The sequence below is a fragment of the Streptomyces tibetensis genome, from assembly GCF_007655005.1.
Taxonomy (GTDB): Bacteria; Actinomycetota; Actinomycetes; order Streptomycetales; family Streptomycetaceae; genus Streptomyces; species Streptomyces tibetensis.
The window spans coordinates 1-55,838 of sequence record NZ_SZVW01000002.1; the positions used below are offsets into that span (position 1 = coordinate 1).

52 protein-coding genes and 5 pseudogenes (1 of these 57 running past the window's edge) are annotated in these 55,838 nt (G+C 72.2%); 21 read left to right on the forward strand and 36 right to left on the reverse strand.

What is annotated here, in order from left to right; genetic code table 11:
• A partial coding sequence (locus tag FDO69_RS02435; RefSeq protein WP_276616027.1) for a DNA-directed RNA polymerase subunit alpha C-terminal domain-containing protein occupies positions 1-337 on the forward strand: 337 nt, incomplete at its 5' end.
• A gap of 208 nt (positions 338-545) precedes the next feature.
• Positions 546-1,397, forward strand: coding sequence for a YihY/virulence factor BrkB family protein (locus FDO69_RS02440; RefSeq protein ID WP_104777933.1), 852 nt, complete (start codon positions 546-548; stop codon positions 1,395-1,397).
• Between the two features lie 125 nt (positions 1,398-1,522).
• On the opposite strand, the pseudogene FDO69_RS43220 reads toward FDO69_RS02440, so the two are convergent.
• Positions 1,523-1,699 (reverse strand): annotated as a pseudogene (locus FDO69_RS43220) (CBS domain-containing protein); the annotation flags it as partial.
• Between the two features lie 218 nt (positions 1,700-1,917).
• Between FDO69_RS43220 and FDO69_RS41050 the strand changes: the two are divergent.
• Both FDO69_RS41050 and FDO69_RS02455 read left to right on the forward strand, forming a co-directional pair.
• A complete protein-coding gene (locus FDO69_RS41050; RefSeq protein ID WP_159030582.1) occupies positions 1,918-2,067 on the forward strand; it encodes a hypothetical protein in 150 nt (49 codons plus the stop codon).
• 216 nt (positions 2,068-2,283) lie between these two features.
• Positions 2,284-3,082 (forward strand): annotated as a pseudogene (locus FDO69_RS02455) (transketolase-like TK C-terminal-containing protein); the annotation flags it as partial.
• 165 nt (positions 3,083-3,247) lie between these two features.
• Here FDO69_RS02455 and FDO69_RS02460 read toward each other — a convergent pair.
• From FDO69_RS02460 to FDO69_RS02510, 10 genes and pseudogenes are all read right to left on the reverse strand, one after another.
• The gene (locus FDO69_RS02460; RefSeq protein ID WP_104778463.1) at positions 3,248-4,090 is read right to left on the reverse strand and encodes an RNA polymerase sigma factor SigF; all 843 of its coding nucleotides are present in this window, start codon (positions 4,088-4,090) and stop codon (positions 3,248-3,250) included.
• A 445-nt stretch (positions 4,091-4,535) separates the two neighbouring features.
• Entirely contained in the window at positions 4,536-5,507 is a 972-nt protein-coding gene (locus tag FDO69_RS02465) for a sensor histidine kinase (protein WP_104777935.1), read from the reverse strand.
• Positions 5,504-6,397 carry an MEDS domain-containing protein gene (locus tag FDO69_RS02470; protein ID WP_159030583.1) on the reverse strand — a complete coding sequence of 298 codons (894 nt, stop codon included), beginning with the start codon at positions 6,395-6,397 and terminating at the stop codon, positions 5,504-5,506. The genes FDO69_RS02465 and FDO69_RS02470 overlap by 4 nt, the downstream gene beginning before the upstream one ends.
• A gap of 474 nt (positions 6,398-6,871) precedes the next feature.
• On the reverse strand, positions 6,872-7,366 hold the full coding sequence (locus tag FDO69_RS02475) for an ATP-binding protein (RefSeq protein ID WP_104777937.1): 495 nt from the start codon (positions 7,364-7,366) through the stop codon (positions 6,872-6,874).
• 114 nt (positions 7,367-7,480) lie between these two features.
• Positions 7,481-7,819: pseudogene (locus FDO69_RS02480) on the reverse strand (STAS domain-containing protein).
• Positions 7,807-8,001, reverse strand: a pseudogene (locus FDO69_RS02485) (histidine kinase); the annotation flags it as partial. The pseudogenes FDO69_RS02485 and FDO69_RS02480, both read right to left, overlap by 13 nt.
• Before the next feature lie 727 nt (positions 8,002-8,728).
• Positions 8,729-9,097 carry an STAS domain-containing protein gene (locus FDO69_RS02495; RefSeq protein ID WP_104777938.1) on the reverse strand — a complete coding sequence of 123 codons (369 nt, stop codon included), beginning with the start codon at positions 9,095-9,097 and terminating at the stop codon, positions 8,729-8,731.
• Entirely contained in the window at positions 9,094-10,518 is a 1,425-nt protein-coding gene (locus tag FDO69_RS02500; RefSeq protein ID WP_234387846.1) for a PP2C family protein-serine/threonine phosphatase, read from the reverse strand. Before FDO69_RS02500 ends, FDO69_RS02495 begins: the two co-directional genes overlap by 4 nt.
• 678 nt (positions 10,519-11,196) lie before the next feature.
• Positions 11,197-11,899 (reverse strand): annotated as a pseudogene (locus FDO69_RS42970) (transposase); the annotation flags it as partial.
• A gap of 240 nt (positions 11,900-12,139) precedes the next feature.
• Complete coding sequence (locus FDO69_RS02510; protein WP_010059700.1) at positions 12,140-12,295, reverse strand: hypothetical protein; 156 nt, start codon at positions 12,293-12,295, stop codon at positions 12,140-12,142.
• Positions 12,296-12,578: 283 nt separating this feature from the next.
• On the opposite strand from FDO69_RS02510, the gene FDO69_RS02515 reads away from it, so the two are divergent.
• The 3 genes from FDO69_RS02515 (at position 12,579) to FDO69_RS02525 (ending at position 14,778) form a co-directional block, all read left to right on the forward strand.
• On the forward strand, positions 12,579-13,076 hold the full coding sequence (locus FDO69_RS02515) for a winged helix-turn-helix transcriptional regulator (protein ID WP_104777939.1): 498 nt from the start codon (positions 12,579-12,581) through the stop codon (positions 13,074-13,076).
• Between the two features lie 116 nt (positions 13,077-13,192).
• Positions 13,193-13,717 carry an SRPBCC family protein gene (locus FDO69_RS02520; protein WP_104777940.1) on the forward strand — a complete coding sequence of 175 codons (525 nt, stop codon included), beginning with the start codon at positions 13,193-13,195 and terminating at the stop codon, positions 13,715-13,717.
• Entirely contained in the window at positions 13,717-14,778 is a 1,062-nt protein-coding gene (locus FDO69_RS02525) for an LLM class flavin-dependent oxidoreductase (RefSeq protein ID WP_104777941.1), read from the forward strand. The genes FDO69_RS02520 and FDO69_RS02525 overlap by 1 nt, the downstream gene beginning before the upstream one ends.
• Before the next feature lie 261 nt (positions 14,779-15,039).
• Here FDO69_RS02525 and FDO69_RS02530 read toward each other — a convergent pair whose 3' ends face one another.
• The gene (locus FDO69_RS02530; RefSeq protein ID WP_167526511.1) at positions 15,040-15,528 is read right to left on the reverse strand and encodes a GNAT family N-acetyltransferase; all 489 of its coding nucleotides are present in this window, start codon (positions 15,526-15,528) and stop codon (positions 15,040-15,042) included.
• A 504-nt stretch (positions 15,529-16,032) separates the two neighbouring features.
• Here FDO69_RS02530 and FDO69_RS02535 point away from each other — a divergent pair.
• Genes FDO69_RS02535 through FDO69_RS41555 form a run of 6 tightly spaced genes read left to right on the forward strand, consistent with a single transcriptional unit; the run spans position 16,033 to position 20,392 of the window.
• Positions 16,033-16,770 (forward strand): AfsR/SARP family transcriptional regulator, encoded by a 738-nt coding sequence (locus tag FDO69_RS02535; RefSeq protein ID WP_138430032.1) that lies wholly within the window; start codon positions 16,033-16,035, stop codon positions 16,768-16,770.
• Between the two features lie 5 nt (positions 16,771-16,775).
• Positions 16,776-17,339, forward strand: a complete 564-nt coding sequence (locus tag FDO69_RS02540; RefSeq protein ID WP_104777944.1) for a MauE/DoxX family redox-associated membrane protein — start codon at positions 16,776-16,778, stop codon at positions 17,337-17,339.
• An 8-nt stretch (positions 17,340-17,347) separates the two neighbouring features.
• A complete protein-coding gene (locus FDO69_RS02545; RefSeq protein WP_104777945.1) occupies positions 17,348-17,899 on the forward strand; it encodes a thioredoxin domain-containing protein in 552 nt (183 codons plus the stop codon).
• On the forward strand, positions 17,896-18,987 hold the full coding sequence (locus FDO69_RS41545; RefSeq protein ID WP_199838274.1) for an ABC transporter ATP-binding protein: 1,092 nt from the start codon (positions 17,896-17,898) through the stop codon (positions 18,985-18,987). Before FDO69_RS02545 ends, FDO69_RS41545 begins: the two co-directional genes overlap by 4 nt.
• Positions 18,984-19,787, forward strand: a complete 804-nt coding sequence (locus FDO69_RS41550; protein WP_199838275.1) for an ABC transporter ATP-binding protein — start codon at positions 18,984-18,986, stop codon at positions 19,785-19,787. Before FDO69_RS41545 ends, FDO69_RS41550 begins: the two co-directional genes overlap by 4 nt.
• Complete coding sequence (locus FDO69_RS41555) at positions 19,784-20,392, forward strand: S26 family signal peptidase (RefSeq protein ID WP_107502202.1); 609 nt, start codon at positions 19,784-19,786, stop codon at positions 20,390-20,392. Before FDO69_RS41550 ends, FDO69_RS41555 begins: the two co-directional genes overlap by 4 nt.
• On the opposite strand, the gene FDO69_RS02560 is transcribed toward FDO69_RS41555, so the two are convergent.
• The 8 genes from FDO69_RS02560 to FDO69_RS02595 form a co-directional block, all read right to left on the reverse strand.
• Positions 20,386-20,583, reverse strand: a complete 198-nt coding sequence (locus FDO69_RS02560; RefSeq protein WP_138430034.1) for a hypothetical protein — start codon at positions 20,581-20,583, stop codon at positions 20,386-20,388. The genes FDO69_RS41555 and FDO69_RS02560 overlap by 7 nt on opposite strands.
• Before the next feature lie 143 nt (positions 20,584-20,726).
• Positions 20,727-21,419 (reverse strand): ABC transporter ATP-binding protein, encoded by a 693-nt coding sequence (locus FDO69_RS02565; protein ID WP_104777947.1) that lies wholly within the window; start codon positions 21,417-21,419, stop codon positions 20,727-20,729.
• 42 nt (positions 21,420-21,461) lie between these two features.
• Entirely contained in the window at positions 21,462-24,323 is a 2,862-nt protein-coding gene (locus FDO69_RS02570; RefSeq protein ID WP_104777948.1) for an ABC transporter permease, read from the reverse strand.
• Between the two features lie 105 nt (positions 24,324-24,428).
• Positions 24,429-26,183, reverse strand: coding sequence for an SWIM zinc finger family protein (locus tag FDO69_RS02575; protein WP_420878488.1), 1,755 nt, complete (start codon positions 26,181-26,183; stop codon positions 24,429-24,431).
• Positions 26,184-26,889: 706 nt separating this feature from the next.
• Positions 26,890-29,760, reverse strand: coding sequence for a DEAD/DEAH box helicase (locus tag FDO69_RS02580; RefSeq protein ID WP_104777950.1), 2,871 nt, complete (start codon positions 29,758-29,760; stop codon positions 26,890-26,892).
• 278 nt (positions 29,761-30,038) lie between these two features.
• A complete protein-coding gene (locus tag FDO69_RS02585; RefSeq protein ID WP_104777951.1) occupies positions 30,039-30,620 on the reverse strand; it encodes a sugar kinase in 582 nt (193 codons plus the stop codon).
• A complete protein-coding gene (locus FDO69_RS02590; protein ID WP_104777952.1) occupies positions 30,617-31,765 on the reverse strand; it encodes an ROK family glucokinase in 1,149 nt (382 codons plus the stop codon). The genes FDO69_RS02585 and FDO69_RS02590 overlap by 4 nt, the downstream gene beginning before the upstream one ends.
• Before the next feature lie 130 nt (positions 31,766-31,895).
• Positions 31,896-32,633: a GntR family transcriptional regulator gene (locus FDO69_RS02595; RefSeq protein WP_170320839.1), complete on the reverse strand. Its 738-nt coding sequence runs from the start codon at positions 32,631-32,633 to the stop codon at positions 31,896-31,898.
• Between the two features lie 128 nt (positions 32,634-32,761).
• On the opposite strand from FDO69_RS02595, the gene FDO69_RS02600 reads away from it, so the two are divergent.
• A complete protein-coding gene (locus FDO69_RS02600) occupies positions 32,762-33,781 on the forward strand; it encodes a Gfo/Idh/MocA family protein (protein WP_104778465.1) in 1,020 nt (339 codons plus the stop codon).
• A gap of 28 nt (positions 33,782-33,809) precedes the next feature.
• On the opposite strand, the gene FDO69_RS02605 is transcribed toward FDO69_RS02600, so the two are convergent.
• Together FDO69_RS02605 and FDO69_RS02610 are read right to left on the reverse strand one after the other, a co-directional pair.
• Positions 33,810-34,487, reverse strand: coding sequence for a response regulator transcription factor (locus tag FDO69_RS02605; RefSeq protein ID WP_104777954.1), 678 nt, complete (start codon positions 34,485-34,487; stop codon positions 33,810-33,812).
• Between the two features lie 106 nt (positions 34,488-34,593).
• Positions 34,594-35,868, reverse strand: coding sequence for a sensor histidine kinase (locus FDO69_RS02610; RefSeq protein WP_420878479.1), 1,275 nt, complete (start codon positions 35,866-35,868; stop codon positions 34,594-34,596).
• Between the two features lie 178 nt (positions 35,869-36,046).
• On the opposite strand from FDO69_RS02610, the gene FDO69_RS02615 reads away from it, so the two are divergent.
• Positions 36,047-36,247 carry a hypothetical protein gene (locus FDO69_RS02615; RefSeq protein WP_104777956.1) on the forward strand — a complete coding sequence of 67 codons (201 nt, stop codon included), beginning with the start codon at positions 36,047-36,049 and terminating at the stop codon, positions 36,245-36,247.
• A gap of 39 nt (positions 36,248-36,286) precedes the next feature.
• On the opposite strand, the gene FDO69_RS02620 is transcribed toward FDO69_RS02615, so the two are convergent.
• Complete coding sequence (locus tag FDO69_RS02620) at positions 36,287-36,682, reverse strand: guanyl-specific ribonuclease (protein ID WP_104777957.1); 396 nt, start codon at positions 36,680-36,682, stop codon at positions 36,287-36,289.
• A gap of 255 nt (positions 36,683-36,937) precedes the next feature.
• Positions 36,938-37,759, reverse strand: coding sequence for an AIM24 family protein (locus FDO69_RS02625; RefSeq protein ID WP_104777958.1), 822 nt, complete (start codon positions 37,757-37,759; stop codon positions 36,938-36,940).
• Between the two features lie 190 nt (positions 37,760-37,949).
• Between FDO69_RS02625 and FDO69_RS02630 the strand changes: the two genes are divergently transcribed.
• Entirely contained in the window at positions 37,950-38,693 is a 744-nt protein-coding gene (locus FDO69_RS02630) for an SDR family oxidoreductase (protein ID WP_104777959.1), read from the forward strand.
• A gap of 58 nt (positions 38,694-38,751) precedes the next feature.
• Here the strand turns inward: FDO69_RS02630 and alc are convergent, their stop codons facing one another.
• Both alc and allB read right to left on the reverse strand, forming a co-directional pair.
• The gene (gene alc / locus FDO69_RS02635; protein WP_104777960.1) at positions 38,752-39,867 is read right to left on the reverse strand and encodes an allantoicase; all 1,116 of its coding nucleotides are present in this window, start codon (positions 39,865-39,867) and stop codon (positions 38,752-38,754) included.
• A gap of 37 nt (positions 39,868-39,904) precedes the next feature.
• Positions 39,905-41,245, reverse strand: a complete 1,341-nt coding sequence (gene allB, locus FDO69_RS02640; protein ID WP_104777961.1) for an allantoinase AllB — start codon at positions 41,243-41,245, stop codon at positions 39,905-39,907.
• Positions 41,246-41,482: 237 nt separating this feature from the next.
• Here allB and FDO69_RS02645 point away from each other — a divergent pair, with 237 nt between their 5' ends.
• On the forward strand, positions 41,483-42,280 hold the full coding sequence (locus FDO69_RS02645; protein ID WP_104777962.1) for an IclR family transcriptional regulator: 798 nt from the start codon (positions 41,483-41,485) through the stop codon (positions 42,278-42,280).
• A 117-nt stretch (positions 42,281-42,397) separates the two neighbouring features.
• Here the strand turns inward: FDO69_RS02645 and FDO69_RS02650 are convergent, their stop codons facing one another.
• Positions 42,398-42,727, reverse strand: coding sequence for a DUF5955 family protein (locus FDO69_RS02650; protein WP_104777963.1), 330 nt, complete (start codon positions 42,725-42,727; stop codon positions 42,398-42,400).
• 243 nt (positions 42,728-42,970) lie between these two features.
• Here FDO69_RS02650 and FDO69_RS02655 point away from each other — a divergent pair, with 243 nt between their 5' ends.
• The gene (locus tag FDO69_RS02655; protein WP_104777964.1) at positions 42,971-43,585 is read left to right on the forward strand and encodes a nucleotidyltransferase family protein; all 615 of its coding nucleotides are present in this window, start codon (positions 42,971-42,973) and stop codon (positions 43,583-43,585) included.
• Between the two features lie 208 nt (positions 43,586-43,793).
• Positions 43,794-45,419 carry a malate synthase A gene (gene aceB, locus FDO69_RS02660; protein WP_104777965.1) on the forward strand — a complete coding sequence of 542 codons (1,626 nt, stop codon included), beginning with the start codon at positions 43,794-43,796 and terminating at the stop codon, positions 45,417-45,419.
• Between the two features lie 7 nt (positions 45,420-45,426).
• On the opposite strand, the gene FDO69_RS02665 is transcribed toward aceB, so the two are convergent.
• The 3 genes from FDO69_RS02665 to FDO69_RS02675 all read right to left on the reverse strand — a co-directional run bounded on the left by FDO69_RS02665 (position 45,427) and on the right by FDO69_RS02675 (position 48,666).
• Positions 45,427-45,747 carry an Rdx family protein gene (locus FDO69_RS02665; protein WP_104777966.1) on the reverse strand — a complete coding sequence of 107 codons (321 nt, stop codon included), beginning with the start codon at positions 45,745-45,747 and terminating at the stop codon, positions 45,427-45,429.
• Positions 45,744-46,658 (reverse strand): HipA family kinase, encoded by a 915-nt coding sequence (locus FDO69_RS02670; RefSeq protein WP_104777967.1) that lies wholly within the window; start codon positions 46,656-46,658, stop codon positions 45,744-45,746. The genes FDO69_RS02665 and FDO69_RS02670 overlap by 4 nt, the downstream gene beginning before the upstream one ends.
• Positions 46,659-47,406: 748 nt before the next feature.
• On the reverse strand, positions 47,407-48,666 hold the full coding sequence (locus FDO69_RS02675) for a cytochrome P450 (protein ID WP_170320827.1): 1,260 nt from the start codon (positions 48,664-48,666) through the stop codon (positions 47,407-47,409).
• A gap of 342 nt (positions 48,667-49,008) precedes the next feature.
• Between FDO69_RS02675 and FDO69_RS02680 the strand changes: the two genes are divergently transcribed.
• The gene (locus tag FDO69_RS02680; RefSeq protein WP_104777968.1) at positions 49,009-49,986 is read left to right on the forward strand and encodes a Rieske (2Fe-2S) protein; all 978 of its coding nucleotides are present in this window, start codon (positions 49,009-49,011) and stop codon (positions 49,984-49,986) included.
• Positions 49,964-50,512 carry a DUF1360 domain-containing protein gene (locus FDO69_RS02685; protein ID WP_104777969.1) on the forward strand — a complete coding sequence of 183 codons (549 nt, stop codon included), beginning with the start codon at positions 49,964-49,966 and terminating at the stop codon, positions 50,510-50,512. The genes FDO69_RS02680 and FDO69_RS02685 overlap by 23 nt, the downstream gene beginning before the upstream one ends.
• A 44-nt stretch (positions 50,513-50,556) precedes the next feature.
• Here the strand turns inward: FDO69_RS02685 and FDO69_RS02690 are convergent, their stop codons facing one another.
• The 6 genes in view from FDO69_RS02690 to FDO69_RS02715 are tightly spaced (at most 39 nt apart) and all read right to left on the reverse strand, a layout consistent with a single transcriptional unit that may run on beyond the window.
• Positions 50,557-50,943, reverse strand: coding sequence for a nuclear transport factor 2 family protein (locus FDO69_RS02690; RefSeq protein WP_104777970.1), 387 nt, complete (start codon positions 50,941-50,943; stop codon positions 50,557-50,559).
• Positions 50,940-51,818, reverse strand: coding sequence for an alpha/beta hydrolase (locus FDO69_RS02695; protein WP_104777971.1), 879 nt, complete (start codon positions 51,816-51,818; stop codon positions 50,940-50,942). Before FDO69_RS02695 ends, FDO69_RS02690 begins: the two co-directional genes overlap by 4 nt.
• Positions 51,815-53,026 carry a beta-ketoacyl-[acyl-carrier-protein] synthase family protein gene (locus FDO69_RS02700; RefSeq protein WP_104777972.1) on the reverse strand — a complete coding sequence of 404 codons (1,212 nt, stop codon included), beginning with the start codon at positions 53,024-53,026 and terminating at the stop codon, positions 51,815-51,817. Before FDO69_RS02700 ends, FDO69_RS02695 begins: the two co-directional genes overlap by 4 nt.
• A complete protein-coding gene (locus tag FDO69_RS02705) occupies positions 53,023-54,084 on the reverse strand; it encodes a ketoacyl-ACP synthase III family protein (RefSeq protein WP_104777973.1) in 1,062 nt (353 codons plus the stop codon). Before FDO69_RS02705 ends, FDO69_RS02700 begins: the two co-directional genes overlap by 4 nt.
• 39 nt (positions 54,085-54,123) lie before the next feature.
• On the reverse strand, positions 54,124-54,555 hold the full coding sequence (locus FDO69_RS02710; RefSeq protein WP_104777974.1) for a hypothetical protein: 432 nt from the start codon (positions 54,553-54,555) through the stop codon (positions 54,124-54,126).
• Positions 54,556-54,567: 12 nt separating this feature from the next.
• Positions 54,568-55,838, reverse strand: partial view of an MFS transporter gene (locus FDO69_RS02715; protein WP_104777975.1) — the 3' portion only. 160 nt of this gene lie beyond the right edge of the window; the window shows 1,271 of its 1,431 coding nt (coding positions 161-1,431); its start codon lies off the right edge, out of view; it ends in the stop codon at positions 54,568-54,570.

Here is a 55,838-nt window from a genome sequence, read left to right on the forward strand (position 1 = left end):
CGACGCCGAGGGCATCGACATGGGCCCGTCCCCCACGGACGCCGCCCTGGCCGCCGACCTCGCCCTGCCGATCGAGGAGCTCGAGCTCACCGTCCGGTCGTACAACTGCCTCAAGCGTGAAGGCGTCCACTCCGTCGGCGAGCTCCTCGCGCGCTCCGAGGCCGACCTCATGGACATCCGCAACTTCGGTGCGAAGTCCATCGACGAGGTCAAGGCGAAGCTGGCCGGCCTGGGCCTGGGCCTCAAGGACAGCCCACCCGGATTCAACCCGACCGCCGCCGCACTCGGTGCGGACGACGACTCGGACGGGGGGTTCGTGGAGACCGAACAATACTGAACGCTGCGCCGCGCCGGTCATGGAGACACCTCGCGCACAGGGACAGGAGAATCTCCACGCTCTGTTCACCGCGCGGTGCCAAGGGACCGTGGCCCCGTGACCGTCCCGCCTTCCCAAGCACGTCGGGTAACCCGGTACGCGTGCCGGGTCCTGCCGCCCCCCAGTGCTGGATGGTGGCCCCAGGACGAAGAGTGAGAGCATCCGCGTCATGGACGATGCAGACGGTCACACGGCTCGGTGGTGGGTGGCGTTGCGCCGGACGCCGGTGGCCGTCTGGAACGACGACGTCACGGACTGGGCCGCTGCGCTGACCTACTATGCGGTTCTCGCCCTGTTCCCGTTGCTGTTGGTGATCCTCTCGATCCTGGGTCTGACCATGCCCACGGCCAAGCCGGAGGTCATCGACCGCATGACGCAGGCGGCCCCCGCCGAGTCCCGCGCTCTGCTGCGCAGCACCCTGCGGCAGATGGTCGCCCAGCCGACGGCGGCATGGACGCTGATCTTCGTCGGAGGGGCGGGGGCCCTGTGGTCGGGATGCAGCTATCTGAGCGTCTTCCGCCGGGCGTTGTACTCCATGCATCGGATCAGCGCGGACCGGCCGGTCTGGCGTACCGCTCCGCGCATCATCGTCACAGCACTCGTCCTGAGCTCCCTGCTTCTGACGTCGACCCTGGCGTTGTTGCTCACCGGCGGCCTGGCCCGGCGTCTGGGTCAGGCTCTGAGTCTGGGTACCGGGCCCCAGGCCACCTGGGACACGCTGCGGTGGCCGGTCGTGGCCGCCGTGGCCGTCGCCTTGGTGCTCGTCCTGTTCCGGTCAGGACCGGCGTCCTCCCGCCCTGTCCGGAGGATGGTGCCCGGCGGCACACTGGCGGTGGCGCTCCTGCTGACCGTCTCACTCGGATTCGCCGTCTACACCTCCCTGGTCAGCACCTATGACCGTCTGTACGGTTCACTGGCAGGCGTCGTGGTGTTCCTGGTCTGGCTGTGGCTCTCCAATCTGTCCCTCCTGATCGGCGCTCAGTTCAACGCGGAGCTGACGAAGCTTGCGCACGGGGAATGAGCCGGTCTTCTCGGACCTGCGGCTGACCGCCCGTACCCTTGGGGCCGGTTCGCCGCGGCCGCGTGGGCATTGGCGGCCTCTGGCCTCGCGCGGCGCGCCGTCGCTGGGCCGGACAGGGCACCGCAGGAGAGGGCAAGGATGCCCAGGGCGCTGCCCTGCTCGTCGACCACCGGCAGGACACCGAGCCGACGGGTGCGCATCGCGTGGTCGGCTTCGGCCATCGTGGTCACGGGTGAGGTGAACGAGCCGTGGTCGCCGAGGATGTCACGCAGGCGAACACGGTCCGTGTAGTCGGAGCTGTCGGACGCCGGGCACCGATTCGCATTGACCGGTGTCCAACCGGAAGTCAGACGCATCCTCGAACTCACCCGCCTCACGTCCGTCCTCTCTCTGCACGAGACGGTCAAGGACGTGCTCTCCGAAGACTGCCCCCTCACCCGGCGGCCGGTGACCCACCGAAGAAGAACAGAAAAGGACGGCCCGGACGGCCGTGACCAGGAGCCGGAGGCCGCTCCGCGGCATGCGTTCTGTTCGTCCTCCTGCCCATGGGTACTCGGAGCGGGCCCGCCGATCTTCCGGCAATGCCCAGTGGAGGCACTTCGGCATCCGCGAGCACGCGATGGGCGCCATCCTCAACGGCATCGCACCGCAGAGCCTGACCCGCCGCTAGGTCGTTTCGGCAAAGTCCCGCCTGCCCCGCGACGCCCGGCACGCTCCCCCAAGCCCTCGGTGTCGCTCGAGCAGGGGGTACCCCCACTCGCCGCACCGGACGAAGCCCCGAGTACGTCCAGTACAAGGGACTCCGCCCGGCACGCCGAGAGCACGCACCAGACGCCGCGGTGCCCGCCCTCCGGGCGAACGACGGGACTTTGCGGTACGACCTAGCGGCACCTTCCTGACGTTCTCCGACTACATGCGCCCCGCCCTACGCCTGGCTGCGCTGATGAAGCTGCCCGTCACCCACGTCCGGACCCACGACTCCATCGGACTGGGCGAGGACGGCCCCACCCACCAGCCCGTGGAACACCTGGCGGCCCTGCGCGCCATCCCCAGTCTGGATGTGGTGCGCCCCGCCGACGCGAACGAGACGAGACCGCAGCCTGCTGGCGCACCGTCCTGGAACACAGGGACCGGCCCGCCGGCCTGATCCTGACCCGGCAGAACCTGCCCGTCCTGGACCGCGACAGTGGAGCGTACGCCCCCGCGCGAGGCGCGGCGCGAGGCGCATACGTCCTGTCCGACACGGCGGACGGCGCCGCGCCGGACGTCATCCTGATCGAGACAGGTTCCGAGGTCCAGATCGCCCTGGACGCCCGCGAACTGCTGGCGGCCGACGGTCTCGGGGTGCCGGTGCTGTCGATGCCGTGCCGCGAGCGGTTCGCCCGCCCAGTCCCCCGCCTACCAGGACGAGGTGTTGCCGCCGTCCGTGCGCGCGCGGCAGCGTCGAGGCCGCGGTCGGACAGGGGTGGCGCCAGGTGGTCGGCGACGCCGGACGGATCGTGAGCCTGGAGCACTACGGAGCCTCCGCCTACTACCAGCGCCCGTACGCCGAGTTCGGCATCACCCCGCAGGCCGTCGCCGAAGCCGCCCACGACAGCGTGCGCGACACCCGCCAGGCACCACGACCCGGCGGCCACCAGCGCACCTCCGCCCCCACCGACGGCGGCACCGGCGACCACCCCTGACGCACCCGCCCCACGACGGAGATCTCGGCCGGTTCGGTGGGGCACGCCCGCTCCGTCCCACCGGCGGCTCCGACAAAGGGGGGCCTGCCCGGCGTGATGCCGGGCAGGCCCCCCTTTCGGCGGTTCAACACCTTTCTAACACTCCGTCTGCCGGGCCGACGGTCGTCAGGAGGTGCTGAGCATGCCTTCGCGCAGACGGGCCAGGAGACGGGAGATCAGCCGGGAGACGTGCATCTGGGAGACGCCGAGACGTTCGCCGATCTCGGCCTGGGTGAGTTCCTCGACGAACCGCCAGTGAATGATCTTGCGGTCGCGTTCGTCGAGTTCGGCGATCATCGGGGCCAGGGCGTGGAAGTCCTCGATCAGGCCGAGGGCCGCGTCCTCATTGCCGATGAAGTCCGCGAGCGCCGCCTCGCCGTCCTCGCTGCCACTGATCGCCGCGTCCAGAGAAGCCGACTTGTAGCCGTTGGAGGCCAGCCGGGCCTCGACGACCTCGTCCTCCGGAAGGCTCATCAGCTCGGAAAGCTCTTTGGTCGTCGGTGTCCGTCCCAGCCGGCTGCGCAGCTCCTCGTTGGCACGGGCGAGCTGGACGCGGGCCTCCTGGAGCCGGCGCGGAACGTGCACAGCCCAGGAGGTGTCGCGGAAGAACCGCTTCATCTCACCCACGACGTACGGGATCGCGAAAGAGGTGAACTCGACCTCGCGGGACAACTCGAACCGGTCGATGGCTTTGATCAGGCCGATCATGCCGACCTGGACGATGTCCTCCATCTCCTCCGGCCCCCGGCTGCGGAACCGGCCGGCCGCGTAACGGACCAAGGACATGTTCATCTCGATCAGCGTGTTGCGCGCGTACTGGTACTCGGGCGTGCCCTCCTCCAGCACCGCCAGCTGGTCGAAGAACAGCCTCGACAACTCCCGCGCGTCCTTCGGAGCCACCTTGGAAGGGTCCGCGATCTCCGGCACGTCCGTCGCCCGGTCCCCAGACCGCGCGATCGTCGTCGGCATCATGCGCCCCTCCCAGTCGATGTGCACTCGTCTGCCCGACTCCTCGGTCGGCCTGCACGCGTCTACCCCGGCATCCGTTCGGCATTCCCGAATTGTTCAGCTTCCACTCGACACACCCCCGGCGCGCCCCCCAAGGCCTGCCCTGCGGCTCCTATGGATTCTGACGGCGTGCCGTCCAAGAACGACGGCGGTGTCCACGGTGACTCTCACCCGGCCCGCCCGGATGCGGCTCATGGAGTCCGGCCGGCTCGACGCGCCTGCAACTTCTCCGCCCGTACGAACTCAACAGCTGGGCCTGACCAGAAAGTGACGCACGAACGACAGGACGGAGCAGTCAGTAAAGGTCGGACCCGGACCAGCGGCGAGCCCGCACGACCAGCGACTTCATGGGCCGCCGGCGGTCTTGTGCCACAGCGACCGCCGCCCGGCAGGCCGACCTGCTCTGTTACAGGGTGAGATGCAGGCGGACGGTGGTGCCGGTTCGCTGGGCTTGGACTTCCATCAGGTCGCACAGCTGGCGTACGGCCCACAGGCCGTGGCCACGCAGTTGTGCGGGGCTGGGCGGCAGGTAGCCGAGGTACCAGCCGGCGGTGGTGCGGCCGCTGTCAGTGACATCGCAGACGATCCGGCGTCCGTCGCGCCAGAGCGTGACCTGTCCGGTGCCGCCGCCGTGCTGGACGGCGTTGGTGGCAACCTCGTTGACGGCGAAGGTGAGACGGTCCGCATCGGTCGCCGACATTCCCAGTGAGACGGCCTTCGCCGCCACGAACGTGCGTACCGCGGTCAGATCGGCGCCGAAACGCATGACGGACTCCCTTCCGTCCTGGGGAGGTCGCGCCAGCTCCCGGTGCCAGACGCCGTCGCGAGCGGGGGCGGCGTAGTGGACGCTGCTCTCAGCGGTGGGACCGGTCACCAGCTGCGGGTGGGTACGGCGGGCGTCGGCGACGACGGGGGGAGGCAGGACGCGGGCGTCGTAGGGACACACGATCCAGGCCGGGCAGTCGGCGAAGGCCATATTGATGACCGACTCGTACCGGGTCCATTCGGTGGTTTCCAGCGCGTCGCGTCCGTGCCAGACGGGCTCGCCGATGACTCGGACCTGCCGGTGGCGACCCGTATCACCGGTGCGTTGGTCGACGTAACGGTGGTAAGCGGCCAGCGTGCGCCCCGGAGCGTCGTACCACTTCTCGGCGGCGATGAACTCCACCTCCCCGGAGGCGTCGCCCAGCTGCTGGCGCAGCAGGTCGATGTTGGCGGGGGTTGTGACGGCCAGGACCGCGTCGTCACGGGCGAGTCCGTCCAGACAGAACGGCACGGTCGCGGCCAGGAACTGCTCGTCGGTGTCGTAGATCAGGCCCTGATGGATCAGTCCCGCAGCGTCGGACCCGGGACGGGAGAGCGTGGTGCCGCTGGTCATGCCATCACCTCCGGCGCGGTGACTACCAGCGCGGGATGCTGATCGAAGCCCACGACGCTGATCACTTTGCAGAGCATCGGCGTCAGATTCATCACGCGCAGCCGCCGGCCCTCTCCCAGCCTCTCGGCCGCATGGACCAGGACGCGCAGGCCGGCCAGATCGATGAAATCCAGGGCGCTCATGTCCACCCGCACGTCCCCTGGCCATTGCCGCGTCTGCTCCAAGGCCGCGGCGAGATGGCTGGTGGCCTGGTAATCCACCGTGCCCGTCACCTGCAGCACCCGCTCGCCTTCGCGGAAGGCCGGAGCGATACACAGCACGCTGGAGCTGTACCAGGGGTCCAGCTCCACCGCCGCGGGGTGACATTGCTCGAACATCCGCAGCTGCTCCGGGTTGAACTGGCGGGCGTCGTACTGGCAGATCGCCGATGCCGGCCTTCCCGCGAACACCGAGTGGACCTTGGTCTCGTACTCTTCCAGCCGCCCGAGGCCAGGAGCATCCCGCAGGGCCCAGCTCATCTCCCCGCTGACCCGCAAGCCCGCATACCCGGCCGCGAGACTGTCCCGGGCCTCCTCCTGCAACGAGGCGACCATCGCGTCGGGGTCGAAGACGCCCGACGCCAGATAGCTTTCCTCGGCGGTGGCCACCCGCAGCTGCCCGCTGGCCGCCGCCGCATCCGGATCCACGCCGCCCGACCTCAGCCAGCTCAGCACGGCCGCCGGGGCATGCCGGTCGACGAAGTACAGCACCCGCTCCCCCCGCGCCAAGCCGTCCGCAAGGTAAGCGGAGACCATCCGACGCTGCTCGGCATCATCCGCGAAGGCAAAGCAAAGATGATCGCCCGGTCCCACCTCAACGACCTTGCGCGCCCTGCTGTCGTGAGCGGTCACCACTGCTTCCGCTACCTCCTTCCCACCGCGCGCCCCCGGCTCGCCGGTGAGACCCCCAACCAGGGCCATGGAGCCATCGGAACCGGATTCACCCTACCCGCCGGCATGCCGGTCTCCCAGAGACATGAAAGCCGACCGGGGACCTCACGAGGCAACCGTCGCGGTTCGGTGCTGGTCGTCGCCGCCTGCGGGCCTGGCTCGAGAACGAGTAGCCGCAAGGCTCCACGAGCTGACTGTCTATGCACAAGCTGGCGGGCGCAGCGCCAGCATGGCGACGTCGTCGCATGGCCCTCCTCTGGCGGATACGGACCTACCCGAAAGGTACCCTGCTGGCTTCGTTCCCTTCAGCGTCAGCATTCGTCACCGCGTGGGCCGCCCGCCGCATGCGACTACGCGCCCGCCGCCTCGGTCGCCGAGCAGACACAGGCGCGCAGAGGGCGAACGCCCCCTGCGGTGGACCGAAGACGCTGACGTTCAGCCCGGGAGCGCGATTCCGCGGAGACCGATGGTGCTCTGCTTCGGTGTCAGGGGCAGATGGGCGGTGATCCGCTTTCCCGTTTCGCGCAGTGCGACGACGACCCTGTCACTGACCGTGTGCACCAGGTGCAGCCCATGACCGCCGATGCGCCGCGGGTCGGCCTTCTTCACCGCCGGTTTCTCGGTGGAGCTGTCCCATACGGTGATCGTCAACTGGTCGCCGGACAACTGCAGGTTCATCCCGCAGGGGCCCGGAGCATGCCGGACGGCGTTGGTGACCAGCTCACTGGCGGCAAGTTCGGCGTCGACTGCGAGGGCCGCCGGCACTGCTGCGCGGCCGGTTCGAGGGGCGTGACCGAGCAAGGCGCGCAGGGCCTGGCGAGCGTCTGCGGCACGAGCCGCGCCTTCCTCCCAGGTCGCGCCGTAGCGCAGCGGGGCGCCATCATCCCCACCCTGCTTGTCGGCCGTCTGTTTCCTCAGCGTGATGACCATATGGCGCCCTTTCGTCCCGCTCACCGCTCTTCGGTGCTTTTCGCCGTCCTGTTCTCTCGCGTACCCGGGTGCCCACCACACACACCGTGGGAGCGCCCGATGCCGCCTCCCCGGTCAAGGCCGGGTAGCGGCGTCGCTGTCGGGGTGGAAGGAGAAAATCTGGTCGAGGCCGACGATGCGCAGAACGCGCAGGGTGTGGGCAGGACTGCGGCAAGGGCGATGTCGGCCTGGGCGGCACCGGCGAGATTACGGGCGGCGATCAGGGCGCTGACCCCGCTGGAGTCGCAGAACTCCAGGCCGGCCAGGTCCAGCACGACGCGCTGCCCTGGCTGGAGGGGGATCGTGGTGAGCAGGTCCGGCAGCTCGGTGGCGTCGGTGTAGTCGAGTTCGCCGACGATCTCCAGAAACGGGACCTGTCGGGGCGTCTCGGGTGGTGATCTTCAGCGCACCCATTCGGTGTCTTCGGTCCTCGAGTCGGGGGTGAGGGCGGGGATACCGACTGCGAGGAGGGCGGTGTCGTCGTCGAGACCGTCGCCGAAGTCGTCCAGCAGGCCGGTCAGAGCCTGGATGAGGGCCTGCGGGGGCTTGCCGACATGGTCCGCGACGAAGGCGCGCAGGGCCTCGTCCCCGTACAGCCTGGGCGTGCGCCAACACCTCGGGCTCGCGTGTCCCACGGTCGTCGACGAGACCATGGCCGATCTGGCGCTGGCATGTGCCGAGCCCCGAATCCTTCGCGCTGCACATGCCGGCAGCCATCAGCATCGGCTCTGTGTCCAAGAGTGTCTGGGGCGGCCTTCGCACAGGCTGGATTCGTGCGCTTCCCTCTCTCCCGGAACGCGTCGACCAAACCCATCCCACGGCAGACCTCGGCCCCCCCGTCGTTGAACAGCTCGGCGCAGCCCTCCTGAACGAGCACCAGACTTAGCGGCCGGACACGCTCCAGTAACTCAGGTCGCAACGTGACGCCCTGCGGGAAGCACTCACCGGGCACCTATCTGACGTCCATGCCCTGCAACCAGCCGGCGGTGTGACGCTATGGGCAACTTTCGCCGGGCCCGTCAGCTCACGGCTGGCAGCCATGGCGCCTGATCACGGAGTGACCATCGCGGCCGGACCACTATTCGGGATCGGGGGTGCGCTCGAACGCAACTCCGCCTGCCGTACACGCTCCCTGCGAGTCACCTGATCCAGGCAATCCGCGGACTCGCGCAGGCAGAACAGGAACGCACAAGGGGCTACCGGAACGCACACCCCCCGACCCCATCGCAGGAGCGTCAACAACGTCATGACCCGCAACACCCAACTGTAGGGCTGGGCTGCGCCAGGCAAGCCCGCTGATGCCACTCCTGCGAGCGAGGGTGTTCAGACGGTGGTGCGATTGCTCTGGCGGGCGGCGAGCGCGGCCTCGGCGCTGGGGTAGGCGGGCAGGAAGGTGTCCATCCCGGTGACGTCGAGCAGGCGGCTCAGCCGGTCGGGGATGGCCGCCAGGGTCAGGGAGCCGTCGGCGTCCTTGGCGCAGCGCCAGATGCCGACGAGGGCTCCCAGCCCTGAGGAGTCGCAGAACGTGACACCCGACAGGTCGGTGACCAGGTCTGCGTGTCCGGCCGCAATGAGTTCCAGGGCGCGGGCCCGCACGGCGGGTGCGGCGGCGCTGTCGAATTCACCGGACAGTGCGATCACGGCCAGGGCGCCGTCGGTGTGCGGGACGTCGATGTGGAATGCGTCGGTCATGGGCGTCGGATCTCCTGCCCGACGGAGGCGTCGGCGGGTGCGGTCGGGGCGGCGGCGCTGTGAGCGGTGGTAGTGATGCCGACGGGAACGGCATCGTGGGTGGGGACGGACAGGGCCAGCAGCGCCACGTCGTCGCGTTCGGTGTCGGGGAGTGTGTCCAGGAGCGCGACCGTGTCGTCGATCAGGGCGCCGGCACTGACCGGCGCCCCTCGCTGGGCAAGGAAGTCGGTAAGGCCGGTATCGGCGAGCATGTGGCCATCGGCGGTGCGGGCCTCGGTCAGCCCGTCGGTGTACAGCAGCAAGCCCTGGCCGGGTGCCAGGTGCAGGGTGAGTGAGGCGAAGGCGGCCTCGGCGAACGCGCCGACCAGCATGCCGCCCTTGGCGCGGGCCGCCTCGACCCGTACACCGCCGCCCTCGGCAGGGCTGAGGTGGTAGGCGGGCGGGTGACCGCCGGTGGCCAGCGTGACGGTGAAACCGCCGTCCCGGGCCGGATCGAGCAGGCCGAAGACGGCGGTGCAAAAGCGGGTGCCGACCGCCGCGTCGAGCAACAGCGCGGTGTTCAGGGCTTTGAGCGCGGCCGTGGGGTCCGCCTCGACGAGGGCTGCGGCCCGCAGCGTGTAGCGGGTCAGTGAGGTGACCGAGGCGGCTTCGGCGCCCTTGCCGCACACATCGCCCAGGAAGAACGCCCACCGGCCTCCGCCGACGGGGAAGACGTCGTAGAAGTCGCCGCCCACTTCCTGCGGGGAGGCGGTCTTGTAGTGGCAGGCCAGCTCCAGCCCGGGTACCGCGGGCAGCGCGGGAGGCACCAGGGTGCGCTGCAGGGTGGAGGCGAACGCGGCGATGGCCGCCTTGTCCCGCTCGGCACGCTGGCGGGCCTCTTCCTCCGCCTGACGCTTCTCCTGCTCGACCTGGCGGCGCTCCTGCTCGGCGCGTATCACGTGCAACGCCGACAGCCGCAGTTCCAGCTGGTCACGCACCACCGCGGCCAGGTCTGTGAGGGTGGAGGCATCGGCCTCACTGATCTCGCGGGGGCGGGTGTCAAGGACGTTGACCGTGCCCAGGCGGTGCCCGTCGGCGGTGATGATCGGAGCGGCGGCGTAGAACCGCACCCCCATCGGGCCGGCGACCAGCGGGTTGGAGCAGGCGACCGGGTCCAGCAATGTATCGGGGATGACGGTGGTGTCATCACGCAGCACCGCCGAGGCGCACAGGCCCGGATCCCGGCCGATCTCGCTGACACCTTCCAGCCCGTGCGCGGCCTTGAACCAGATCCGGTCCTCGTCCACGATCGTCACCGTCGCCACCGGCACCTCGAACAGCCGCGCGGCCAGCGCCGCAACTCTGTCGTAGGCGCCGTCCGGCGGAGTGTCGAGAATGTCGTAACGGCGTACCGCCGCCATCCGCGCCGCCTCGACCGACACGGCCCTAGGCTCGCTCGGTGCTGTGGCAGGCAGGATCGCTTGTTCCGGCATGTCCCTCGTCTCGCTCATCCCCCCAGGAAGGCACCGACCAGACAGCCAGCACTCCGGAACCCTACCGAACGCGGCCTGCGACCCGACCCCACGGCGAGCTTCGTAGTGCACACCGGCATCGTGGAACGGCCGCCCAAGCACCCACCGTAGTGATCGGCAACAGGCGGACGTGACGGCCTTCGTGGTCCGGACCACAAGCTGTTTCACCGGCCTGAGCACACACTCCGACGGGGCGTTGCCCCCGGCCAGGTCGACCAGGTCTTCCGCCGCGAGGACCTGGCGGACCCGGTCGCCGCCGGCACCACGCTCGGACCGGAGCAGGCCGCCCGACTCGGTGTGAGCAGGACTGGAGTGCAGTCGATCGAGGTTTGCCAAGGACACCACCTGGGCCGTGCACGTTCGTTGCCGGGGTTGCCGTCCCAGCCCTCCCAGGTCGGCGCGTACAGCACGGTCGTCCGCGTCCCGGCCGGGGAACCCGCGTAGGGCAGTACGCCGTCCAGCTGCGGGCGGCCCGTCTCCACCACGTCCTTGTCCGCCGCCTACAGGAAGCCCGCGTCCAGCTCGCGCGCCACCGAGGAACCGAGCAGCCGCCTGGGCCGCACCCCCGACCGTGGCCGAGCTGGCCCGGCTGATCATGACCATCGGGGTGGCGAAGCGTCGTGTGCGCTGCTGGGCCTGCCGACGGGACTTGCGGCGGGCGCGACCGGTGCGCAGGGCTCTGGCGAGTTTCCGGCGCAGCTCGCCGCGGCCCTGGAGGTAGAGGGCCTGATAGACCGTCTCGTGGGCCACGCGCATGTCCGGCCGGTCGGGAAACTGGGTCCGCAGAGCCTGACAGATCTGCTCGGGGCTCCACCGTAGGTCCAGAGGGCGCTGGATGAAGGAGCGCAGTTCGGGGTTCTCGCCGATCTTCCCCAGCTGGGCCGGGACCGGCGGGCGTCTGCGCGTGCCTGGGCGGCGTGCGGCCGGTACCGCCCGTCGGCCGGGTGCCGGTTGCGGCGGATCTCCCGGCTGATGGTGGGCGGGATGCGGCCCAGCTCGGCCGCTGTCCGCCGGCCGGTGGCCTTCTCCCGCAGCCGGTCGGCGACGTGATGCGGTCGGCCTCCCGCAGATACCTCGACAGGCCTTCGGCCGGTACCACGGCAAGTACCGGCGGTCTCGCCTTGCCCTTGCCGTAAGCGCCCCGGCCGTTGCGCCACCGCTTGCCCGTCCGGTAGTTGATCCCGATACGTTTGCAGGCTTCGGCGCTGCTCAGGCCCTGATTCATTAGCCGGAAGTATTCCTCCCGCTCACGGACCAGGACCTTGCGGCCCCCGTATTGAAGCGGCACCATCCGCCTCACCCCGCAGCCAGGCTCTGCGCTCGGCGACCGGCGGGCAGAGCCCGGCTCAGGGCAGACTCATCGCCAACGAGACGGGGCGGGGTCGGCGCCACGGGGTTCCCAACGTCTCTTCGGCCGGGCTCTCACCTCGTCCCGGCCTCGAGTGGTCCAGAAGCTCCGCACGGTGTGGACTTTCCGACGCGGAGGGGGTCACGTCACTCGTCGCAGAGAGTTTGATGAGGCGCCCTGACTTTAGAAGAAGTGCTTGCGTCCACCGACCGCGCGACCGGTCGCACCCAGGATCCACAGGATGGCGCCGACCAGAATGAGGATGCCACCGATCGTCGTCAGCAGACCCATGCCGACAAGCAGGCCGATGATCAGCAGAATAAGCCCAAGAATGATCATTTTAAACCCCATCGTCAATTCCGGCTCAGGCGCGTGTGCGTATGAGCTTCACAAGGGCCTGAGTTGGTCCCTTGGTGGGTAGATCCCGACCAGCTCCGAATGCCAGGACCTCGGTGCGATAAACCTTGTGCCCGGCGACACGGTGTTCACGCCCTCCTTCGAAACTTCGCCAGCGACGAGATACCCACGAGCCGGTGCGGACTCCTCGACTCGTCTTCACGGTCGCGTGGGATCCGTCACCGCCTGCTGGGTTTCTTAATGAGACCAACCATATGCTGTCAGTATGAGACGTACGTCCTTCGCGCATTGGCCCTGCTCGATCGCTCGCACCATGGACCTGCTGGGCGACTGGTGGACCCCGCTGGTGCTGCGGGAGGCCTTCTACGGGATCAAGCGGTTCGACGAGTTCCAGGAATCGCTCGGGATCGCACGCAACACGCTCACCGACCGGTTGCGGCGGCTCGTGGACGAGGGGCTCCTGGAGAAGCGGCCCTACCAGACCGAGCCGGTCCGGTACGACTATCTCCTCACCGAGAAGGGGCGCGACTTCCACACCGTGCTACTAGCGATGAACCGGTGGGGTGACCGCTGGCTGGCCGGCGAGGAGGGCCCGCCGGTCACGCACCACCACGACGTCTGCGGTCAGGAGAGCCATGCCGAAGTGGTGTGCGCCGCCTGCGGCGAGCCGATGACCGCCGAGAACACCCACCCGAGGATGGGGCCGGGTTATCCGTCGCGCCTGGCCGAGCGCCCGGATGTGCGGGAACGGTTCACTGGCTGAGTCAGCGTCTGGGTAGCGGGCTACACACGCTTGACAAGTGAGTCTATCTACACAACTTTAATGGTCAGGGCCCGATTTCGTAGAGGGTCTGCCGTACTGACGAGGAGAGCCGGGCTATGGAGTGGACAGGTGCGCTTTATGCGGACAAGCCCACGGTCGAGGTGCCGATCTGGATCGCTGCCCCACCGGAACGGGTGTGGGAGCTGGTGTCCGACATCGAACTGATGCCGCGTATGAGCGACGAACTGCATTCGGTGGAGTGGCTGGACGGCGCAACCGAACCCGCGCTGGGGGCCCGCTGGGTGGGCAGCAGCAAGCATGAGGCGTTCGGGGAGTGGTCCACCACGTCCACCGTCGTCGAGTACGAGCCTCTCCGGGTGTTCGCCTGGGCGGTCGAGGATCCCGACAACCCCTCGGCGATCTGGCGTTTCTCGCTCGAACCGCAGGACGACGGCACGCTGCTGCGGGAGTGGATGCAGATGGGACCGGCCCGCTCGGGCCTCTCCTTCGCCATCGACCGCATGCCGGAGAAGGAGCAGAAGATCGTCTTCGTGCGCATGCGTGAGTTCGAGACCAACATCGGCATCACTCTTGAAGCGATCAAGAAGATGGCCGAAGACCCCGGAAAGGCGCGTGCTTGATGCGCACAGCGACCACGATCGAGGCCACCGACGACTGGCCGGAGACGGTCAGCTTCGTCACCGAGGCGGAGAAGCTCGGCCTGGACATCTGCTACGTCGCGGAAGCATGGGGCGGCGAGGCGCCGGGGGCGCTGGGGTACCTCGCCGCGCGCACCGAGCGCCTGGTGCTCGGCTCCGCGGTCATTCAGCTCGCCACGCGCACACCGGTGGCCATCGCCAGGGCCGCGATCACCCTGTCGAACATGTCCGAGGGGCGTTTCATCCTGGGACTGGGCCCTTCCGGGCCCCAGGTGATCGAAGGCCTGCACGGCATGCCGTTCGCCCGGCCGCTGTCACGCATGCGCGAGACGGTCGAGATCGTGCGGCAGGCTGCCACCGGGGAGAAGATCTCCTATTCCGGGCGGGAGTTCCAGATCCCGCTGCCCGGCGGGGACGGGAAGCCCATGCGGCTGTCGATGCGCGCCGAACATGACATCCCGATCTACCTGGCGACGCTCTCGCCGAAGATGCTGCATCTGACCGGAGAGATCGCCGACGGCTGGCTGGGCACCAGCTTCGTCCCCGAGGGCGCCAAGGAGGCGTACTTCGACCACCTGGACGCCGGCCTTGCCGCCGCGGGCCGCAAGCGCGCCGACCTCACCATCTGCCAGGGCGCCGAGGTGGCCTTCGCCGAGGACGAGGACGCGCTGCGCGCGATGGTGGCCGGCAGAAAGAAGGAACTGGCTTTCAGCCTCGGTGGCATGGGCTCCGAGAAGACGAACTTCTACAACAACGCCTACAGCCGCCAGGGATGGGCGGAGATCGCGGCAAAGGTACGGGAGCGCTGGCAGTCCGGAGACCGCGACGGCGCGGCCGGGCTGGTCACCGACGACATGGTGCTGGCCACCACGCTGATCGGCACCGAGGACATGGTGCGGGCGCGGCTGCGGGTGTGGCGCGACGCCGGGGTCGACATCGTCCGCTTTTACCCCGCCGGCGAGACGCTGGACGGGAAGCTCACCAACCTCGGCCGGGCCATCGACCTGGTCAGGGACATCGAGCGCGAGCCCGGACCGGCTTGACTCTGCCGGGGATCCTGGATGGTCGGGCTCAGGTGCCGAGGGTTCGCCAGGACTCTGACCCGCGTGCGCGGCCACTCGCATCCCGTGATCGTTGGCAGTGATCCACGACAGCGTGAGCTCGATCGCCCACCCCTTCGGCCGCACACGGAAGCCGCGCCGGCCAGGAGGCGACGGCACACACGGAGCGCGCGGCGTCCGGCGGCTCCTGCATGTCGGCCACCGTGCAGGTGAAGCCGGTGCCGTGCGAACCGGCACACCGCATCATTCCGACGGAATGCGAAACTCGAATTCGGGGCGGTCCCACGGCACGGCGGGCGGGTTCGCGAGCGCGGTCCCGGTCCGCACCGCACCGACGCGGCGGTAGAAGCCCTCGGCGGGAAGATGCGACACGACCTTGAGACGGTCGAGCCCGGCGGCACGGGCCTCGGACTGCATGTGCGCGACGAGCAGTCGTCCGATACCCCGTCCTTGGGCTTCGTCGGCGACGAACAGCAGGTCGAGCTCCGGTGGAGCGAGGACGAGCGAGTAGAACCCGAGGACCCGGCCTCCATGCTCGTCGGCGCCGACGGCCACGAAGACGCGGTGGGCCTCGATGTAATCAGGACCGACCCGGTAGTCCGCGACCGCGGACGCGTACTTACCCTCGTAGGCGCCTGAGCCACGCACGAGCCGCGTGAGCCGTTTGGCATCCCGCGCGACGGCCCTCCGTATCGTGATCGGCCGGCAGACCGAAGAAGTGCGTGAACTCATCGGGAGAGTATTTCGCACCGCAGAGTGCCGTCCTGCGGCGGGTCGGCTGCTCGGGCAGGCGTTCTGGCACCGCTCCCGGGGGACCACCGGCCCAGGCCCCGATCGACCACGGCACTGCCTCGTCGACCGTCGGCAGCAACCGGACGCCCGAACCGTTGCGGAGGAGCCGGGAGAACGGAGTGCTCTACGACTGCTTCCCCTGAGCCTGCCGCAGCGACAGCCAGCCTGTGCTGGACGGCTTCGGGGCCACGTGAGGCGGCGGGGATCACGTTCCGGGCCGATGGGGCCGGCGCTGGACGCGCTGAAGCGACGGGGACCAGGCGGGTGCGGCCCGCTGTGTTCCCTGGGCAGAGTCAAGCGCTTCGATGAACGGACGCCTTCTCGGTTCAATATCAGAACGGCGGGCGTGCAATCCAATGGCTGTTGCAGCAGGGTTACGTTCGAAGCGCTTCGATAATACGGTGTGTGCCCCATGCCGACCGCGTGTCACAGAGGGGGGCGCAGGTGCAGACACCGCTGATACGCATCCTGGGGCCGATCCAGCTCAGCGACGGCTTACGTCCGGAGCCACTTCGCGGCGCCAAGCCGTGCGCACTGCTCACCGCGCTGGCACTCAGGCCGGGGAGCGTGGTGTCCCTGGAGAAGCTGCTGGACGCCCTGTGGGCGGGCGAGCCGCCGCGCTCCGCCGTCGCGAACCTGCGCTCGTACGCCCATCTCCTGCGCCGGCGGCTGCCGGTGGCCACCCCGCTGATCAGCCACCAGGGCGGCTATGAACTCCGGGTCGCTCCGGACGCCGTCGACCACCTGGTGTTCGAGCGACTCGCCGACCGGGGCCGCAGCGCGGTCACCGACGACCCGCCCCGGGCCATCGAGCTGCTCGACGCCGCTCTGGCACTGTGGAGTTCGGACCACGCGGCCCCCGGGGTCGAGCGGTACGGCATGCTCGACGGCCCGCTGCGCACCCTGGACGCGGAGCGCATCCGCGCCACCGAGGATCTGGCCGATGCCTGGCTCGGCGTCGGCGAGCCGCACTCCGCACTGCGTACGGCGGGGCAGGTGCTCGCCGCGGAGCCGCTGCGCATCCGCAGCTGGTTACTCGTCCTGAACGCCCATCACCACCTCGGCGAACGAGGGCGTGTGACCGACGCGTTCGAGTCGGCGCGGACCGTCTTCCGCCGCGAGCTCGGCACCGAACCCGATGCCTGTCTGGGGCGGCTGCACCAGCAGTTGCTCGCGGGGTGAGCGCCATGGCCGCCCCGCTCCTGACGGTCTGCCACGTTCTCGTCGCCGTCGTCCTCGCCGCATCCGCCGTGGGCAAGGCACGGCCCGCCGGATTCCGTGCGTTCCTGACCACGCTCGCCGACATGGGGCTCGGCACCCCGGGCCTGCGACGCCCGCTCGCGTACGCGACCCTCACGGCCGAAGGCGTGGCGGCGGGCCTGCTCTTGCTGCCCGGCACGCGGGCCGGGGTGATCGGGCTGCTCCTTGCCTCGCTGGTCCTCGCCGCGCTCACCATGGGCGTGGTGCGGGCGGTGCGGGGCGGCGGTCCACCGGTGGCCTGCGCCTGTTTCGGCCGCACCGGGCGCCCCCTCGGCGTGCTGCACCTGGTCAGGAACACCGGACTGCTGCTGGCCGCCGTCGGCGCCCTGGTCGTCACCGGCTCCGGTCCGGTGCGGGCAGCGGGTGGTGAGCTGGTCGTGTCCGTGGCCGCGGGTGCCGTGCTGGCCGTGCTCGTGATCGGCCTGGACGACATCGCCGATCTGTTCACCGCGCCCACCGCCTCCACCACCCGCGCCACCGACCGCCCGTAGGAGTCGCTGTGTCCCTCGGTCTCTCCGTACTCGGCCTGCTCCTCGGCCTGTTCAATCTCCTTCTCCTGTACGGCGTCATCCGCCGGCTCAAGGAGATCGAGGCCCGCCCGGCCGGCGCGGCGCCCGTCCCGATCACCGGCGTCACCGACGCCCACCGGATGACCGCCGGCGCCATGGTGGACATACCGGACGGCACCCGGCCCACGCTGGTCGCCTTCTTCGCACCGGGCTGCGAGCCCTGCGAGCAGTTGCTGCCGCTGGTCGTCACGAGCGCCGGGGACGAGCCCGGCGGCAGTGAACGGGTCGTCGCCGTCCTCTCCGAGGGCACCGACGAGGACAACGCGCGTTTCACCAAGGCCCTGGAACCGGTGGCCCGGGTCGTCGTCGGCGGCCCGAAGGACCCCTGGGTCGAGTCGTGGATCACCACGTTCCGGGTGGACGGGCTGCCCCTGGTCTGCGGTCTCGACGACACCGGCGGCGGCGTGGCGATCCGCTGGTCGGCGGTGAGCCCGCCGGAGCTCGTCGCCAAAGCGGGGATCGTGGGCCGGCCGGTCGTATGACGGACCGAGCACAGCACCCCGTGTCCCGGCGCCGGGTCGCGGCCACGGCGTTGCGGCTCGCGCTCGGCGCGCACCGCCGCGCCCTCGCGGCGACCCTGCTGTTCGCCGTCGTCGAGGCCACCGGGCCGATCGCTGCGGCCTGGCTGACCAAGCAGCTGATCGACTCGCTCACCGGGCACGGGACGCGCGAGGTCACCGCGATCGCCGCGGCCCTGGCCGCGACAGGCGTGCTGCTCGCGCTCCTGCCGTACGTCGACGATCTCTGCCAGGGCGTGCTCACCCGGGCCGTGGCGCTGACCGCGCAGGACCGGCTGTTCCGTGCGGTCAACGCCCACCCGGGCCTGGACCTCTACGAGGATCCGGTACGGCTCGACCGGCTCCGGCTCGCCCAGCAGTCCGGCCAGGACACCCCCGTACAGCTGGTGCAGTGCGCGCTGATCGTGCTGCGGTCGGGGTGGACGCTGGTGGGGTTCGCCGGGGTGCTGGCCGCCGTCAGCCCGGTCCTTGCGGGCCTGGTGCTGCTCGGTGCCGTACCGAAGCTGGTCGCGGAGCTACGGCTGGCCCGGGCGACCGCCGCGGCGTTCGCGGGCGTCACGGCCGGCGAGCGCCGCGAGGCGTTCTTCTCGACGCTGCTCGGCGGTACGACGGCGGCCAAGGAGATACGGCTGTTCGGCATCGGGGATGTGCTGCGGGAGCGCATGCTCGTCGAGCGGCGGGCCGTCAACCGGATCCGGCACCGGCTCGACGTACGCCGTCTGAGCGTCAACTCCCTGCCCACTCTGCTCGCTTCGGGTGTCGCGGGCGGCGGACTGCTGTGGGCGGTGGGCCGCGTGTCGGCCGGGACGCTGACGGTCGGCGACCTCTCCGTGTTCCTCGCGGCGGTGGCCTCGGTACAGGGCGGACTCGGCTCGGCGGTCACGGCGGTGGCCAACGGCCATCAGCACCTCCTGGTGTTCGCCGAATACGTGGCCGTGGCCGAGGGCGGCGCACGGCGCGGCGGGTCGCAGACCCCCTGCACGACCGGATCGTCCTCGACGACGTGTGGTTCCGTTACGCCCCGGATCTGCCGTGGGTACTGCGGGGCGTGACGCTGACCGTGCGCGCCGGGGAGAGCGTGGGTCTGGTCGGCGTGAACGGGGCCGGCAAGAGCACGCTGGTCAAACTGCTCTGCCGGTTCTACGACCCCGAACGCGGGCGGATCCTGTGGGACGGGACGGATCTGCGGGAGTTCACGCCCGAGTCGCTGCGGGACAGGCTCAGTGTCGTCTTCCAGGACTTCGTCGCGTACGAGATGACTGCGGCGGAGAACATCGCGCTCGGCGATCCGGCGGTGGACGTTCCCACTCGCGACGGCGCACCCGGCCCGGAGGTCGTCGAGGCCGCGCGCGAGGCGGGGGTGCACCAGGTCCTCGCGGATCTCCCGGCCGGGTACGACACGATGCTGACCCGGGGGTTCTTCGGGGCGAACGACCGGGACAGCGGTGTCGTGCTCTCCGGCGGACAGTGGCAACGGGTCGCACTGGCCCGGGCGTTGCTGCGGGCGGACCGGGACCTGTTCGTGCTCGATGAACCGACCTCGGGGCTCGATCCGGATGCTCAGGCCGAAGTGGCCCGGGTGATCCGCGGGTTGGGGCAGGGACGGGCCCGGCTGCTGATCTCGCACCGGCTGAGCGAGGTTCGTGCCGCGGACCGGATCGTGCTCCTCGACGGGGGTGCGGTGCGGGAGGAAGGAACGCACGAGGAACTGATGAGGTTGCCGTCGGGACGGTACGCCGAGCTGTTCCGGGGGCAGGCGGCGGGGTTCTGGGAGGACGCGTCGGGGCCGGAGCGGGAGGTGGCGGGGGTTCAGAGGGTCGAGCCCGGCCGGGAGCAGGAGGTCGCAGGGTGAAGCGGGTGCTCGGCAGATGGCTGCTGCTCGTGACCGTACGGGGGCACAGCATGGAGCCCGGCCTGCGGGACGGGGCGGTGGTCCTGGCCCGTCGGCTCGGAGGTCGTGCGGACGGAGGCGGGCGGCTTCCGGGCGGAGGCGGACGGCTTCCGGGCGGAGGCGGACGGCTTCCGGGCGGAGGCGGACGGCTTCCGGGCGGAGGCGGACGGCTTCCTGGGCGGCGTGGTGGCTCGGCGGGCCGACGGCTGCGCGTGGGCCAGGTGGTCGTCCTGCCGGTGCAACTGCCGGACAGTGCCCGCGTGGTGGGGCCGGTCGCGGACGGGGACGGGCTGTGGGTGAAACGGGTCGCGGCGTTGCCGGGCGACCCGGTTCCGGCCGGGGTCCCCGGGTGCCCTGGCCGTGTGCCGCCCGGATGGATGGCGGTGCTCGGCGACAACGCGACGTCGAGCACGGACTCGCGGACCGTCGGCCTCGTACCCGTGGACGTGGTGGTCGCGGTGGTGCTCGGTGCGAACGCCCGGCCCCCCGTCGCAGGGCACGACGGGGGGCCGGGCGCGACCGATGCCGAGGCCGGACACCGCGAACATCCAGAACCGCGTCAGTAACAGCAGGAGTAGAGCGTCCACGCGGTGCAGTTCGAGCCCGGCGACTGGCAGGTGCGGCGCCAGTTCCCCTTGGCCGTGGGGTACTCGGGGCCGCAGCTCGTGTCGCGGCGGCACCAGTACTCCGTGGTGCTCGCCTCGGCCTCGGCGCGCGGTACCACCCGGCCGAGGACCGAGTCTGCGAGTCGGTTCAAAGTGCGCATCGCAAAATCCCCCCATCGGAGCCGTCGCCGGTCACGACGGCGTTCGTCCATGACGCTACGGGGACGGAATACGCCTGCCATACATCGTCGATACTCGGGCCACATACGCCCCTGACACCGGGCACGCCCCGATCTCAAGCCCGCCTGTCGGCCACCTCACCGAGGCGTCCGTCCCGTACCCGCAGCACCTCCGTGCAGCGTTCCGCCACCCCCATGTCATGCGTGGCCACCACGAGCGTGCAGCCGTTCTCGGCCGCCAACTCGCTTACCAAGCCCATGATTTGCTCGCCGGTCGCCGAGTCCAGGCTGCCGGTGGGTTCGTCGGCGAGCAGCAGCCGGGGGTGGGTGATCAGCGCGCGGGCCACCGCGACCCGCTGCTGCTGTCCGCCGGACAGCTGGGAGGGCAACGCCGACTCCCGTCCCTCCAGGCCCACCGCCGCGAGGAGTTCGCGGGCGCGTGCGTCCCGGTCGAAGCCGGCCTTGCGGGGCAGCACGGGAGCCAGCACATTGTCCAGCGCGCTCAGGCCCGGAAGCAGATGGAACCGCTGGAACACGAACCCCACCGTGCGCCGGTACGAAGCGGCGGCCCGCCGTCCCAGCGCGGTGACGTCGAGGCCGTCCACCAGCACCCGTCCGGCATCGGCTCGTTCGATGGCCCCGATGAGGTGCAGCAGAGTGGACTTGCCGGAGCCGGAGGCGCCTACGAGGGCGACACTGTGTCCGGCCGGGATGTCCAGGCTGATGCCGTCGACGGCCGTGATCAGCCCGTCACCGGTGCCGAAGCTCTTGTGCAGGTCCTCCACCAGGACCGACGCACCGTCCCCCATGGGGTTCTCTCCCTCTCCGTGTCCTTGTCCATCCCTCTGGATTCACCCCTCTTCGGCCAACGGCCCCGCCGGTGACCGCCGTACCGCGAGGCCGGCCGCGACGGCGCTGCCCGCCACGGCCGCCAGCACTCCCGCCACGGCGACCGCTCCCACCGCCACCGGCAGCCCCGCCGGAATAGAGCCGGTGAAGGCCACGGTCAGTCCGAGCCCCGTCACGGCACCGGCCACCGCGCCCGCCACGGCGATCACCGCACCCTGCGCGACGACCAGTCGCATGACCTCGGTGTCGGCCCAGCCGCAGGCCCGCAGCATGGCGAACTCCCCGTCCCGTTCGCAGCTGTCGAGATAGAGGACGTCGGCGAGGGCGAACACTCCGAGGGCCGCGGTGAGTGCGGCCGCGGCCACGTCGACCCCACGGACCTCGAGGGACACCGCCTCTCCGAGGAGGGTGCCCTGGACCTCGCCCTGGAACGTCCACATGACCGCCGTGAGCAGGGAGACCGCGGCCACCCCCACCGCGAGCGCCAGCGCGCCCAGCCCCGAGCGGGACGGCGTACGCAGTACCCCGCTCACCGCGAGGCCGGGCAGCGTGCGTGCGCGCCCGGCGCGCCGGGCCCGCCGCGGCCCGGCCACCCCGCCCCGCAGCGCTTGTGCGGGATACGGCCGCCCTGCCCGGATCGCGGGAAGCGCGCCGGCCAGCAGGGCGGTGACCACCACCAGCGGTATCGCGAGCAGCGCGCGCCCCGCGGTGACGTCGAGGCCGAAGGCCCAGCCCAGCGGGAACGAGGCCCCGGCACCGGCGGCCCCGGCCACGGCCCCGACCAGCGCGACCTCGCCGAGGACGAGTCCCGCGAGGCGGGCGCCCGTCCAGCCGCTGCAGGCGAGGACGGCCAGTTCGCGCTGCCGGGTGCGTACGGACGCGGCCACCGCGTTGCCGAGGAACAGCGCGCACACGCCGAGCACCAGGCCGAAGAGCAGCACGCTCTTGCGGTCGGCGGCCTCGACGAGGGCGACGGCGGTGCCCTTGGCGGTCCAGTTCTCCGTCAGCGCGAGCGCCGGCCGTCCGAACCTGCCTGCCGGTAATGCCACTTGCCGCGGTGCCGGGGAGGAGCCCGCCGTGATGTCCACGTCGAGCCCGGTGCGGGTGGTGATCGCCTCGGCGACCGCGCGGATGCGTTCCCGGGACGCCTTGTCCGTTCCGTGGACACCGGCGACCCTGACCCGCACGGCGGAGATGGGGTCCCTCGCGTGCGGGGATTCGGGGCCGATGACGGCGCTCACCGACTGGAGGGTGGTGAGCAGTTGCGGCGGGGTGGCGAGGTAGCCGCCCGGGTTGCTGTTGGGGGCGAGCGCCTGGCCGCCGAGCGCGGCGCGGGCGGCCTCGTCGGCCGCGCGGGCGGCGGGCGGCCGGTAGGTCTCCAGGGGCACCTCGGACAGTTTCGAGAAGCCCTTCAGGCGCTCGACGTCGTAGGTGCCGACCACGCTGAACTGCGGGAAGTGGTCCTGGCTCGCGTCCGTTCCGGGCACTCTGGTCACGGGCCGGAACGCCGTGTCCTGAACGAACCACGCCGGCAGGTCGCCGCCGTACGTCGACTGCCGCCACAGCTCACCACTGTCCGAAGCCAGGGGTGCGGGTCGCAGGACCTTCCCGCCGGCCGCGTAGCGGGGGGCTCCGGCCTGGAGGACGACGAAGGGATTGACGTCGGTCCTGCCGTTCGCGACCGACCGCCGGAACACGGTGTCGGCGTCGGCGCGCGTGGTCGCACCGGGCTTGGCGGGCAGCCCCGCCAGCAGACCTCGCAGCTCCTTCCCGCCACGCCCGGACAGCTTCAAAAGCGTTCCCGTGACGCTCGAGACCGACGTGCTCAACTGCTCGTCCAGATAGGGCCGGTCCGTGCTGATCAGGGGGATGTCCTCGAACCGCGACCCGCCCTGCGTGTCCACGGCGGGCTTCTCACCGTCCTTCAGATACCGGCCGGAGGCCATCGCCCCGTCCAACCCGACCAGCCGGGCCTCCTGCTCGGGATCGACCGCGGCGAGCAGCAGCGTCATCGACCAGTCGACGTCGACGACCGCGCGGCGGGAGGTCGTGCGGTTGGACACGTCCGTCCCGCTGGTGAAGGTGCCGTCGGCATGCCGCCGCACCACGACGAGTTCGCTGCGCTGGGCGGGGTCGAGCTGGTCATTGACCGCGCCGGCGCTGTCCGAGGAGACCGTACGAAGGGCACACAGCGGCTCGAACCTCCCCCCGGGCAGTACCTCGAGCGGAGGCATCTCACCCCGGTCGCAGGGGCCGTCCCCCTGGCTCAGCGCGTCACCGACCTCGGTCAGGTGCCGTCCGCGGTACGTGTACAGACTCCGCCAACTCGGGTCCGTGGCCGTCGATCGGGCGTCCGGCAGCACGACGGGATTGCTCGTGACGTAGAGGTACACCGACCCCGGGTCCTTGGCCTTGCTCAACGACCGGTCCGTGGTCCAGGTGTTGCGCAGCCGCAGCAGCTGCCGGTCGGCCGCGGGGGCGAGCTGCCCGGTCACATCGACCTGGGCGTGCGTCCCGGCCTGCACATAGCCGAGCATCGCCACGGGAGCGGCGACCTCCACGCCGCGCAGGCCGGCGATCTCCCGCCACTGACCGGGCGTCATCCCGCCGAACTGCCCGGAGAGAAAGTTGGGCCGCACCTGCCCGACGGACTCCTCGCGCCCGGTCCGCGCACCGGCGGGCCGCACGAGAATGTCGTACGCGGCACGGAAGTTGGCGTCGGCGGACTCCGTCACCGTCAGCCGTGAGGTCTCCACGGACCCCGTCAGCAGAGTGAACCCGGCCGTGGCCACCAGCACACCGACCAGCAACGTCAGCGTCCGCACGGACTGCCTGCGCAGCTGACCGATGATCATTCCCAGCATGGCGTCTCCACCGGCGTCACGTTAGGGAGCGGCCATACATGGGAGATATACGACGCCGACGGTGAAGGAGTGAGGCTGCCGAACCGCCCCTACCCGGGGGTGCCCTCACAGGTCTCCGGGCACACCGAGGCCGGTGAGGGCGCCGACGGGGTCCAGGTCCGGGGTGCCTCTCGGCCACCAGTCGTCGTGGCCCGGCTCGGACTCGTAGGCGTACCAGAGGCCGTCGCGGCCGAGACGGAGCTGGACGTGGCCCCGGGGGTGGGTGAGGTGGTTGCGCCAGGGCCGGAAGGCGGGCAGGTCGGCGGCGAGGAGCAAGGGCCTGGCACGGTCGAACCGGCCGGCGGGCGGGTCCCACGGCTCCTCCAGTACGGCGAGGCCCTCCAGCCCGCCCTGACGCCAGGCCGCTACCGCGCGGGCCAGCTCCGACGTGGTGCGTCCCGCCGCTGAGGCGAGTGACTTGTACAGCGCCCGGGTACCGGCGGTGAGTCCGGACCCGGGGCGGGCGGCGGCCAGCCGGACCGCGTCCTGCCAGAAGGTCAGCTGCCCGACCGGGTCACGGCCGGTGCCGAGCAGGGCGTGGGCGCGGGCGGCGGCGTCGGTGGCCAGCTGGTCCAGCGCGAAGGGGTCCGGGCCACCGGGGGCAGCCGGATAGGCCGGGGGCTGCTCGGGATGCGCGAGCGGAGGCAGTGGGGCGGGGAGCGGCGCGAGGGCGCGCGAGGCGAGCACCTCGGCGGCCCGCACGCCGGGCAGGGGCGCCGGGCCCTTGTCCTGCGCGGCGCGCGCGGCGCGGGTGGCACTCAGCCGGGACAGTGCGTCGAGCAGTTCCCGTTCGCCCCGGCCGCGCAGCAGGAGCAGGACGAAGGGGTCGGCGTCGAGCAGCCGGGCGGTCTGGTAGCAGAGGGCTGCCGCGTGCTTGCAGGGGTGGCCGCGGTCCGGGCAGCTGCAGCGGGGCTCCAGGTCGCCGGGGCCGGGCAGCAGCGGCACACCGCACTCCGCGAGCGACTGGGGCATCTCCTTGTCGAGCAGCGCCGCGATGTGCCCGGGGCGGTCGGCGGCGGCGTCCAGGAACCGGTCCCAGTCGGTGTCGTCGAGCGTGTGCAGATGTACCTGGACGCGGTACGGACGGGGGCGGCTGCCCTGGACGTACGCCAGCACCAGTCCGGGCGTCACGGTGATGGCGTCGACATGGCCCTGCCCCGCGTATCCCCGCCCGCGCTCCAGCCGCTTCACGTCCAGCGCGCCCTGCTCCAGCGCCTCGACCCAGGCGTTTCCCCACCAGCTCTCGGCGAAGCGGTCGCCGTCCCGGGGTGGGAGGGGTGGGAAGGTGCGGCGGAGTTCGTGGTCGCGCGTCGGGGCGGCCATGGAGCGGGGGGTTCCGGAAGGCGGAGGGGTGCGGGCCGCCGAAGTTGCGGGCGGGGACAGGGGCGGCGCGGGGGCTACGGGTGCGGAGCTCGGAGCAAAGGGGTCGCGGGCGGGCCGGTCGGCCTGCCCGGGCGTCGGCTCATGGTCGTCGGAGTCCGTGTCCCGCAGGTCCGGCATCAGGAAGGCGCCGGACAGCAGCTGCCCCACATCGCGCGCATCCCGGCCAGGGGCGTCCCCGGCCGCTCGTCGCGCAGCCGCTGCTCTGTCGTCCACGGCGCTCTGCCGGGCCCGGCGCCTGCGGCGGGCGCCTTCCCGCTCCGTCTCCTCCCGGGCCCTCCGCGCGTCGTCCCGTGCCGCGCGCAGCGCCTCGCGCGCAACGTCCGCGGCCCGCCGCCCGGTCCCCTCCCGACCTGAGGATGGCGCAGAGGCGGCACCCGTCGAAGTGGCCTCCGGGGGGCTCGTCCGCGAGTCACCGGATGCCTGAGGATCCGGCGTCACGGCCGCCGGGAGGCCCTCAGGCGCACCGCCGCCACGGGGCGCACCGCCGCCACGGGGCGCACCGCCGCCACGGGGTGCACCGCCGACCTCCGAACCCCCATCCTCCGCCTCGGGGCCGCTCCTCCCCTGCTGCCCGCCGGAGCGTTCGGTGGCACGGCCGACCTCGGGCACGCCGCCGCCGGCCCGCCAAGCGGCGGCCACCCCGGAGCCACCGGCGTCTGCGAGCACGCCCCCGTCCGCCCGACCACCGGCCGCCACCCCCGAACCACCGGCGTCCCCGAGCACGCCACCGTCCGGCCGACCACCGGCTGCCACCCCGGAAGCACCGGCATCCCCGGGCACACCGCGATCCGGCCGACCACCGGGGGCCGCTCCGGAGCCACCGGCGTCCCCGGGCTCGTCGGTGCCCTCGGAGGAGTCAGCGGGCTGGGCGGCATCGGCGTCCGCCTGCGCACTCCCCCGCTGGTCGGACACGGCCCTTCGCAGTGCCTCGCGTGCCACGTCTGCCGGCCTGGGCGCCCCCTGGTCTGCCGCTTCCCCGGACGGGGACGGCGGCTCCGGGTGGGCGGCCGGTGCCGGAGCGGGGTCCTGGGCCGCTCGCTCCCGGGCCTCGCGCAGGGCGCGGCGGGCCTCGTCGGACGGGCGGACGCTCATGACGTACTCCGCGGGGACGGCGGGGCGGGCGGTTCGCAGCCTTGGTGGGACGTCATGACGACCTCCGCAGGGACACCAGGTCGGACAGCTCCCGGTCCGTCAGTTCCGTGAGGGAGGACTCGCCGGAGCCCAGGATCGCGTCGGCCAGGGCCCGCTTGGACTGGAGCATCTCGGCGATGCGGTCCTCGACGGTGCCCTCGGTGATGAGGCGGTGGACCTGCACCGGCTGGGTCTGCCCGATGCGATAGGCACGGTCGGTCGCCTGCTCCTCGACGGCCGGGTTCCACCAGCGGTCGAAGTGCACGACATGACCCGCCCGGGTGAGGTTCAGGCCGGTGCCGGCCGCCTTGAGCGACAGCACCAGGACCGGCGTCGAACCGGCCTGGAAGCGGTCCACCATGCGCTCCCGCTCGGGGACCGGCGTGCCGCCGTGGAGGAGGTCGACCGGGACGGCCCGGGTGGCCAGGTGGGAGGTGATCAGGCGGGCCATCCCGACGTACTGGGTGAAGACGAGGGCGGACCCGTCCTCGGCGAGCAGCGTGTCCAGCAGCTCGTCCAGCAGGGCGAGCTTCCCGGAGCGGGCGGCGAGCCGGTCGCCCGCGGCAGCGGTGTGCTCCTCCTTGAGGAACAGCGCGGGGTGGTCGCAGATCTGCTTCAGCGAGGTGAGGAGCTTCAGCACCAGGCCCCGGCGGGGCATGCCCTCGGCCGTCTCGATGGCGAGCATCGACTCGCGGACCACCGCCTCGTACAGCGCGGCCTGTTCGCGGGTGAGCGGCACCGGATGGTCGGTCTCCGTCTTGGGCGGCAACTCGGGCACGATGCCCGGGTCGGACTTCTTGCGGCGCAGCAGGAAGGGCCTCACCAGCCGGGCCAGACGCTCCACCGCCTCCTCGTCCTCGCCGTTCTCCACGGCGCGCGCGTGCCGGGCGCGGAAGGACTTCAGCGGCCCGAGCAGCCCCGGAGTGGTCCAGTCGAGCAGGGCCCACAGCTCCGAGAGGTTGTTCTCGACGGGCGTGCCGGTGAGCGCCACGCGCGCGGGGGCCGGGATGGTGCGCAGCGCCTTGGCGGTGGCCGAGTAGGGATTCTTGACGTGCTGCGCCTCGTCGGCCACGACCATGCCCCAGGTGCGCTCGGCCAGGGCGGGGGCCGCCGAGCGCATGGTGCCGTAGGTGGTGAGGACGAAGCCGCCGTCCAGGCCGTCGAGGCTGCGGTCCGGGCCGTGGAAGCGGCGGACGGGGACGCCGGGGGCGAAGCGGGTGATCTCCCGCTGCCAGTTGCCCAGCAGGGAGGCCGGGCACACGACCAGGGTGGGTTCGCTGCGCGACCGCTTCAGGTGCAGGGCGATGAGGGTGATGGTCTTGCCGAGGCCCATGTCGTCGGCGAGGCAGCCGCCGAGGCCGAGGGAGGTCATCAGGTCGAGCCAGGCCAGGCCCCGCAGCTGGTAGTCCCGGAGGGTGGCCCGCAGTTGCGGGGGCGGTTCGGCCGGACGGATTCCCGCGGTCAGGCGGTCGCGCAGGGCGGCCAGCGCGCCGACCGGGACGGCCTGGACCGTCTCGCCGTCCACGTCGGCCGTGCCGGTGAGGGCGACGGACAGCGCGTCGACCGGGTCGAGCAGGCCCAGGTCCCGCTTGCGGGCCTTGCGCACCAGCGCCGGGTCGACCAGCACCCACTGGTCGCGCAGCCGGACGACCGGGCGGTGCGCCTCGGCGAGGGCGTCCATCTCGGTGTCGGTGAGCGGGTCGCCGCCGAGCGCCAGCTGCCAGCGGAACTGGAGGAGGTCCTCGCTCTCGAAGAAGCCGGTGCCGTCGGTCGCCGAACCGGGGGCCGGGCGGACCACCGCCGCGGCGGACAGGTCCTGCGCGAGGTCCCGCGGCCAGTGCACGGCGACCCCGGCCGCGGCGAGCCGGGTCGCCGCGACCCCGAGCAGGTCGTTCAGCTCGTCCTCGGTCAGGGCCAGCACGTCGGGCACGTCCTGGTCGGCGAGCCGGTCGAGCGGAGGCCAGACCCGGGCCGCGCGGCGGACGGCGAGGGCCGCGTCCACACGCGCCCGGGGACCGAAGGCGTCGTCGGCCGCACCCGCCCACAGGGCCGCCGCGTCGGCCACGAGGGTGGGGTCGGCGAGGCTGTGCACCTGGACGATCGCGGCGCCGGCGCTGCGGGCGCCGCCGTCGGAGGCGTCGTCGAACAGGTCGTAGGCCGACAGGTCCAGGCGGAGCGATATCCGCACGCCGGCGTCCATCCCGGCGGCGACTTCGGCGGCCCAGTCCTGGGCGGTGGGCAGATGCTGGGCCTCGCGGGCGGCGAAGGGCCGGCCTGAGGTGTGGGGCGCGGCCGGGGTACGAGGCAGGGTGTCGGCGACCGCGTCGAGGAAGGCGCGCACCAGCGCTTCCGGTTCGGGCAGCCGGATCGGGCCGGGGCCGGGCAGCGGCACGGCGTGGCCCTCGTAGGGCAGGGCGGCGGCCACCGCGCGCAGGTGGGCGATGTCGTCCGGGTCGAGGGGGCCGGCCCGCCAGGCGTCGTGGCCCGTGGCGGTCAGGCCGGGCAGCAGCCGGCCGCGGGCGGTCAGCCGCAGGGCGTGCAGGGCGGCGGCGCCCCAGCAGGCCGTGGCGGGGTGGGCCGCGGGGTCGTGCCGGGCGCGTACGAGGAGGGGCAGGGCGGCGTCGAGCGGAAGGGTCAGCGCGGGGGTGGTGCGACGCCGGACCCCGGTGGCGCCGTGCCGTCGTACGACGGTCAGCTCGGTGTCCGTGGCGTCCCCGCCGGACGCGGCGCCCCCGGCTTCCCGGGCGGGCAGGGGTTCACCCTCGGGGTCCCAGAAGGCGATGCGCCCCTCGCGCGGGAGGGGCGCGGGCAGGAAGACGGCCGGGAGTCGGACCGGCACCGTCGTCTCCCCCGCCCGCTCGGCCATCAGAGCCGTCTCTCCCATACGTCCTGCCACCTCCCGCCCCGTGTGTCGATCGGTTGTCTCCGACTCTACGGGCGGGGTCTGACAATCGGCCCCGGCGGCAGGGTCAGGGCCCAGTCGCGCAGGACCAGGTCACGGTCCCGCAGGGCCAGGGCACGGCCCCGCAGACGTCAGGGCACGGCCCCGCAGACGTCAGGGCACGGCCCCGCAGGCTCAGGGCACGGCCCCGCAGACGTCAGGGCACGGCCCCGCAGGCTCAGGGCACGGCCCCGCAGACGTCAGGGCACGGCCCCGCAGGGTCAGGGCACGGTCCGGGAGACGACGTACACCCAGGGGTACGCCGGGTTGGACAGGTCCACGATCACGTCGTGGGTGGGCGCCGGGTTCTTCTGCCGGTGGACGAAGCCGTACCAGGAGTCGGTCGTGGCGAACTTCCAGCCGGTGACCTTCCGGTCGCGGGCGCCGATGGTGACGTCACCCTGCTTCAGGTCCTTCCGGGTCACGCCCAGACCGGTCAGATAGGCGTCCAGGCCGGCCGCGTTGGTCTCGAACTGGGTGTAGAGACGGCTGGTCTTCCAGTTGTTGGTCTCGTAGTACGCCACGTGCCAGGCGGGGTGCGGGACGGGCACCTGGTAGATCCTGCGCTGGAGCTTGGAGGGCCAGCCCTCGGTGAGACCGGTGGCCGAGTACTTCGCCTCCTTGTCCTTGCCGCTGTCGCGGCTCTGGTTCGCGGAGATCACGAGGTAGCCGGCCGGGATGCCGATGAGCAGCACGATGATCAGCAGGGTGAGGGACCTGCGGCGGATCATGTGGCGGCGGTCCTCGGCCGGGCGGTCCGGCTCGTCGGGCCAGGGGCCCTGGTGGGGCAGGGAGGCGGTCACGGCGTCTCCTGGGTACTGCGCAGCGACTGCGTGTACCGCTCGTAGCGCTCGTGACGCTCCACACGGCGGCGCTTGGCGCGGCGGAAGCGGCGGGCGACCAGCCGGGCGAGGTCGGCGGCGCCGACCATGCCGGCCTCGGGGCCGAGCTGCGCCCGGACGATGCGGGCCTCGGGGCGGTAGCCACGACCGGTGAGGTGCCGCTTGAAGGCGTCCCGGGCGGGGCCGATGAGCAGGTCGTCGGCGGCCGAGACACCGCCGCCGATCACGAAGCAGGAGGGGTCGAGGGCGGCGGCGAGGTTGGCGATGCCGACGCCGAGCCACTGGCCGATGTCCTGGAGCAGCTCGATGCACATCGCGTCGCCGTCGCGGGCCAGCTCGGTGATCATCGGGCCGGTGATGTCGCCGATGTTGCCCTTCACGTGCTCGATGATCCCGTACGCCACCGGCGAGTCGGCCGCCGCCAGCTCGCGGGCCTCACGGACCAGGGCGTTCCCCGAGCTGTACTGCTCCCAGCAGCCGCGGTTGCCGCACGGGCAGCGGTGGCCGCCGGGCACGACCTGCATGTGGCCGAACTCGCCGGCGACGCCGTACTTGCCGCGCTTGACCTGGCCGTCCTCCAGGATGGCGCCGCCGATTCCGGTGCCGAGGGTGATCATGACGAGGTGGTCCTCGCCGCGGCCGGCGCCGAAGCGCCACTCGGCCCAGGCGGCGGTGTTGGCGTCGTTGTCCACCAGGACCGGGACGGAGAGCCGGCCCGAGAGGCGGTCGCGGAGCGGTTCGTTGCGCCAGGACAGGTGGGGGGCGAACAGCACGCGGTTGCGGTCGGCGTCCACCCAGCCGGCCGCACCGATGCCGACGGCGTGCACGTCGTGCCGGTCGGAGAGGTCCAGGACCAGCTCGGCGATGGTGTCCTCGACGACCTTGGGGCTCTTGGACTTGTCCGGGGTCTCCGTGCGGAGCATCTCCAGGATGTTGCCGTCGGCGTCGACGACGCCCGCCATCACCTTCGTACCGCCGATGTCGATGCCGACCGTGGGCACGCGGGGGGCCGTCAGGTGCGAGCGGCGCTCCCGGGTGCCGACGGTGCGGAGGGCCGTGGCACTGCGGGAGCCGATGGGGGCGGTGAAGTCGCGGTAGGTGCTCATCGCCGCCGATTCTGCCTCACGGGGAGGCAGGGTGAGGAGCAGAGGGGGTGCGGATCATTGCCGAGTGCGGGCCGGTGGGGGCTTGTCGCGCCCCCGCGGCGGAGCCGCAGATCAGCACATCCCCGCGCCCCTAAGAACGCACCAGCAGCTGGAATTCGAAGCTGTAGCGCGTCGGGCGGTACGTGTGTGTGCCGTACTCGACAGCGCGGCCCGTGTCGTCGAACGTGACGCGTTGCATCGTCAGCAGTGGCGCGCCCGTCTCCTCCGCCAGGCGGTCCGCCTCCTCCGTCGTCGCCGCCCTGGCGCCGATCGACTGGCGGGCGCTGTGCAGGGTGATGCCCGCCGATCGCATCAGCCGGTAGAGGCCGGTCGTCTCCAGCTGGTCCGTGTCGAGGTCGATGAGGCCGGGGGGCAGGAAGTTGCAGAGATGGGCCATGGGCTCGCCGTGGGCGAGACGGAGCCGCTCGACGCGGTGGACGTCGCTGTCCTCGGCGACGCCGAGTGCCGCGGCGACCTCGGCGGAGGCGGGGACCAGCTCGTTGACGAGCACCCGGGTGGCCGGGCGCTGGCCCGCCGCCTCCAGGTCGTCGTAGAGGCTGCTGAGCTCCAGCGGGCGTTTGACCTGGCTGTGCACGACCTGGGTGCCCACGCCGCGGCGGCGTACGAGCAGGCCCTTGTCGACGAGCGACTGGATCGCCTGGCGGACGGTCGGCCGGGACAGGCCGAGCCGGGCGGCGAGTTCGATCTCGTTGCCCAGCAGGCTGCCGGGGGTCAGCGTGCCGTGCTCGATCGCGGCCTCCAGCTGCTGGGACAGCTGGAAGTACAACGGCACGGGGGAGCTGCGGTCCACGCTCAGCTCGAGCTGCACGGTCGGGTCCACTTCTGGTTTCGGCACGCGCCGAGCGTAGCTCCGTGCGTTGTTGACGGGAAGTCGTGTAGTCAGATTGTCCGGACATGCCGATTGACAGCGGCGAGCTGTGCACGCACTTTGTTCTCATGCGCATCGGCGTCATCGGTACGGGCCGCATCGGCACCATCCACGCGAACACCCTCAGTCGGCATCGCGACGTCGGCTCCCTGATCCTCACGGACGCGGACCCCGCGAGGGCCCAGGAACTGGCGCACCGACTGGGCGAGACGGCGGCGCCCGGCGTGGAGGAGATCTTCCGCTGGGGGGTCGACGCCGTGGTGATCACGACGGCGACGTCGGCCCACGCCGAACTGATCGGTCGGGCAGCACGCTCGGGTCTGCCGGTGTTCTGCGAGAAGCCCATCGCGCTGGATCTGCCGGGGAGCCTGAGCGCGATCGCCGAGGTCGAGACGGCAGGGACGGTTCTCCAGATGGGCTTCCAGCGCCGCTTCGACGCGGGCTACACGGGGGCGCGCGAGGCCGTGCGGTCCGGCAGGTTGGGGCGGCTGCACACCGTGCGGGCCCTGACCAGCGACCAGGCGCCGCCGGACGCCGCGTGGCTGCCGCTGTCCGGCGGGCTGTACCGGGACACGCTGATCCACGACTTCGACGTGCTGCGCTGGGTGACCGGCCGGGAGGTCACGGACGTCTACGCCGCCGGGTCCGACGCCGGCCCCCGGATGTTCCGCGAGGCGGGCGACGTCGACACCGCGGCCGCGCTCCTCACCCTGGACGACGGCACGCTCGCCACGCTCACCGCGACCCGGATGAACGGGGCCGGCTACGACGTGCGCATGGAGCTCGCCGGGGAGCGCGACCAGATCGTGGTCGGCCTGGACGACCGTACGCCGATCGCGTCCACCGAGCCGACCGGGCCGCCGGCCGCGGACAAGCCCTGGACGGGCTTCCTGGAACGGTTCGGACCCGCCTACGAGGCGGAGCTGAACGCGTTCGTCGAGGTCGTCCGGGGCGAGCGGGCCAATCCCTGCGACGGGCGCGAGGCGCTGCAAGCCCTGCGGGTCGCGGAGGCGTGCGAACTGTCGCGGCGCGAGCGCAGGCCGGTGCACCTGGCGGAGATCCCCGGCGGCGGCCCGGGACTCACCTGAGGGCGGGCGGGCCGGGATCCTCGGAAGGTCAGTGCTCTTCCTGTTCCTCCTCCAGGAGCCCCGCGTCGTAGGCGAGCAGCGCGATCTGCACCCGGTTGTTGAGGTCGAGCTTGGCCAGGATGCGCGAGACGTGTGTCTTCACCGTGGCGACGCTCATGAACAGTCCGGCGGCGATCTCGGCGTTGGCCAGGCCCCGGCCGACCGCGACGGCGACCTCTCGCTCGCGGTCGTTGAGGACGGTCAGGCGGTCCCGCGCGCGGGTGCGGCGCGTGTCGGCGGCAGTGCCGACGGCGTGCCGCATCAGCTGGCGGGTGACCGCGGGCGACAGAACCGGGTCGCCGGCGGCGACCCGGCGCACGGCCGCGAGGATCTCGGCCGGCGGGGTGTCCTTGAGGACGAACCCGGCGGCGCCGACACGCAGCGCCCGCAGCACCTGCTCGTCGGCGTGGAAGGTGGTGAGCACCACCACCTGCGGGGCATCTCTGCGGGCGCGCAGCCGCTCCGTGGCCGTGAGACCGTCCACCGTCGGCATCCGGATGTCCATGAGCACGACGTCCGGGCGGGTGCGGTCGACGAGGGCCTCCGCCTCGGCGCCGTCGGCGGCCTCACCGACGATCTCGATGTCGTCGGCGCCGCCCATCATGAAGGACAACCCGGCCCGCACCAGCGGATCGTCATCGACGAGGAGCAGTCTGATCGCAGTCATGGGCCTTACGTAATCACGACCGGGCCGGGCGGTGGGCCCGGACGAGCGGTGTCAACGCCCGGCGCTGCGCGCGAGGTTGACGGCCGGACGGCAGGGCGCCGGGTGCTCACCGCCACGGCAGCCAGGCCCGCACCTCGAACCCGCCCCCGGGCGGGTGCCCGTGCTCCAGCCGGCCGCCCGCGAGGGTCGCCCGCTCCGTGAGGCCGATCAGGCCCTGCCCGGAGCCCGGGACGTGCGGCACCTCGCCCACGGGCGGCGGGTTGTGCACGCGGACGGTGAGGCCGGTGCCCGGCGCGCCGGTGACGGTCACCGTGACCTCCGTGCCGGGGGCGTGCTTGCGCGCGTTGGTCAGGCCCTCCTGGACGATCCGGTAGGCGGTGCGCCCGACGGAAGCCGGCACGCCGGCGGGGCCCTCGACGCGCTGGTCGAGGGCGACCTTCATGCCGGCCTCGCGGGATTCGGCGACCAGCGTGTCCAGCGCCGCGAGGGTCGGCTGCGGCCGGCCCGTGTCGTCCGGTTCGCCCGCGCGCAGCACACCGATGATCTCCCGCAGGTCCTGGAGCGCCTCGTGCGCGCTCTCCCGGATCACGCCCGCCGCCCGCGCCGTCTGAGCGGGGGGCGCGTCGGGCCGGAACTCCAGGGCGCCCGCGTGCACGCTCAGCAGCGTCAGCCGGTGGGCGAGCACGTCGTGCATCTCCCGCGCGATGGCCTCCCGGGCGAGTCGCTGCGCCTGTTCGGCCCGCAGCCGCGCCTCGGTCTCGGCGCGCCGGGCGCGGTCCCTGAGACTCACCATGAGCTGCCGTTTGGCGCGTACGAACATGCCCCAGCCGACGATCGCCACGGTGAGCACCACCGCGAAGGGAACGCTCACCAGATAGGGGAGGTCCGCGTCGGGGCGCACCCAGTAGTAGAGCGGCACCAGCGCCACGTTGATGCCGCCCACCCATGCCACGTACCGGAAGGGGCGGTGCACGGCGAGGGTGAACAGAGCGATCAGGCCCGCACCGCCCGCGCTGTCCGAGACGAAGCTGACGGCGGTCATCGCCACGGCCAGCCCCAGCGGCCGGCGGCGCCGCAGCCAGACCGCCGCGCAGGCCAGCGCGCCGATCACCTGGTCGACGACGGCCAGTCCGGGCGGCACATGCGGGTTGTCGACGAGCGCGTCGGCGGCCGCCGCGCCCACCACGACGGCCAGCAGGAAGCAGGAGAAGTCGACGACCCAGTCGCGCGCGGTGCGCCGGGGCCGCCGCCCGGCCCGTGCGGCGTCGGGATCGAGTTCGTGCAGGAGGGCGGACGGGAAGAACCATCTGCGCCCGGTGACCAGCGCGGGCGTCCCTCCCACCGGTACCGGGGAGGCGCGCCCCGCGTCGTCACCACTCACGAACGCCAAATCTACGCAGCGCGGGCCCCGCGCACCCGCCCTCGCGCGGGATCGTCGACCAAAGTCGCCGCATCGCAGACTTTCGATGCCGTCGTGGCACCGGAGCGGGGACTTCCGGCCCGGGGGGTTCGTCCCGCGGCCGATGTGGGTGGGGGGTCCGCGGGACGAGGCTGGTGGCATGAAGCAGGTACTGGAGATTCTCGGCTTCCTCGCCCTGGTCCAGGGCGTGGCGGGCCTGATCCACGAGTTCACCGACTGGAACTGGGGCCTGGTCCAGCGCCTGGGGTTCCTCGACGGCTACGAGGTCTACGCGAGCGTCACGCTGCTCGTGCTGGGCGTCGCCCTGTTCGCGGCGGCCGGGAGCCGGAAGTCCGTCTGACGTGCCGACGGACGTCCGGCCCGCGGTGTGCGTCGGGGCTCAGCAGCCGTAGTCGACCAGGTCGAACGACTCGTAGTGGTCGGCCGTGTAGTAGTCCTCCTGGTTCTGCTCACCGGTGACGATGCGTCGCGCGCCGCGGGTGGAGGAGCCCGGGGTGATGACCGTGTACTCGTGGTAGTAGCCGGACGACTTGCTCGGCAGGACGCCTTCCCGGTTCTGGAAGACGGTGCCGTCCTGGTCGAACGGGTAGGGGCCGCCCTGCTCGATCAGGTCGAGCGTGTCGTGGGCCTGGGACGGCAGGGCGCTGTAGCAGATGTCGCCGACGGCGGTGGGGGCCGCGTCGGCCGTGGTCGCTGAGACGGTTCCGCCGACGAGGAGGGCGGACAGGAGGGCGGCTGCTGCGCCGAGCCGCGCGGCGCGTGGGGGGAAGTTCATGACGCTCATGATGACGCGCGTAGACGCTGGCATGTCAATGACAAGCCCGGAGAATTTCCTGTGAAGCCCCGTGCGTTCGCGGGGAGTTCACCCGTTGACCGGCATCCTCACCGGCGCCGATGACCCTCACCCGTCTGCGCCGCCCTCACGCGCCCTCCGGCAGTCCGAACTCGCCGAACGCCGGGTGCCGGCCCAGCCCGGGGTCGGTCCGGACCCCGTCGGCACCCGCGACTCATCGCTGGGCCGTACGCCCGCTCACTGGGCGTTCGTGGAGAACAGCCCGCCCGTCGGGCCCTGCTTGTCGCCGCCCTGGGCCTTCCGCAGGGCGTTGGCGAGGCTCTCGATGGTGAGGGACTGCAGGATGACGCGGCCGTTGCCCTCCAGGGTGGCCAGGGACAGGCCCTCGCCGCCGAAGACGGCGTTCATCAGACCCTGGCGGTTGAGGCCGCCGACGCGCTGGACGCCGTACTGGATGCCCTCCTCGAAGGCGACGACGCAACCGGTGTCGACCTCGATACGGCCGCCGAAGTCGGCCGGGTTCAGGTCGATGAAGTTCCCCGCGCCGGCGATGATCACCGTGCCGCGCCCGGTGAACTTCTCCAGCACGAAGCCCTCACCGCCGCTTCTGCCGGTACGGCCTCCCTGGAAGGCGATGCCGAAGTCGACGGTGGACTCGGCGGCCACGAAGGCGTCCTTCTCCGCGAACCACGCGCGCGTGCCGTCCAGCTCCAGTGCGCGCATCTCACCGGGGAGCACGCCCGCGAAGCCGACGGTGCCCTCGCCGCCCCGGGTGGTGAAGTACTGGAAGGCCAGCGACTCACCCGCCAGGACGCGCTGGCCCGCCTGCATGGCCGTGCCCATGGCCTGACGCAGCAGCCCGCCCATGCCGCCGGAGCCGCTGCCGCCGGGCTGCGGCTGCCCGCCGCCGCCCGACGGGCCGCCCAGGCGGGTCTCCATGGTCACGTTCGTGGTCTTGAACAGGAACTTTCCGGCCTCGCAGTACACCGTCTGACCGGGCTGCAGGCTGACGACCGCCATCTGCATGGCGTTGCCGACGATCTCTTGCTGAAGTGTCACGACGGGAGAACGGAAGAGCCGGAGGGAAAGGTTCCGGATGTGCTCCGGGCCGGGGAACCCGCAGCGCGCCGGGAAACCGCAGCGTGCCGGGGAAAGCCGCAGTGTGCAGAGGAAGGCCGCAGTGTGCCGGGCGGACCTCGACGTCCGTTCGCCGCCAGCGCCGGTGCCGGGCCGCCGCTGGGATGGACCCATGACTTCTCAGGGGATTCTGGACGGCAAGGTGGCTCTCGTGACCGGCGGGAGCCGTGGAATCGGCGCGGCTACGGCGGTGCGGCTGGCCCGGGAGGGCGCGGACGTGGCCGTCGGGTATGTGAACGGCAAGGAGGCGGCGCAGGACGTCGTCCGGGAGGTGGAGGCGCTCGGGCGCCGGGCGGTCGCGCTGCGCGCGGACGCGGCGCAGGCCGATGAGGCGGCCGGGGTGGTGGACGCGGCGGCGCAGGCGCTGGGCGGGTTCGACATCCTGGTGAACAACGCGGGCGTGGGGGTGCTCGGGCCGCTGGAGACCCTGTCGCTCGCCGAGGTGGACCGGGTCCTCCACATCAACGTACGGGGTGTCTTCCTGGCGTCCCAGGCGGCCGCCGCGCGGATGCCCGACGGCGGGCGGATCATCACGATCGGCAGTTGCATGGCCGAGCGGGTGCCGGGGCCCGGCGGGACGCTCTACACGACGAGCAAGGCGGCCCTGGCCGGGCTGACGAAGGCGCTGGCCCGGGAGCTGGGCGCGCGCGGGATCACCGCCAACCTCGTTCTTCCCGGCCCGATCGACACCGACATGAACCCGGCGGACGGGCCGTACGCGGCCGGGCAGGCGGCGTTGACGGCGCTGGGGCGGTTCGGGACGGCGGACGAGGTGGCGTCGATGGTCGCCCATCTGGCGGGGGCGACGTATGTGACCGGCGCGGAGATCTCGGTGGACGGGGGCCACGCGGCGTGAGGGACGCGGGGCGCACCGGCGCTGTCCGGCCGGTGCGCCCCCACGCGTCAGGACCGGGTCAGCCGCCCAGCTCCTGGTGGCGGGCCGCCAGTCGGCTCGTGCCCTCCTGCGTCAGGGAGCCGAACAGGCGGAGCCTGGAGATGCCGCCGTCCGGGAAGATGTCCACGCGTGCGTGCGTGCCGACCGCCGGGGACGGGAGGACGAAGCGGTGGTTGGTGTCGGGCTGGAGGCGGGTGCGGGGCAGGATCTCCTGCCAGTCGCCGTCCTCGCCGTCCTTCACCGACACCGACGCCCAGCCGGCGCTGTTGCCCTTGAGGTAGGCGGTGTCGATCTCCAGGGCGCGGACCTGGGCCTGGGCGGCCAGCCGGTAGCGGATCCAGTCGTGGCCCCGGTCGCGGCGGCGGCGGGTCTCCCAGCCGTCGTCCATCTTGCGGGAGCGGCCCGGCTGGATGGTGTTGGAGGCGGGCGAGTAGAAGAGGTTGGAGGCGTCCTCGGCCCGGCCGCCGTTCTCCAGGGCGACGACGTCGAAGGTGCCCAGCGCCTCCAGCCAGGCGGGGTCGGGGACGACCTCGCCGTGGACGCGCAGGCGGGCGATGCCGCCGTCGGGGTGCTGGTTGATCCTCAGGTGCGTGAAGCACTGCTCGACGTCGACGGCGAAGCCGTTCGCCGCGTGGCCGCCGACCGCGGTGCGCGGGACGAGGGTCGTCCACTTCACGTCGTCCCCGAGGAGTTCCCCGGGCGACGGAAAGCCCGGTACGCAGGTGCCCTCGACGGACACCGCCTGCGGGTAGTTGCCGCGGAAGTGGGCGGTGTCGACGACGATCCCCCGGATCACGCCGGGGGCGCCGAGACGGACCAGCGCCCAGTCGTGGTCCTCGTCGGTCGGCCAGGGGTGGTCGGCGGAGGCACCCCGGCGGCGGCGGGTCTCCCAGCCGTCCATGATCTTGCCCTTGTGCCCGAAGTGCTCGGGGTCGAACTCGGCGGGCTCGGGCACCAGCAGGTTCTCGCGCTGGGCGAAGAACTCGTCGTTGGCGGCGATGACACCGGCCCCGAGGCGCCGGTCGGCGAGGTCGGCGTACGAGGTGAAGGGGAAGTCGGCGGTGCGGTAGTCCGCGTACGGGTCGCCGCCTCCGTAGGGGTTCGCGTCGCCGGTGAAGCTGGGAATCGCCGTCACGGTGATCAGATCTGCCTTTCGAGGTCCGGTATGGGATTCAGTGGGCCCGGGTGAGGAGCCGCCCCTTCGGTTCGGTGAACTCGCCGTCCGCGACGATGCGCTGGCCGCGCAGCCAGGTCGACTTCACGACGCCGTGCAGCGTCCTGCCCGCGTACGCCGTGACGCGGTTGCGGTGCTGGAGGGCCACCGGATCGACGGTGAAGGTCTCGTCGGGGGCGAGGACGGCGAAGTCGGCGTCACGGCCCACCGCGATGGCGCCCTTGCGGCCGTCGAGCCCGACCAGTGCGGAGGTGCGCGCGGACATCCAGCGCACCACGTCCTCCAGGCCGTGCCCGCGCCTGCGGGCCTCGGTCCACACCGCGGCCAGGCTCAGCTGGAGTCCGGAGATGCCGCCCCAGGCCGTCGCGAAGTCGTCGGTCTTCAGGTCGGCCGTGGACGGGGAGTGGTCGGTGACCACACAGTCGATGGTGCCGTCGGCGAGCGCCTGCCAGAGCAGGTCCTGGTTGGCGGCCTCGCGGATGGGCGGGCAGCACTTGAACTCGCTGGCGCCGTCGGGGACTTCCTCGGCGGTGAGGGTCAGGTAGTGGGGACAGGTCTCCACGGTGATGCGGACGCCGTCCGCCCGCGCCTCGGCGATCATCGGCAGGGCGTCGCTGGAGGACAGGTGCAGGACGTGCACGCGCGCGTCGAGGGCCTTCGCCTCGCGGATGAGCTGGGCGATGGCGCTGTCCTCGGCGTCCCGGGGGCGGGAGGCGAGGAAGTCGGCGTACTTCGGGCCCGGCTGCTGCGGCGCGGAGGCGAGCAGGTGGGGGTCCTCGGCGTGCACGATGAGCAGGCCGTCGAAGGCCGCGATCTCCGCCATGGTGCGGGCAAGGGGGCCCTGCTCCAGGTGCGGGAACTCGTCCACGCCGGACGGCGAGAGGAACGCCTTGAAGCCGAACACGCCGGCCTCGTGCAGCGGCCGGAGCTCCTTGACGTTGTCGGGCAGGGCGCCGCCCCAGAAACCGACGTCGATGTGCGCCTTGTCGGCGGCGACCTGCTGCTTGGTCCGCAGGTGCGGGACGGTCGTGGTGGGCGGGAGGGAGTTGAGGGGCATGTCGACGAGGGTGGTGATGCCACCGGCGGCCGCGGCCCGGGTGGCGGTCCAAAAGCCCTCCCACTCGGCGCGGCCGGGGTCGTTGACGTGCACGTGCGTGTCGACCAGGCCGGGCAGCAGGACGTGGTCGCCCAGGTCCTCCAGGCGGGCGCTCTCCGGTACGGGCGCGTCGTACGGGAGGACGGCCGTGATCGTGCCGTCGGCCACCTCGACGGATGCGGCCCGCGTTCCCTCGGGGGTGATGACTCGCCTCGAGCGCAGCACCAGTTCAGCGTCGGACACCCGAACCCCTTACTTCCGCCAAACGGAATTCAACTTTCTGTTGAAGGAGTCTTCACTCCCTCTCCCGCGCAGTCAAGGGCACACTTGGCCGCGGCGCCCTTTCCCGAACACTCCTGGACGTTTCCACAAAGCGGAATTAAACTTCCATCACGCAGAACGTAGCTACGTACAAGCGGGGAGTCAACCGACCGCCGGGTAGGCTTCTGCCCTTCCCGCCCGCCCCGAAAGGAACGCGCCGTGCCGACGTCCAGCGCCAGCACCACCGACTCCGCCCGGTCCTCCGCCAACGGCGGCGTCCAGTCCCTGGAGCGCGCCTTCGACCTGCTCGAACGGATGGCGGACGCGGGCGGCGAGGTCGGCCTGAGCGAGCTGTCCGCGAGCAGCGGCCTGCCCCTGCCGACCATCCACCGCCTGATGCGCACACTGGTGGCCTGCGGGTACGTACGTCAGCAGTCCAACCGGCGGTACGCGCTCGGCCCGCGCCTGATCCGCCTCGGCGAGTCGGCCTCCCGGCTGCTGGGCACCTGGGCACGGCCGTATCTCGCGCGCCTGGTCGAGGAGACCGGCGAGACGGCGAACATGGCCCTGCTCGACGGGGACGAGATCGTCTACGTGGCGCAGGTGCCCTCGAAGCACTCGATGCGCATGTTCACGGAGGTCGGCCGGCGGGTGCTGCCGCACTCCACGGGCGTGGGCAAGGCCCTGCTCGCCGGTTTCCCGCCCGAGGAGGTGCGGGCGCTGCTCTCCCGTACGGGCATGCCCGCCGCGACCGAGAAGACGATCACGACGCCCGACGGGTTCCTCGCGGCCCTAGAGGACGTACGCCGCCAGGGCTTCGCCATCGACGACAACGAGCAGGAGATCGGGGTGCGCTGTCTGGCGGTTCCGGTACCCGACTCCCCCACCGCCGCGGCCATCTCCATCTCCGGCCCGGCGGGGCGGGTCACGGAGGAGGCGACGGACAAGATCGTGCCGGTGCTCCAGCAGGTCGCGGGGGAACTGTCCGAGGCGCTCGCCAGCCAGAGCCCGGCGTGACGGGGTGAATCCGGGGCAGCGGGCGCCCCGGCCCCTGCCCCCGCCCCGCGCTCGCCGGCTCGGCCCCGCGCACTGAGCGCGAGCCCGCGCAACTCGGGCGCCACGGCGGTGGGCACCCTAGCCCTGGCCCCGCACCGGCCCTCCGAAGAGATCCACTGCCCGCCTGACCTCCGTCAGCTCGGCGGACAGCGCGCTCACCGAGCCGATCGCGCCCGCGATGAGCAGGAGGGAACGGCGCAGGCGGGGGATCTCGGGGATGCCGTCGGCGGCCATGGCGGCCACCGCGGCCAGCTCCTCCTCGGCGATGGTCCGGTCGGCGAACTCGCCGGGATGGGCGGCCAGTCGGCGGCGCAACCGGGACACGGCGGAGCGCAGCTCCGTCACGCGCGGGTCCTCGCCACCGCCGGTCACAGGCCCCTGCCGCTTCTGCTCGGCGCTCCGCAACACAGTCCTCCCCCTCACACCTCGTCGTGCGCGTGTCCGTCCGACACGTAATCCCCCACACCGGGCCGCCGTCGGGCGCCCGGCCGGTCGGTGCGGGCGACAGTAAACGACGCGGACGGCCGGGCGCCAGTCCATTGCGTCATCGACTTGTTTCGCTGAGTGACTTTCTGGCCCAGGGCGCACGCCTGTCCGACGCGCGCCTCGCGCCGTCGTACTCCCGTACGGGGCGTGCGGTATGCAGGAGCCATGACGACACGGGAGACGACGGGCGGGGCACAGGCGGTTGCGGGACTGCTGCTCGCGGCCGGTGGCGGGCGACGGCTCGGCGGACGACCCAAGGCACTGCTCCCGCACCGGGGGCGGCCCCTGGTGGAGCACGCGGTGCGAGCGCTGCGGGAGGGCGGCTGTACGGCCGTCCACGTCGTCCTGGGCGCACAGGCCGACGACGTGCGCGCACGGGCCTCGCTGCCGGGCTGCACCCTGGTCGACAACCCCGACTGGGGGCAGGGCATGGGGAGTTCCCTGCGCGCCGGGCTCGACTCGCTCGCCGGCACGGGCGCCCGGGCCGCCCTGGTGTCACTCGTGGACCAGCCCGGCATCGGATCCGAGGCGGTGACCCGGATCCTCGCGGCATACGAGGGTGAGGAGACGCTCGCCTGCGCCGCGTACGACGGTGCGCGCGGCCACCCGGTGCTGTTCGGTGCCGCCCACTGGGCGGGCATCGCCGCGACCGCCACCGGGGACCGGGGGGCACGCGCCTATCTGAAGGAGCACCGGCAGGCGATCACCCTCGTCGAGTGCGGGGACGTGGCCCGGCCGTTCGACATCGACACCGAAGCCGATCTGGCCCACCTGGAGTGAACGGGGTGGCACGGAGCGCCACCTTGCCTCGACCCAGAGATTCTCGACATCAACAGACGATTGAACTTCCACCATGAGGAAACTAGTATCCACTGTTCAGAAGCGCCCGAGGGGTCCGAGGGCGCGGAACGCCGTATTCGGGAAGACTGGCACCCGGTGCCGAGCACGCCGGCTCGTCTTCACAGCTCGCTGAAGGAAGTGACCGTTCATGTCCGCTCCAGCGCCGTCCCCGCTGGCCATCGTCGACGCCGAGCCCCTGCCCCGGCAGGAGGAGGTCCTCACCGAAGCGGCGCTCGCCTTCGTGGCCGAGCTGCACCGGCGGTTCACGCCCCGGCGTGACGAACTCCTCGCCCGCCGCGCCGAGCGCCGCGCCGAGATCGCCCGCACCTCCACCCTCGACTTCCTTCCGGAGACCGCCGCGATCCGCGCCGACGACTCCTGGAAGGTCGCCGCGGCCCCGGACGCGCTGAACGACCGCCGCGTCGAGATCACCGGCCCCACCGACCGCAAGATGACCATCAACGCCCTCAACTCGGGCGCCAGGGTGTGGCTCGCGGACTTCGAGGACGCCTCCGCGCCCACCTGGGAGAACGTGGTCGGCGGCCAGCTGAACCTGCGCGACGCCTACACCCGGAACATCGACTTCACCGACCCGGGGTCCGGCAAGTCGTACGCGCTGAAGGCGAACGAGGAGCTCGCCACGGTCGTGATGCGCCCGCGCGGCTGGCACCTGAACGAGCGTCACCTCGTCGACGCCGACGGCACCCCCGTGCCCGGCGCCCTCGTCGACTTCGGCCTGTACTTCTTCCACAACGCCCAGCGCCTGCTGGACCTCGGCAAGGGCCCGTACTTCTACCTACCCAAGACGGAGTCCCACCTGGAGGCCCGCCTGTGGAACGAGGTGTTCGTCTTCGCCCAGGAGTACTGCGGCATCCCGCAGGGCACGGTCCGCGCGACCGTCCTCATCGAGACGATCACCGCCGCGTACGAGATGGAGGAGATCCTCTACGAACTGCGCGAGCACGCCTCCGGGCTGAACGCGGGCCGCTGGGACTACCTGTTCTCCATCGTCAAGAACTTCCGTGACGGCGGCGCCAAGTTCGTCCTGCCGGACCGCAACGCGGTGACGATGACCGCCCCGTTCATGCGCGCGTACACCGAACTCCTCGTCCGCACCTGCCACAAGCGCGGCGCCCACGCCATCGGCGGCATGGCGGCGTTCATCCCGTCCCGCCGGGACGCCGAGGTCAACGAGGTCGCCTTCGAGAAGGTCCGGGCCGACAAGGACCGCGAGGCCGGCGACGGCTTCGACGGCTCCTGGGTCGCCCACCCCGACCTGGTGCCGATCGCCATGGAGTCCTTCGACAAGGTCCTCGGCGACAAGCCCAACCAGAAGGACCGGCTGCGCGAGGACGTCGACGTCAAGGCCGCCGACCTGATCGCCGTCGACTCCCTCGACGCCAAGCCCACCTACGCGGGGCTGGTCAACGCCGTGCAGGTCGGCATCCGTTACATCGAGGCCTGGCTGCGCGGCCTCGGCGCGGTCGCCATCTTCAACCTGATGGAGGACGCGGCCACCGCCGAGATCTCCCGCTCCCAGATCTGGCAGTGGATCAACGCGGAGGTCGTCCTCGACAACGGCGAGCAGGTCACCGCCGACCTGGCCCGCAAGGTCGCCGCCGAGGAACTCGCGAACATCCGGGCCGAGATCGGCGAGGAGGCCTTCGCGGCCGGCAACTGGCAGCAGGCCCACGACCTGCTGCTGACGGTCTCCCTCGACGAGGACTACGCCGACTTCCTGACGCTCCCGGCGTACGAGCAGCTCAAGGGCTGAACAGCCGCTACCGCTCCGAGTGGCCCAGGGTCTTTCCCGGGGCCACTCGGTCGCGTACGGCGCGCTTCACGGCCGTCGGCTCCGGGAATCCCTGCTCGCGCCGGTCCCAGACGACCTCGTCGCCGACGCGGACGACGAACACCCCGCCTGTGCCGGGTTTCAGGGCCAGTTCCGTCAGCTCGGCCTCGAAGGTCGTGAGCAGTTCCTGCGCCAGCCAGGCCGCGCGGGGCAGCCAGCGGCACTGGGTGCAGTACTCGATCTCGACCCGCCGCGAGGCGCCCGGGGAGTCCTCCGCCACTTCGATCTCCACGCGCTGAACGTCCGTCATCCGAGGTGCACCGACCAATCCTGCTCGGCCGCGGGCTTGCCGTGCAGGTCGGGCACCTGCCTGAGCCACGCGGGGCGTCCTTGCTGGTTCCTCGCCGCCCGCAGGGCCTCCTCGGCGGCAAGCTCCTCCCGGCTGGGGAAGTCGGTGGGCAGCCAGGCCGCGGAGGCCTCCGCGCGCGCGTGGAGGTACGTCACATAGGCGTCGCGCACCTCGTCCGCGGTGGTGAAGCCCGGCTCCTCCGCGAGCCAGGCGTCCGGGACTTCGGCGAGGATCCGCCGCAGCAGCTCCCCGGTGACCCGGGGCGCCAGTTCGGCGTCGGCGGCCCGGACGTCGGGGCCGTGGTGGCCGAGGGCGTGGTGCCGGAAGTCGTAGGCCTTGCGGGGGTCGGTGGCGTCCCAGCGGTGGTGGAAGACGAGGGCGGCGCCGTGGTCGATCAGCCACAGGCGCGGGGGTGCGACGCCGAGGGTGGGCCAGACCATCAGGTTGGAACTGTGGACCGTGCGGTCGACGTTCACGGTCAGGGCGTCGAGCCAGACGATCCTGCCCGCCTCCAGCGGATCGACGGGGAAGACCCGGGCAATCTCCGGGGTGAAGTCCCGGGCGCCCGGCAGGTAGTCCATCCCGAGGTTGACGCCCACGCTCGCCGCGTGCAGGTCCCGCACCTCCTGGTGCGGCTCGTGGTCGGCGATCGACGGGTCGAAGTGCACCAGGACCAGCTCGGGGAAGCGCAGGCCGAGGGCACGGGCCAGTTCCCCCACGATGACCTCGGCGACCAGCGCCTTGCGGCCCTGCGCGGAGCCGGTGAACTTGACGACGTACGTGCCGAGGTCGTCCGCCTCGACGACGCCGGGTACGGAGCCGCCGGACCGCAGGGGTTCGACGTAGCGGGTCGCGGTGACCTCTCTCAGCATGGTCCAGGGCTCCACGGGGGCAGAATCCGAAGGGGCCATAGTAACCAGGCGTGACGGCCACGCAGCGGCCCTGGCCGCGGGCGCATCCCGGTCGGCCTCGGCGTGCCGCGGGCCTGGCCGCGGGAGCGGTGCGGGTTCCCGGTCGGCCTCAGCGGGCCGCGGGAGCGGGTGCGGGTTCCCGGTCGGCCTCAGCGGGCCGCGGGAGCGGGTGCGGGTTCCCGGTCGGCCTCAGCGGGCCGCGGGAGCGGGTGCGGGTTCCCGGTCGGCCTCAGCGGGCCGCGGGAGCGGGTGCGGGTTCCCGGTCGGCCTCAGCGGGCCGCGGGAGCGGGTGCGGGTTCCCGGTCGGCCTCAGCGGGCCGCGGGAGCGGGTGCGGGTTCCCGGTCGGCCTCAGCGGGCCGCGGGAGCGGGTGCGGGTTCCCGGTCGGCCTCAGCGGGCCGCGGGAGCGGGTGCGGGTTCCCGGTCGGCCTCAGCGGGCCGCGGGAGCGGGTGCGGGTTCCCGGTCGGCCTCAGCGGGCCGCGGGAGCGGGTGCGGGTTCCCGGTCGGCCTCAGCGGGCCGCGGGAGCGGGTGCGGGTTCCCGGTCGGCCTCAGCGGGCCGCGGGAGCGGGTGCGGGTTCCCGGTCGGCCTCAGCGGGCCGCGGGAGCGGGTGCGGGTTCCCGGTCGGCCTCAGCGGGCCGCGGGAGCGGGTGCGGGTTCCCGGTCGGCCTCAGCGGGCCGCGGGAGCGGGTGCGGGTTCCCGGTCGGCCTCAGCGGGCCGCGGGAGCGGGTGCGGGCGCGTGGACGGCGTGCATGACGAAGCCGCTGCGGATTCGGGCGGGCATGCGGTTCAGCGGGATGCGCAGGTCCTGGTCGGGCACCTCGTACTCCAGGCGGGCCAGTCGCGGCACGAGGGCGCGCAGCAGCGCGATCGTGACGTCCTCACCGGGGCAGCGGTGGCCGGTGGTCCGGTCGCCGCCGCCCTGGGGGATCAGGTCGTCGCCCGCGGGCGGCCGCTCGAGGAAACGCCGGGGTTCGAAGGTGTACGGATCGTCCCAGAGGGCGGGGTCGTGGTTCTGTCCGTAGAGGTCGAGCAGGATCAGCGTGCCGGACCGGATCGGCTCGCCCCGCCACTCCAGGTCGGTGACGGCCCGGCCCCCGACGAAGGGCGCGAAGGGGTAGAAGCGCCGCAGTTCGTGGGCGAAGGCCACGGCATGGGCGGGGTCGTCGCCGGTCAGGCGGTCCCGCAGGTCCGGCCTGAGGCGCAGCGCGTGCCCGGCGTAGGCGACGAACCAGCACACCGCGACGGTCGGGCGGATGACGTTGAGCAGTTCGACCGCGGCCGTGTGGGGGTCGAGGAGCCGTCCCTCGGCGTCCCGGTGCCGGACGATCCCTTCCAGGACCGACCCGGCCGGCGCGGTGGCGGTCCCCGCGCGCACCTCCTCGACCAGACGTCCCAGCCAGGCCTCGCCGCGGGCCCGGGCCCGGCGGGCCCGCCAGTGTCGCGGGCCCGCCGTGGCGAAACCGTCGACCATGGCGACCAGGTCCCGGGCCAGGGGCCCGACGTCCTCGACGACGAGTCCGGCCCACTGGCACACGCCCCGGGTGAGCACGCGGCTCGTCTCGTCGAACAGCACGACCCGGCGGCCGGACCAGGACTCCACCGCCTCGTCCCACTCCGCGGCGACGCGGTCCACCAGGCCGGCGATCGCCTCCGCCCCGGTGAGCAGGGACAGGAACATCTCCTTGCGCACGCGGTGGCCCGGCCCGTCCAGGGTGTGTACGGCTCCGTGCCCGAACAGCGTGCTCAGCACCGGTCCGGGCAGGGCCGACCGGCGCTCCACGTGCCGCTCGTCGTAGAAGAACCGCACCGCCTCGGGGCCGTGCAGGGCGACGACCGGCTGCCCCATGAGCCGGGTACGCACGAGCGGGGCGGGGGTGCGGCGCCTCCGGTCGGGCAGCCACGCGTATCCCTTGGCGAGGAGAGCGAGAGAGCTGTCGGCGATCAGTGGACCGCGGCCGGGATTCATGGCGCGGCGGGTGCCCGCCGGCCCCGCCGGGAAACGCGGCGCACCCGCACACCGGCGGGGGTGTGGGCGCGCGGCGCACCCGCACCGGCGGGGGTGCCCACACACGGCGCGCGGCGCACCCGCACACCGGCGGGGGTGTCAGCCGAAGGCGCGCGGCGCCCGCAGGCGGGTGTGTCCGCCGACGGCGACAGCCGGATCCGCGCCGGAAAACCCGCGCGCCCCGGCCGAGGTGTCCGCCGACCGCGAGGGGCCGGACCGCACGTTCCCCGGGCGGGCGGCCGGCCGGGAGCGCCGCCGCACCGGGATCCGTTTGCCGTCGGTGGCGGTGGGGACCCGACGGGCATGAGCGCAACCTCATTCCGCCGGCCGAGGCGGCAGAACCGGGTCCTGTGGCTGCTCGACGGCCTGGAGCGGGAGGCCAGGGCCGATGCGGTGATAGAGACGCTCCGCAAGGGCGTGCGGGCGCTGCCCCTGGGGCGCGGCCGGGATGTGCTGCACGGCAGGTGGCTGGGGCACCCGGTGCATCCGCTGCTGGTGCAGGTGCCGATCGGGAGCTGGCTGTCGGCGGCGGTCCTGGACCTGCGCCCCGACCGCTCGCGCGCATCGCGGCTGCTGGTCGGGGTCGGACTGGGCGCCGCCGCCCCCGCGGCCCTGGCAGGCTGGGTGGACTGGGCGGAGCTGCACCGCCCGCAGCAGCGCGTCGGGCTGGTGCACGCCCTGTCCAACACGGCGGCCGTCGGCCTGTACTCCGCCTCGCTCGCCTGCCGCGTCAAGGGGCGCGAGGGGGCGGGCCGGGCGTACGGCTTCCTGGGGCTGACCGCGGTCGGGATCGGCGGCATGCTGGGCGGCCACCTGGCCTACCGGCAGGCGTCCGGCGCCAACCACGCCGAGGAGGTCCCGAACGTCGTCTCCCAGGGCTGGCACCGGATCGGGGCCGTGGCCGACTTCCCGGCCGGTGAGGCGGTGCGGCGCAGCGTGGACGACGTGCCGGTGCTGGTGGTGCGCGAGACCGGTGGGACGATCCACGCGCTCGCCGAGCGGTGCAGCCACCTCGCGGGGCCGCTGTCCGAGGGCACCGTCGCCGACGGATGTGTGCGGTGCCCGTGGCACGGCAGCGTCTTCCGGCTCTCCGACGGCTGGAACGTGCGCGGACCGGCCACCGCGCCCCAGCCCTCCTTCGAAACGCGGGTCACCGACGGCCATGTCGAGGTGCGCCTGCGTCACCAGGACGGTGGGAAGCACGCGGGGAACGGGAAGCCCTCCGGACGACGGAACGGAGCACGATCGGGGGCCGCCCATGGGCACGGCGACAGGCACTGACGGCCGGCTCGCACGCAGGCTGCAGGCAGCGCTCCGGCGCACCCACCGGGACTACGCGGCAGGGCACGACCGGCCGCTGGGCGGCTATACCGCGGCCATGGCGGGATTCACGGCGTTCACGGCGGCGTGGACCACGGCGGTACGACGCCGCGGGCGCCCGCTGCCGGAGCGGCCCGAGGCCTGGGACGTGTTCCTGACCTCGGTGGCCACGTTCCGGCTCAGCCGGTTGCTGACCAAGGCGTCGGTGACCAGCCCGCTGCGGGCCCCGTTCACCCGGTACGCCGGGCCGCAGGGACCCGCCGAGCTGCACGAGGAGGCTCAGCCCGAGCAGGGCAGGCACACCGTCGGCGAGCTCGTGACCTGCCCGTTCTGCATGAGCGTCTGGGTCGCCTCGGCGCTGACCGCCGGCCAGTTGCTCTGGCCGCGCGCGACCCGTACGGCCATGGGCACGCTCACCGCCCTGGCCGGGGCGGACACACTGCAGCTCGCGTACGGCGCGCTGCTGGACAAGACGACCGGCGACTGACCCCACGCATCCCGGGGGCGGCGTAGGGCTTTCGGCGAGACGGCCTAGCGGGAAGGCTGCTCGGTGATGGCCCGCTGACCCGTCACGGAGTGGACCTTGCGGATGCGGCCGGCGTCGTCGAACTCGAAGACGTCGATTCCGCCGACCGTCCGGTCCGGGCCGACCCGCAGGTTCCACAGCGACACGGCGAAGTCCGCGCCGGGCTGCACGAAACTGCGGACCAGGGTGAACTCCAGGTCGTCGTCCAACGACTGTCTGAATGCGCGGACGAAGGGCTTCAGCTGTGCGGGTCCGGTGATGTCGTCCCCGTCGTGCGTCGAGGCGTCACGCCCGAAGTAGATCGTGAAATCCGGGGAGCAGATCTCGTCCGCGTTGGCGAGCGCCCCGTTCCACATGTCGTTCCACAGGTCGAGCTTCTTCAGTTCGATCATTTCTGCGTCCTCACCAGGAATTCCGCTTCACGAGCCTTCGCCACCCGGGCCGCTGTCGAACGCACGGTGGTGAACGCGTGCGCCGCCCCGGCGAAGACATCCAGTTCGGTCGGTGCGTGCTCTCGCCACCGCGCCTCCATCGACAGGGTCTGCGGGAGCAGCGCGTCGCCGGTGCCGACGCAGAAGCGTGCGGCCGGCACGCCTCGCAGATCGGCGTACGCGGGCGAGGCGGCCCGGCGCTGCTCGCCTGTGGCGCCCGGCATCAGAAGCCCCAGTGCGCGATCGAGCCCGGCCGTGAGGTCGAAGGCGCCGTAGTTGAGCGAGACCGCGGAGAAGGGCTGCCGTCCGAGGCGTTCGGGGATCGCGATCACCGTCAGGGCGGCGAGGTGCGCGCCGGCCGACTCGCCGCCGATGGCCAGGAATCCCGCTCCCGGGCGTTCGGCGACCGCGCGGGCGACCGCGAGCACGTCGTCCAGGCAGGCCGGGTAGCGGTGTTCGGGCGCCATGCGGTAGCCGACGGAGAGCACCGTCAGCGCGGTGCGGTCGGCGAGTCGTTGGAGGGTCTCGTCGTGCATCGTGTGACTGCCCAGACACCAGCCGCCGCCGTGCAGGTGCAGATACGTGCCGCGCGAGGGGCCGTCGGGTGTGAAGGAGCGAACGGGCACACCCTCGACGGTCAGATCGCGTGCACTCGGCACCGGTACGTCGTCGCCGAACCGGACGGTCTCGCGGTACTGCGCGAAGGTCATTCCGGCGGGCACGTCGTACAGCGTCGCCACCCTCGACCTCAGCCTCTCACCGGCGCGCTCGGACTCCTGGGCGTAGGCGTGGCCGATGGTCGCCAGGTGGGCGGTCCCGTCGGGCGGTGTGCTCATCGCGCCGCCTCCAGGGCCACCACCGAGGACTGGCTGCCCAGCGCGAACGCGAACGACAGCGCGGCCGGCAGGTCGGCGTCGCGGGCGCCGCCGAAGACGGAGTCGAGTCCGCACTCGGCGTCGGCCTGCGCGCTGTTGGCCGTCGGCGCGATCGTCTGCGCGTCGAGCATGGAGGCCGTGGCGGCGACATTGACCAGCGAGGACGCCCCGAAGAGGTGTCCGAAGATGGGTTTCACCGACGTCAGCGGCACATCGGTGTCCTCGCCGAAGACGCGCCGGACCGCCCTGCTCTCGGCGATGTCGTTGGTCCGGGTGCCCGTGCCGTGACCGCACACGTACCCGATGTCGCCGACCGACAGGTTCGACTTCTTGATGACCCGCTCGGCGAGTGCCGCGGTCTTCTCGCCCGACAGCTCCATGGTGGTCGGGTGGGCCGCCTCGTTGGCGACGCCCGTCGCCAGCACGAACGCGTAGATGTGCGCGCCGCGGGCCATCGCGTCGGCCTCCCGTTCGAGGACGAGGGCGACGGCTCCCTCCCCGAGAGCCGTGCCGTCCCGGTTCACGTCGTAGGGACGGATCGAGTCCGCCGCCGTGGTGCCGAGGCTCAGCACGCGTGACTTCGGGTCTGTGTACACCCTCAGCAGGTTGGGAGTGAGTGGGAACTCGTGCCCGACGACGATCATGACGTCGGCCTCGTCGGACCGCAGTTCCGCCGCCGCGGACCGCAGGGCGTGGGTGCCGCCGACACAGGCCGACGACACGGTGGAGACGTAGCCCTGGACGCCGGTGCGGATGGCCGCGATGCTCGCGGGCGCGCCCGGCAGACCGCCGAGGACCCGTCCGATCCCGGACGCGGCGGCGAAGTCGCGTTCCCACCAGTGCAGCGGGCCGCGTGACGACGACGCGATGACGCCGGCGCGGTGCGGATCGAAGTCGCCTACCCCGGCGTCGCCGAGCGCCTCGTCGATGCTGGCGAGGGCCGCGAGGATCTCGCGCGAGTACTTGCTCGCGTGGGCGGGATCGAGCCCTTCGACCACCGGGTCGTGGGTGAGCTGTCCCGCCATCACCGTCGGCACACCGCGGTCGTGGTAGGCCGACTGGGGCGTGAGCGCCGACGCGCCGGCCCGCACGCGCCCCCAGAAGTCGTCCGCGGTGCGCACACCGCCCGGGAGGGTGAACCCCATCCCGGTGATCGCCAGGCGCGTCATGCCACACGCTCCAGCGGCACCTGCAGCACGGCGCACGTGTAGGAGTAGCCGCCGCCGGCCCCGAGGACGAGGACGACGTCGCCCGGGTCGAGGTCCCCCGCCGTCTCGGCCTCGGCGATGTTGGCGAGGAAGTCGCCCGCGCCGAGGTGGCCCGAGGCGCTGTAGTGGCAGACGATCCGGTCGCTGTACTTCTCCTCGATCGGCCCGATCATCAGCTCGCGCACCTTGTCGCTGAGCCGCGGCGCGAGCACCCGGGCGATCCGCGGGTCGCCGGGCGAGAGCCGGGCACGGTCGAGGGCGGTGTCCACGGCCTCGGTGATGCACGCGTGGGACACCGCGCGCAGTCGGGGCCGTCCGCCCTCGTCGGAGAACTTCCCGGTCGGCATGGCGTTGATGTACGGCGGTGCCAGCGCCGGTTGCGGGCCGAAGCCGTCGTAGTCGTCGCGGGTGCGCCACAACTCCGGTGCGGCGACGTGCTCGACGGCCAGGAGATGGAAGGCGTCGCCGGGTTCGGGCCGTCCGACGACGGCGGCCGACGCGCCGTCGCCGTAGGCGAGCATGATGTGGCTGCGCCAGTGGTCGACGGCTGGTGCGCCGAAGCGGTCCGCCGCGACGATCAGCGCGTGGGAGTGCTCGTCCATCCGCAGCTGACCGGCGGCCAGGGAGAAGGCCATCGCCGCACCGTTGCAGGCCTGCTGGATGCCGACCGGCGCACACGAGCGCGGGAGGGCCAGGCCCTCGGCGACGCAGTGCCCGGCGGTGAAGAAGGGGTTGCCCTGATAGTTCGTCCACGCGTAGGCCAGCAGTCCGACGCCGTCGGCGGGCACGCCCGACGCCGTCAGTGCCGCGCGGCCGGCGGCCACGGCCATCGCCGGAGCGGACTCGGTCTCCCACGAGCGGGCGATGTGCAGGGTGACGTCACCGTGCCGGGCCGCCTGCTCGGGGGTGAGGTTGCCGATCCGCACCTCGTCGGCGGGTCTGCGCGTCTTGTCCGGGAACCAGCAGCGCGCTGCCCGGATACCGAGGATCGGCTCGGCCGTGCCTGGATGCGGTGCCATGGGATGCTCCTCGTGGGTCTGGGGTGGCTGCGGGTGGGCTCAGGTCGTCCTGGTGACGGCGCCCTGCGACCAGCACTCGGTGATCTGCAGCGACTCGTCGACCTGGAAGATGTCGACCCCGACGAAGATCGCCTCCTGGCCCGGGATGTCGTGCGGCCAGCCCGTGGCGCCGGTCCATCTGCCGGTGCCGATCCAGCGGTAGGCGAACCGGCGCTCGTTCTCGTCGACGAACGGCCCGAAGTCCGTCGCGTACCTGAGGCCTTCGAATTTTCCGGTGAATCCGGCGACCCATTTCGACATCTCCGCGGGGCCCGAGATCGTGGACGGGTCGATGGTGGCCGTCGCATCGGGCAGGTGCAGCACGTATCCGGCCGGGGAGATGATGTCGTGCGCGATGTCGGAATTCTCGTTCCACATGCGCAGCCAGTTTTCCCAGATCTTGTCCGCGACGGACGTGTCCAACGTGAGCATGTGACGGTCCTTCTAGTCGGTGGGTGTGGTGGCCGTCCGGCGCGAGCCGGCCAGGGCGATCCCGGCCGCGACGACGGTGAGGACGGCGGCGACGATCCACGCTTCGCGCAGGGCCGGAACCGGCGACGTCCCGCGGTGGGTGGCGCTGTCGTGGATGACGAGGAGCAGGGCGACGCCGATCGCGATGCCCATCTGCTTGGCCATGGTGTGCACGGCGGAGCCCGAGGCGTAGAAGGACTCCGGGATGGTGGCGGACACCCGGCCGGCGAACGCCGCCATGGCCACGATCGTGCCGATGGAGGTGAGTACGGAGCCGGGCATGATCGCCACCGCGTAGGGCAGGTCCGTCGGGGCGGTGACCGTCCACCAGGCCATGCCCAGGCCGAGGACGAGGCAGCCCAGCGCCGCGGTGCCGGCCAGGCCGATGCTCCGGGCCATCCGTCCGGTGAGCATGGCGAAGAACGGCATCAGCACGGTTCCCGGCGCGATGGCCAGACCGGTCTCGATCGCGGAGTAGCCGCGCACGGTCTGGGTCCACAGCACGACCGACAGCAGCATCACCGCGAAGGCCGCGCTGTAGATGAACGCCGCGATGTTCGTCCGGACGTAGACCGGCAGCGCGAGCAGTTCGCGCGGGACGACCGGCGAGGCGTGCCGCAGGTTCCGGGCCACGGCGACGGCGAGCATCAGGGCCGAGCCGGCGAACGCCGACAGGGTGGTCGCCGAGCCCCATCCGGCGTCCGGTGCCTCGACGAGCGCGAAGACGAGGGCGCCGACGAAGAGCGCGACGGCCAGGGCGCCGATCAGGTCGGGGCTCGGTGCCGAGGAGCGCCGTGCCGAGGAGGGCAGTACGCGCAGCCCGACCGCGACGGCCAGGGCGCCGATGGGCACGTTGATGAGGAAGATCAGCCGCCAGTCGTACTGGACGAGCAGGCCGCCGACGACCGGTGCCATGGCCGCCGCGATCCCGCCGGCCGCGGTCCAGCTGCGGATCGCGCGCTGCTGCAGTTCGGGCGGGTTCACCTGCAGCAGCAGGCCCATGGAGGTGGGGGTGAGGGCGGCGGCACCGAGCGCCTGGAGGGCCCGTGCCGCGATCAGTACCGGCAGGGTGGGGGCGAACGCGCACAGTCCGCTGGCCAGGGTGAAGAGCACCAGCCCGCCGAGGAACGTCTGCTTGCGGCCGAGGTGGTCGGCCAGCCGGCCGGCGGGGATCAGGGCGGCGGCGTACAGGATCGTGTAGGCGTTCAGTGTCCAGCTGAGGACGGCGTTGCTGTAGCCGGGGA

Excerpts from the sequence above, each read along its gene's own strand:
- FDO69_RS02440 (WP_104777933.1), top strand. The coding sequence starts at position 546 with ATGGACGATGCAGACGGTCACACGGCTCGGTGGTGGGTGGCGTTGCGC.
- FDO69_RS41050 (WP_159030582.1), top strand. The coding sequence starts at position 1,918 with ATGCGTTCTGTTCGTCCTCCTGCCCATGGGTACTCGGAGCGGGCCCGC.
- FDO69_RS02460 (WP_104778463.1), bottom strand. The coding sequence starts at position 4,090 with ATGCCGACGACGATCGCGCGGTCTGGGGACCGGGCGACGGACGTGCCG.
- FDO69_RS02465 (WP_104777935.1), bottom strand. The coding sequence starts at position 5,507 with ATGACCAGCGGCACCACGCTCTCCCGTCCCGGGTCCGACGCTGCGGGA.
- FDO69_RS02475 (WP_104777937.1), bottom strand. The coding sequence starts at position 7,366 with ATGGTCATCACGCTGAGGAAACAGACGGCCGACAAGCAGGGTGGGGAT.
- FDO69_RS02495 (WP_104777938.1), bottom strand. The coding sequence starts at position 9,097 with ATGACCGACGCATTCCACATCGACGTCCCGCACACCGACGGCGCCCTG.
- FDO69_RS02510 (WP_010059700.1), bottom strand. The coding sequence starts at position 12,295 with ATGATCATTCTTGGGCTTATTCTGCTGATCATCGGCCTGCTTGTCGGC.
- FDO69_RS02515 (WP_104777939.1), top strand. The coding sequence starts at position 12,579 with ATGAGACGTACGTCCTTCGCGCATTGGCCCTGCTCGATCGCTCGCACC.
- FDO69_RS02520 (WP_104777940.1), top strand. The coding sequence starts at position 13,193 with ATGGAGTGGACAGGTGCGCTTTATGCGGACAAGCCCACGGTCGAGGTG.
- FDO69_RS02525 (WP_104777941.1), top strand. The coding sequence starts at position 13,717 with ATGCGCACAGCGACCACGATCGAGGCCACCGACGACTGGCCGGAGACG.
- FDO69_RS02530 (WP_167526511.1), bottom strand. The coding sequence starts at position 15,528 with ATGAGTTCACGCACTTCTTCGGTCTGCCGGCCGATCACGATACGGAGG.
- FDO69_RS02540 (WP_104777944.1), top strand. The coding sequence starts at position 16,776 with ATGGCCGCCCCGCTCCTGACGGTCTGCCACGTTCTCGTCGCCGTCGTC.
- FDO69_RS41545 (WP_199838274.1), top strand. The coding sequence starts at position 17,896 with ATGACGGACCGAGCACAGCACCCCGTGTCCCGGCGCCGGGTCGCGGCC.
- FDO69_RS02565 (WP_104777947.1), bottom strand. The coding sequence starts at position 21,419 with ATGGGGGACGGTGCGTCGGTCCTGGTGGAGGACCTGCACAAGAGCTTC.
- FDO69_RS02570 (WP_104777948.1), bottom strand. The coding sequence starts at position 24,323 with ATGCTGGGAATGATCATCGGTCAGCTGCGCAGGCAGTCCGTGCGGACG.
- FDO69_RS02580 (WP_104777950.1), bottom strand. The coding sequence starts at position 29,760 with ATGGGAGAGACGGCTCTGATGGCCGAGCGGGCGGGGGAGACGACGGTG.
- FDO69_RS02590 (WP_104777952.1), bottom strand. The coding sequence starts at position 31,765 with ATGAGCACCTACCGCGACTTCACCGCCCCCATCGGCTCCCGCAGTGCC.
- FDO69_RS02600 (WP_104778465.1), top strand. The coding sequence starts at position 32,762 with ATGCGCATCGGCGTCATCGGTACGGGCCGCATCGGCACCATCCACGCG.
- FDO69_RS02605 (WP_104777954.1), bottom strand. The coding sequence starts at position 34,487 with ATGACTGCGATCAGACTGCTCCTCGTCGATGACGATCCGCTGGTGCGG.
- FDO69_RS02615 (WP_104777956.1), top strand. The coding sequence starts at position 36,047 with ATGAAGCAGGTACTGGAGATTCTCGGCTTCCTCGCCCTGGTCCAGGGC.
- FDO69_RS02620 (WP_104777957.1), bottom strand. The coding sequence starts at position 36,682 with ATGAACTTCCCCCCACGCGCCGCGCGGCTCGGCGCAGCAGCCGCCCTC.
- FDO69_RS02630 (WP_104777959.1), top strand. The coding sequence starts at position 37,950 with ATGACTTCTCAGGGGATTCTGGACGGCAAGGTGGCTCTCGTGACCGGC.
- FDO69_RS02655 (WP_104777964.1), top strand. The coding sequence starts at position 42,971 with ATGACGACACGGGAGACGACGGGCGGGGCACAGGCGGTTGCGGGACTG.
- aceB (WP_104777965.1), top strand. The coding sequence starts at position 43,794 with ATGTCCGCTCCAGCGCCGTCCCCGCTGGCCATCGTCGACGCCGAGCCC.
- FDO69_RS02665 (WP_104777966.1), bottom strand. The coding sequence starts at position 45,747 with ATGACGGACGTTCAGCGCGTGGAGATCGAAGTGGCGGAGGACTCCCCG.
- FDO69_RS02670 (WP_104777967.1), bottom strand. The coding sequence starts at position 46,658 with ATGCTGAGAGAGGTCACCGCGACCCGCTACGTCGAACCCCTGCGGTCC.
- FDO69_RS02675 (WP_170320827.1), bottom strand. The coding sequence starts at position 48,666 with ATGAATCCCGGCCGCGGTCCACTGATCGCCGACAGCTCTCTCGCTCTC.
- FDO69_RS02680 (WP_104777968.1), top strand. The coding sequence starts at position 49,009 with ATGAGCGCAACCTCATTCCGCCGGCCGAGGCGGCAGAACCGGGTCCTG.
- FDO69_RS02685 (WP_104777969.1), top strand. The coding sequence starts at position 49,964 with ATGGGCACGGCGACAGGCACTGACGGCCGGCTCGCACGCAGGCTGCAG.
- FDO69_RS02690 (WP_104777970.1), bottom strand. The coding sequence starts at position 50,943 with ATGATCGAACTGAAGAAGCTCGACCTGTGGAACGACATGTGGAACGGG.
- FDO69_RS02695 (WP_104777971.1), bottom strand. The coding sequence starts at position 51,818 with ATGAGCACACCGCCCGACGGGACCGCCCACCTGGCGACCATCGGCCAC.
- FDO69_RS02700 (WP_104777972.1), bottom strand. The coding sequence starts at position 53,026 with ATGACGCGCCTGGCGATCACCGGGATGGGGTTCACCCTCCCGGGCGGT.
- FDO69_RS02705 (WP_104777973.1), bottom strand. The coding sequence starts at position 54,084 with ATGGCACCGCATCCAGGCACGGCCGAGCCGATCCTCGGTATCCGGGCA.
- FDO69_RS02710 (WP_104777974.1), bottom strand. The coding sequence starts at position 54,555 with ATGCTCACGTTGGACACGTCCGTCGCGGACAAGATCTGGGAAAACTGG.